44 protein-coding genes, 1 tRNA gene and 1 pseudogene (1 of these 46 only partly in view) are annotated in these 57,671 nt (G+C 52.0%); 37 read left to right on the top strand and 9 right to left on the bottom strand.

Going from position 1 to position 57,671, the window contains the following annotated elements; all coding sequences use genetic code 11:
- Positions 1-352, bottom strand: the 5' portion of a protein-coding gene (locus tag GYMC10_RS23150) for a CGNR zinc finger domain-containing protein (protein ID WP_015736765.1). 272 nt of this gene lie to the left of the window's left edge; the window shows 352 of its 624 coding nt (coding positions 1-352); its start codon is at positions 350-352; its stop codon lies off the left edge, out of view.
- Between the two features lie 232 nt (positions 353-584).
- Here GYMC10_RS23150 and uvrA point away from each other — a divergent pair, with 232 nt between their 5' ends.
- The 4 genes from uvrA (at position 585) to GYMC10_RS23130 (ending at position 6,704) form a co-directional block, all read left to right on the top strand.
- Positions 585-3,086, top strand: coding sequence for an excinuclease ABC subunit UvrA (gene uvrA / locus GYMC10_RS23145; RefSeq protein WP_015736764.1), 2,502 nt, complete (start codon positions 585-587; stop codon positions 3,084-3,086).
- A gap of 29 nt (positions 3,087-3,115) precedes the next feature.
- Positions 3,116-4,879: an ABC transporter ATP-binding protein gene (locus GYMC10_RS23140; RefSeq protein WP_015736763.1), complete on the top strand. Its 1,764-nt coding sequence runs from the start codon at positions 3,116-3,118 to the stop codon at positions 4,877-4,879.
- A 97-nt stretch (positions 4,880-4,976) separates the two neighbouring features.
- Positions 4,977-5,366, top strand: coding sequence for a tautomerase family protein (locus GYMC10_RS23135; RefSeq protein ID WP_015736762.1), 390 nt, complete (start codon positions 4,977-4,979; stop codon positions 5,364-5,366).
- Between the two features lie 435 nt (positions 5,367-5,801).
- A complete protein-coding gene (locus GYMC10_RS23130; RefSeq protein WP_015736761.1) occupies positions 5,802-6,704 on the top strand; it encodes a LysR family transcriptional regulator in 903 nt (300 codons plus the stop codon).
- Positions 6,705-6,962: 258 nt separating this feature from the next.
- Here GYMC10_RS23130 and GYMC10_RS23125 read toward each other — a convergent pair whose 3' ends face one another.
- On the bottom strand, positions 6,963-7,796 hold the full coding sequence (locus tag GYMC10_RS23125) for an AraC family transcriptional regulator (protein ID WP_015736760.1): 834 nt from the start codon (positions 7,794-7,796) through the stop codon (positions 6,963-6,965).
- A 199-nt stretch (positions 7,797-7,995) separates the two neighbouring features.
- Between GYMC10_RS23125 and GYMC10_RS23120 the strand changes: the two genes are divergently transcribed.
- From GYMC10_RS23120 to GYMC10_RS23005, 23 genes are all read left to right on the top strand, one after another.
- Entirely contained in the window at positions 7,996-10,506 is a 2,511-nt protein-coding gene (locus GYMC10_RS23120; RefSeq protein WP_015736759.1) for a M60 family metallopeptidase, read from the top strand.
- Between the two features lie 165 nt (positions 10,507-10,671).
- The gene (locus GYMC10_RS23115) at positions 10,672-11,862 is read left to right on the top strand and encodes a glycine C-acetyltransferase (RefSeq protein WP_015736758.1); all 1,191 of its coding nucleotides are present in this window, start codon (positions 10,672-10,674) and stop codon (positions 11,860-11,862) included.
- Positions 11,863-11,878: 16 nt separating this feature from the next.
- Entirely contained in the window at positions 11,879-12,847 is a 969-nt protein-coding gene (locus tag GYMC10_RS23110) for an NAD-dependent epimerase/dehydratase family protein (RefSeq protein ID WP_015736757.1), read from the top strand.
- A gap of 33 nt (positions 12,848-12,880) precedes the next feature.
- Entirely contained in the window at positions 12,881-13,450 is a 570-nt protein-coding gene (locus GYMC10_RS23105) for a helix-turn-helix domain-containing protein (protein WP_015736756.1), read from the top strand.
- Between the two features lie 232 nt (positions 13,451-13,682).
- A complete protein-coding gene (locus GYMC10_RS23095; RefSeq protein WP_015736755.1) occupies positions 13,683-16,919 on the top strand; it encodes a M60 family metallopeptidase in 3,237 nt (1,078 codons plus the stop codon).
- Positions 16,920-17,146: 227 nt separating this feature from the next.
- On the top strand, positions 17,147-18,754 hold the full coding sequence (locus GYMC10_RS23090) for an extracellular solute-binding protein (protein ID WP_015736754.1): 1,608 nt from the start codon (positions 17,147-17,149) through the stop codon (positions 18,752-18,754).
- 92 nt (positions 18,755-18,846) lie between these two features.
- A complete protein-coding gene (locus tag GYMC10_RS23085; protein ID WP_015736753.1) occupies positions 18,847-19,794 on the top strand; it encodes an ABC transporter permease in 948 nt (315 codons plus the stop codon).
- 14 nt (positions 19,795-19,808) lie between these two features.
- Positions 19,809-20,687: a carbohydrate ABC transporter permease gene (locus GYMC10_RS23080; RefSeq protein WP_015736752.1), complete on the top strand. Its 879-nt coding sequence runs from the start codon at positions 19,809-19,811 to the stop codon at positions 20,685-20,687.
- Between the two features lie 10 nt (positions 20,688-20,697).
- On the top strand, positions 20,698-22,398 hold the full coding sequence (locus GYMC10_RS23075) for an alpha-L-fucosidase (RefSeq protein ID WP_015736751.1): 1,701 nt from the start codon (positions 20,698-20,700) through the stop codon (positions 22,396-22,398).
- Positions 22,399-22,543: 145 nt separating this feature from the next.
- Entirely contained in the window at positions 22,544-24,913 is a 2,370-nt protein-coding gene (locus GYMC10_RS23070) for a helix-turn-helix domain-containing protein (protein WP_015736750.1), read from the top strand.
- Between the two features lie 32 nt (positions 24,914-24,945).
- Positions 24,946-26,118 carry a glycoside hydrolase family 88 protein gene (locus tag GYMC10_RS23065; RefSeq protein ID WP_015736749.1) on the top strand — a complete coding sequence of 391 codons (1,173 nt, stop codon included), beginning with the start codon at positions 24,946-24,948 and terminating at the stop codon, positions 26,116-26,118.
- Positions 26,119-26,286: 168 nt separating this feature from the next.
- Positions 26,287-26,928 carry a TetR/AcrR family transcriptional regulator gene (locus tag GYMC10_RS23060; RefSeq protein WP_015736748.1) on the top strand — a complete coding sequence of 214 codons (642 nt, stop codon included), beginning with the start codon at positions 26,287-26,289 and terminating at the stop codon, positions 26,926-26,928.
- Between the two features lie 6 nt (positions 26,929-26,934).
- Positions 26,935-27,444 (top strand): DUF4188 domain-containing protein, encoded by a 510-nt coding sequence (locus tag GYMC10_RS23055; RefSeq protein ID WP_015736747.1) that lies wholly within the window; start codon positions 26,935-26,937, stop codon positions 27,442-27,444.
- Positions 27,445-27,656: 212 nt separating this feature from the next.
- Positions 27,657-29,903 carry a helix-turn-helix domain-containing protein gene (locus GYMC10_RS23050; protein ID WP_015736746.1) on the top strand — a complete coding sequence of 749 codons (2,247 nt, stop codon included), beginning with the start codon at positions 27,657-27,659 and terminating at the stop codon, positions 29,901-29,903.
- A gap of 302 nt (positions 29,904-30,205) precedes the next feature.
- Complete coding sequence (locus GYMC10_RS23045; RefSeq protein ID WP_015736745.1) at positions 30,206-31,177, top strand: ABC transporter permease; 972 nt, start codon at positions 30,206-30,208, stop codon at positions 31,175-31,177.
- Positions 31,178-31,187: 10 nt separating this feature from the next.
- Complete coding sequence (locus tag GYMC10_RS23040; protein ID WP_015736744.1) at positions 31,188-32,084, top strand: carbohydrate ABC transporter permease; 897 nt, start codon at positions 31,188-31,190, stop codon at positions 32,082-32,084.
- A 138-nt stretch (positions 32,085-32,222) separates the two neighbouring features.
- A complete protein-coding gene (locus GYMC10_RS23035) occupies positions 32,223-33,851 on the top strand; it encodes an ABC transporter substrate-binding protein (protein WP_015736743.1) in 1,629 nt (542 codons plus the stop codon).
- A gap of 19 nt (positions 33,852-33,870) precedes the next feature.
- On the top strand, positions 33,871-35,298 hold the full coding sequence (locus tag GYMC10_RS23030) for an alpha-L-fucosidase (RefSeq protein ID WP_015736742.1): 1,428 nt from the start codon (positions 33,871-33,873) through the stop codon (positions 35,296-35,298).
- Positions 35,299-35,472: 174 nt separating this feature from the next.
- Positions 35,473-37,137 carry a DUF4091 domain-containing protein gene (locus GYMC10_RS23025; protein WP_015736741.1) on the top strand — a complete coding sequence of 555 codons (1,665 nt, stop codon included), beginning with the start codon at positions 35,473-35,475 and terminating at the stop codon, positions 37,135-37,137.
- 155 nt (positions 37,138-37,292) lie between these two features.
- A complete protein-coding gene (locus GYMC10_RS23020) occupies positions 37,293-37,457 on the top strand; it encodes a hypothetical protein (RefSeq protein WP_155989828.1) in 165 nt (54 codons plus the stop codon).
- A 48-nt stretch (positions 37,458-37,505) separates the two neighbouring features.
- Positions 37,506-38,960, top strand: coding sequence for a PLP-dependent aminotransferase family protein (locus GYMC10_RS23015; RefSeq protein ID WP_015736740.1), 1,455 nt, complete (start codon positions 37,506-37,508; stop codon positions 38,958-38,960).
- A gap of 420 nt (positions 38,961-39,380) precedes the next feature.
- Positions 39,381-40,298: a D-alanine--D-alanine ligase gene (locus tag GYMC10_RS23010; protein ID WP_015736739.1), complete on the top strand. Its 918-nt coding sequence runs from the start codon at positions 39,381-39,383 to the stop codon at positions 40,296-40,298.
- Between the two features lie 6 nt (positions 40,299-40,304).
- Complete coding sequence (locus tag GYMC10_RS23005) at positions 40,305-41,507, top strand: aminotransferase class I/II-fold pyridoxal phosphate-dependent enzyme (RefSeq protein WP_015736738.1); 1,203 nt, start codon at positions 40,305-40,307, stop codon at positions 41,505-41,507.
- Here the strand turns inward: GYMC10_RS23005 and GYMC10_RS23000 are convergent.
- Complete coding sequence (locus GYMC10_RS23000; RefSeq protein WP_015736737.1) at positions 41,493-42,398, bottom strand: helix-turn-helix transcriptional regulator; 906 nt, start codon at positions 42,396-42,398, stop codon at positions 41,493-41,495. The two genes, GYMC10_RS23005 and GYMC10_RS23000, sit on opposite strands and share 15 nt — an antisense overlap.
- Positions 42,399-42,611: 213 nt before the next feature.
- Between GYMC10_RS23000 and GYMC10_RS22995 the strand changes: the two genes are divergently transcribed.
- Positions 42,612-43,499: a sugar phosphate isomerase/epimerase family protein gene (locus GYMC10_RS22995; RefSeq protein ID WP_015736736.1), complete on the top strand. Its 888-nt coding sequence runs from the start codon at positions 42,612-42,614 to the stop codon at positions 43,497-43,499.
- Between the two features lie 26 nt (positions 43,500-43,525).
- Positions 43,526-44,557, top strand: coding sequence for a Gfo/Idh/MocA family protein (locus GYMC10_RS22990; RefSeq protein WP_015736735.1), 1,032 nt, complete (start codon positions 43,526-43,528; stop codon positions 44,555-44,557).
- 152 nt (positions 44,558-44,709) lie between these two features.
- On the opposite strand, the gene GYMC10_RS22985 is transcribed toward GYMC10_RS22990, so the two are convergent.
- Genes GYMC10_RS22985 through GYMC10_RS22975 form a run of 3 tightly spaced genes read right to left on the bottom strand, consistent with a single transcriptional unit; the run spans position 44,710 to position 47,568 of the window.
- Positions 44,710-45,606 carry a sugar phosphate isomerase/epimerase family protein gene (locus GYMC10_RS22985; protein WP_015736734.1) on the bottom strand — a complete coding sequence of 299 codons (897 nt, stop codon included), beginning with the start codon at positions 45,604-45,606 and terminating at the stop codon, positions 44,710-44,712.
- 49 nt (positions 45,607-45,655) lie between these two features.
- Positions 45,656-46,513 carry a sugar phosphate isomerase/epimerase family protein gene (locus tag GYMC10_RS22980; RefSeq protein WP_015736733.1) on the bottom strand — a complete coding sequence of 286 codons (858 nt, stop codon included), beginning with the start codon at positions 46,511-46,513 and terminating at the stop codon, positions 45,656-45,658.
- Positions 46,510-47,568, bottom strand: a complete 1,059-nt coding sequence (locus tag GYMC10_RS22975; protein WP_015736732.1) for a Gfo/Idh/MocA family protein — start codon at positions 47,566-47,568, stop codon at positions 46,510-46,512. The genes GYMC10_RS22980 and GYMC10_RS22975 overlap by 4 nt, the downstream gene beginning before the upstream one ends.
- Before the next feature lie 126 nt (positions 47,569-47,694).
- Between GYMC10_RS22975 and GYMC10_RS22970 the strand changes: the two genes are divergently transcribed.
- The 5 genes from GYMC10_RS22970 to GYMC10_RS22950 all read left to right on the top strand — a co-directional run bounded on the left by GYMC10_RS22970 (position 47,695) and on the right by GYMC10_RS22950 (position 53,193).
- A complete protein-coding gene (locus tag GYMC10_RS22970) occupies positions 47,695-48,552 on the top strand; it encodes a helix-turn-helix domain-containing protein (protein ID WP_015736731.1) in 858 nt (285 codons plus the stop codon).
- Between the two features lie 311 nt (positions 48,553-48,863).
- On the top strand, positions 48,864-50,627 hold the full coding sequence (locus GYMC10_RS22965) for a glycerol-3-phosphate dehydrogenase/oxidase (RefSeq protein ID WP_015736730.1): 1,764 nt from the start codon (positions 48,864-48,866) through the stop codon (positions 50,625-50,627).
- Between the two features lie 324 nt (positions 50,628-50,951).
- Positions 50,952-51,761, top strand: coding sequence for an HAD-IIA family hydrolase (locus GYMC10_RS22960; protein ID WP_015736729.1), 810 nt, complete (start codon positions 50,952-50,954; stop codon positions 51,759-51,761).
- Between the two features lie 70 nt (positions 51,762-51,831).
- Positions 51,832-52,437, top strand: coding sequence for a glycerol-3-phosphate responsive antiterminator (locus GYMC10_RS22955; protein WP_015736728.1), 606 nt, complete (start codon positions 51,832-51,834; stop codon positions 52,435-52,437).
- A gap of 42 nt (positions 52,438-52,479) precedes the next feature.
- The gene (locus GYMC10_RS22950) at positions 52,480-53,193 is read left to right on the top strand and encodes an MgtC/SapB family protein (protein ID WP_009593619.1); all 714 of its coding nucleotides are present in this window, start codon (positions 52,480-52,482) and stop codon (positions 53,191-53,193) included.
- 125 nt (positions 53,194-53,318) lie between these two features.
- Here GYMC10_RS22950 and GYMC10_RS22945 read toward each other — a convergent pair whose 3' ends face one another.
- On the bottom strand, positions 53,319-54,002 hold the full coding sequence (locus tag GYMC10_RS22945) for a lysoplasmalogenase (protein ID WP_041622039.1): 684 nt from the start codon (positions 54,000-54,002) through the stop codon (positions 53,319-53,321).
- 277 nt (positions 54,003-54,279) lie between these two features.
- Between GYMC10_RS22945 and GYMC10_RS22940 the strand changes: the two genes are divergently transcribed.
- The 3 genes from GYMC10_RS22940 to GYMC10_RS22930 all read left to right on the top strand — a co-directional run bounded on the left by GYMC10_RS22940 (position 54,280) and on the right by GYMC10_RS22930 (position 56,389).
- Positions 54,280-55,260 (top strand): copper amine oxidase N-terminal domain-containing protein, encoded by a 981-nt coding sequence (locus GYMC10_RS22940; protein ID WP_015736726.1) that lies wholly within the window; start codon positions 54,280-54,282, stop codon positions 55,258-55,260.
- A 134-nt stretch (positions 55,261-55,394) separates the two neighbouring features.
- A tRNA-Leu gene (locus GYMC10_RS22935) sits at positions 55,395-55,478 on the top strand.
- 185 nt (positions 55,479-55,663) lie between these two features.
- Positions 55,664-56,389: a WD40/YVTN/BNR-like repeat-containing protein gene (locus GYMC10_RS22930; protein ID WP_235201621.1), complete on the top strand. Its 726-nt coding sequence runs from the start codon at positions 55,664-55,666 to the stop codon at positions 56,387-56,389.
- 100 nt (positions 56,390-56,489) lie between these two features.
- On the opposite strand, the gene GYMC10_RS22925 is transcribed toward GYMC10_RS22930, so the two are convergent.
- On the bottom strand, positions 56,490-56,681 hold the full coding sequence (locus GYMC10_RS22925) for a hypothetical protein (protein ID WP_036660178.1): 192 nt from the start codon (positions 56,679-56,681) through the stop codon (positions 56,490-56,492).
- Between the two features lie 170 nt (positions 56,682-56,851).
- Positions 56,852-57,452: pseudogene (locus GYMC10_RS22920) on the bottom strand (helix-turn-helix domain-containing protein).
- Between the last annotated feature and the right edge of the window lie 219 nt (positions 57,453-57,671).

Genomic DNA, 57,671 nt, shown 5'->3' with positions numbered 1-57,671 from the left:
CAAGCACGGTACGCATGATTTGCTCCTTCAGCAGCCCGTTGATGAACTGCAGGCTTGCTTCGGTTGAACTCTCGTTCGCACTGCCCGGCTGAATCAGATGAAAGATGTGGTGGCGGAGCAATCTGGCGGACTCCACGATCCGGGCTTCCTCCTCGTTGCCGTTATATACCGCCTTGCGCAGGTTGCGTTCCGCCTCCGACAGCAGGTTCGCCTTCACCATCCAATCCATTAAAGAATCGAAAGTATCCAGCAAATCCAGCGGCTGAGCGTTGACAGCGATCTTGGTATTCACGAAATCCAGCACGGGATGGTTGCCAATAAAATAAAATTCGGGTGCGATTTTTTTCGGCATGGGTACCTCTCCTCTGAACACACGATACGTAGCGTAGATATTTATAGCCTATTATAAAGTCAATTGCGGTGCACAGACAACCAACAGGGCATCAAACATTGTACATAAACCTTAAAGCTCCGTGACGGCTTTCGCCGTTGAAAACAGTGGTGGAGCAACCTTCGCAGGTTTGAAATTTTGTACTTGCATCAATGTTGTAAGATGGGTTTGTAAAATGAAGGAGGTAGGGAAGATGGAAGGAACGATTAAGATTCGCGGTGCCAGGGAGAACAATCTGAAAAATGTTTCGCTTGAGATTCCAAAATACAAACTGGTCGTCATGACAGGTCCGTCCGGCTCGGGCAAGTCTACGCTGGCCATGGATACGCTGCAGCGGGAATGTCAGCGGCAGTACATGGAATCCATGGGCATGGTGTCGGACTCGGTCAGCAAGCCGAAGGTGGATTCGATTGAAGGGCTCTCCCCGTCGATCAGCGTGGGTCAGCACATAACGAACCGGAACCCGAGATCCACCATCGGAACGGTGACGGATATCTACACGCTGCTCCGGATTCTGTTTGCCAAGCTGGGGGAACGAAGCTGTCCTTCCTGCGGCGAGAAGGTGATACCGAGTGTGGACGGAGAAGCCTATCACGGCCCCTCAGACGAGGAAGAGATCAGCGATTCCCACGAGACGGTTCATTGTAGGCGATGCGGGCATGGTCTCGACAAATTGACGATGTCGCATTTTTCCTTTAACAAGCCGGAAGGCGCATGCGAAACGTGCAGCGGACTCGGTCAGACGGTCAGCCTGAACATGGAAGCCGTGTTCCAGCTTGATTTGAGCCTAAGAGACGGCGGGGTGGCAATATGGTACAGCGCTCTCACCGATTATAACATCAGCATTCTGAAAGCAGCAGCCAAGTATTACGGGTTTGTGTTCGATGAGTTTATGCCGCTTCGGGATTATGGCGACGTTCAGCGCGATCTCCTGTACTATGGCGTGGAGAGCGAGCCGTTCAGCCGGCATTTTCCTGACGTGAAGCCGCCGAAGTCCGTAGGACAAGGCAAGTACGAGGGCGTAGTCACCGGAATATGGAGAAGGTACCGGGAGAAGGGGAGCGAGTCCGGGGAAGCGGCCCTGTTTCATGAGCATGTCTGTCCGGATTGCCACGGAACGAAGCTGAAGGAGGACAGCCGCCGCGTCCGGATTGACGGCGTCTCCATTAACGAAGTTAACGCATGGTCGATCGGGGAAGCGCTGAATTGGATGGAGGCGCTGCTGAAGAAGCTGACGGCGGACCAATTAACGATCGTGGAACCGCTCATTTATGATTCTGTCGTGAGACTAAAGCGCATCATGGATGTCGGGCTGGGTTACATGTCCATGGAGAGGCAGGTCGTCACGATGTCGGGCGGGGAAGCTCAGAGGCTTCGGCTCGCATCGATTCTGGGCTCCGGCCTCACGGGCGTGCTGTACATTTTGGACGAACCGACGACGGGTTTGCATCCCAAAGATACCAGGGGGCTTATCCAGGTTCTGAAACAACTGAGGGATCTCGGCAACACGGTGCTTGTCATCGAGCATGACGAAGAAGTGATGCGGGCCGCCGATCATATCATTGATATCGGACCGGCTGCGGGAACGATGGGCGGCACGGTCGTCGGTCAAGGAACGCTGGAGGAATTGATAGGGAATCCCGAGTCCGTGACCGGATCGTATTTCCGGGATCCCACGATGCTGGCGGCTCCGACTCGGCGCAGGACCGGAAACGGCAGCCTGCTGACGATCGAGGATGCACATCTGAGAAATCTGAAACATATTACGACCTCTTTCCCGCTAGGCTGTCTTATATCCGTGACAGGCGTATCGGGATCTGGTAAATCCACGCTTTTATTCGATCTTCTGGCGGAATCCGGAAGCGATCAATCAACTCCAATCGGCTGCAAAGCCATCACGGGCTGGGAATCGGTGGGACAGCTGATCAAGGTTGACCAATCGCCGGTATCCCGAATGCAGCGCTCTAACATTGCTACCTATACGGATGTTTACACTCATATCAGAAACTGGTACGCCAGCTTGCCGGAAGCTAAACAGAATCATTTAACGGCCAAGCACTTCTCCTTTAATACGCAAGGCGGGCGCTGTGAGACATGCCAAGGCCTTGGCGTCGTGTCCGTGCATATGCACTTTCTGCCGGAGCTGGAAGTACGCTGCCCGGACTGCAAGGGCAAGCGCTTCAAGGAAGAGGTTCTCCGCGTGACTTTTAACGGTTACACCATCTCCGATATTTTGGACATGACGATTGGGGAAAGTCTTGCCCTTCTGGAAGTGAAGCCAAAGATCATGGAATTGACCCGGCTGCTCTGCGATGTCGGACTTGGATATTTGAAGTGGGGACAATCGGTGAGCACCCTGTCGGGCGGCGAGGGACAACGGATCAAATTGGCAAAGGAACTGAGTAAAAAAACGAAAAACCACACGCTCTATTTGCTGGACGAACCCTCGACAGGGCTTCACCCTGGAGACGTCAGGCAGCTTCTCGTCCTGTTAAACCGTTTGGTGGATGCGGGGAACACCGTGATGTTGGTTGAGCACAATCTGGACCTGATCTGGAATTCCGATTGGATCATCGATATCGGGCCTGGCGGGGGAGCAGCTGGCGGATCCCTGGTGGCGACAGGAACGCCCGAAGAAGTGGCTGCAGTGGAAGCCTCCTTTACCGGCCGCTTTATCAAAGAAATCTATATGTGACGGGTTGAACGAGAAGGGAGGAAGTTTGAATGGAGCAAACCGTAGATGAGAAAGGCAAGGTAACAAAAACCACGGTTCGATATTTTATCCAGCTGCTGCGTTCTTCGGGCATTCCGAAGCTGATGCTCTTTCTGGCAATCGTATTAAGTTTGGTCGGGGCGGTGACGGGACTTATCGTCCCGCTCATCACCGGCCAGCTCATCGATAATTTCGCCGCAGATGCGTTTAATATTGGCATGGTCGGCTTTCTGGCCGTCCTGTTCCTGCTGGAAGCCGTGGCCAGCGGACTTTCGTATTATATGCTTGCCTATGTCGGGAACCAGACGGTGAACAAAATTCGAAAACGGCTTTGGACGAAGGTGCTGGCCCTGCCGGTTCCGTTCTTCGACAAGCATCGCTCGGCTGAGACGATGAGCCGTGTGACCAACGATACGAATGAAGTAAAGACGCTGATCACGGATCATCTGATCGCTTTTTGCTCGAATCTGCTGACCGTTCTGGGGGCTGTTGCGATCCTGTTTTACCTGGATTGGCGGATGACCCTCATCATCCTGATTGCCGTTCCGGTCGGGTTCGGCATTTTGATGCCCATCGGCGGAAAAATGTACAAAATCTCCATCAGCATGTATGGACAGCTGGCCCAGCTGTCCGCCATGCTGACCCAGGTGATCGGCGAGATCAGGCTGGTGAAAGCCTCCAATGCAGAGCGGAGGGAGGAGAAAAGCGGGTATGAGGATATGGACAGCCTGTACCGTTTCGGCATGAAGGAAGCCAAGATTAACTCGGTTCTGATTCCGTTGATGTCGATGGTCATGGTCGTTCTGCTGGTGGTCATCATCGGATACGGCGGCGTTCGCGTTTCTTCCGGTGCGCTCAGCGCAGGCGAGCTGGTATCGTTTATCCTGCTGCTCTTCCAAATCATGTTTCCTTTCAGCCAGTTCGCCACGTTTTACTCCCAGCTCCAGAAGGTGATGGCGGCAACCGAGAGATTGCGGCTTATCCTTGAATTCGAACCGGAGAGCGATCATCGTGCGGTGCGGTCGGCACCGGAAGGTCATCGGGACGTTGAATTCAAAAAGGTTACGTTTGCTTACCATGAAGGTGAAACCATTCTGTCCGACGTAACCTTTTCCATTCCAGCCAAGAAGGTTACTGCCCTGGTCGGGCCCAGCGGCAGCGGCAAAACCACGGTATTCTCCTTGATTGAGCGGTTCTATGCGCCATCCGGCGGGGAAATTTGCTTCGGTTCGGAAGCGATCCGCGATTATACGCTGGAGTCCTGGCGGCGAAAGCTCGGATATGTGTCCCAGGACAGCCCGCTCATGACCGGAACGATTCGGGACAATATCATCTATGGGCGGGAGGAGCCGGTCTCCGACGAGGAGATTGCGGAAGCAGCGCGGCTCGCGTACGCGGAAGGGTTTATCGAGGCCTTGCCGAGAGGGTACAACACGGAGGTTGGCGAGCGGGGTATCCAGTTATCCGGAGGTCAGCGCCAACGGGTCGCGATTGCAAGGGCTTTGCTGCGGAAGCCGGACATCCTGCTGCTGGATGAAGCGACGGCAAGCCTGGACAGCGACTCCGAGCACGAAGTGCAGAAGGCGCTGAACAATCTGATGGTGGAACGAACGACCGTGGTCATCGCGCACCGGTTATCGACGGTCGTCAAGGCGGACCAGATTATTGTGCTTGAGAAGGGTCATATTACGGGAAGCGGCACGCATGAAGAATTGATCCGAAGCCATCCGTCCTATGTCGAGTGGGCGAAGAAGCAGTTCCAGACCGGGGAATAGGGACGGGGCAGGAAGGATTATTTACTGCCTGAAACGAATATAACGACAAGGTGACATAGCCTTTAGTTTAGATGAGATTAGAGGAGATGAGCAGAGCATGGCACAGATCAAAATTTACGGCGTCCGGGAGCGGCTGAACCCGGTGAAGGAGCAGCTGTCGGAAGTGATACATTCGTGCGTGGTAGACGCATTTGAACTTCCGGCGGATAAGAAATTTCATCGTTTTTTTCCCATGAGTCGGGAGGATTTCTACTTCCCTGACGGGAGAACTGATCGTTACACGGTGATCGAGATCAGCATATTTGAAGGCCGGACGGTGGAGGCTAAGAAACAGCTGATTCGATTGCTGTTTGAACGGATTCAGCAAACGCTGCATGTCTCTTCCCAGGACGTGGAGATTACGATTTTCGAAACGCCGCAGCACAACTGGGGAATCCGTGGGCTTCCCGGGGATGAACTGGCTTTAGGGTATAAGGTGAATATTTAGAGGCTTAGCTAGTATTAACAATTGCAAACAAGCGCTCGATTACCGCTGGCTCCGGAAGCCTGGTGATCGGCGCTTGTTTTTTGTTCATTCGTGTTTATTTACGGTGGCACTCCCGATTTCGTAAGGCGTAACCCCCTAATGTATGAGAAACATCGACAATCCGCCGCGTTTTTTGGATCTGATATAGATGTTCCACCAGATCACTTCTTATGATGGAAACGGGTTATAATGGTTCTAAAGTTGATACAGCAGTCTCCAAACCGATTGGTGCTTTCGATTGCTAGCCGGATTCCATCTGCTCACGGTGATCCATCCAAGTACAAAGCGAACCTTGGCAGGGTCGGTGTTTCTGTATTTCTGCCTCTGTAGCATGAATAGCAGCAGATATGATGTACGAGTGTTTTTTGAACATGAAGTATAAAAGGGGGAATCACATTGACCTTACAACAATTAAAGTACGCCATCGAAGTTGCCAATCGTGGTTCCATGAACGAGGCGGCCAAACGACTATTTATTTCCCAGCCCAGCCTGTCCAACGCGATCAAGGATCTGGAGGAAGAGCTTCGCATTACGATATTCGAGCGGACGAACAAAGGAATATCCTTGTCCAAAGAAGGCGCGGAGTTTCTCGGCTATGCGCGGCAGGTGGTGGAGCAGGCAGAGCTTCTGGAAGGGCGTTATCTGAACGCAAAGCCTTCCCCGCAGCATTTTTCGGTATCCACGCAGCACTACGCCTTTGCGGTCAATGCCTTCGTGAAGCTGGTCCAGGAATACGGGCAGGATGAGTACGAATTGGCGCTGAGAGAGACGAAGACCTACGAAATCATCCAGGACGTCAAAACCCTGCGCAGCGAGATCGGCATTCTCTACCTGAACGAATTCAATGCCAAGGTGATCAACAAGCTGCTGAAGGATGCAGGGCTTCAGTTTACCAGCTTGTTTACGGCGAGCCCGCATATTTTTATTAGCATCAAAAATCCGCTGGCCAAGCAGTCCATCGTGACCATTGACGAGCTTCAGAATTATCCGTATTTATCCTTCGAGCAGGGGGAATACAATTCGTTCCACTTCTCGGAGGAAATCCTCAGCACGCTGTCTCACAAAAAAAGCATCCGGGTCAATGACCGTGCAACCCTGTTCAATCTGCTGATCGGTCTGAACGGGTATACCATTTCGACCGGGGTGCTGAGCGCCGACCTGAACGGGAACGAGATTATTCCGGTTCCGCTCGCCTGCGATGAGACGATCAACGTTGGATGGATCAGCCATAAAAACGCGACCCTGTCCAAGCTTGCCGCAGCTTACGTCGAGGCGCTGCATGAAGCGATTGCCACTTGAATTTGCGGATATAGCTTCCGGCCATCGCTAGCCTGATTATTACGGCTCACGAATGGCGCGGCAACAATCATACCACATGGGTGGGCTTCATCCGGCGGATACGAGTCTGTGGCCGAGCATCTATACGGCATAGCAGCAAATGGGAGAAACTGAGTTTCCTTAAAGAGACCGCGGACGAAATAGGGAAATAAGTTGTCACTTCTTCATCTCCCTGGGAGTATCGGAATCACATTCCGGAACATCCCAGGGAGATTTTTATTAGCGGTTCGACATGATCTGGTTACGGAATTCCCCTGGCGACATGTTGGTGAACTGCTTGAATACCCGGCATAAATAATGGACCTCCATCCCCACCTGCCTCCCGATTTCCTCCAGCGTCAAATCCGTGGTCATCAATAGACCCTTTGTTTTCTCGATCCTGACTTTAATAATATATTGCACGGGTGTCATCTTCATTTTGGATTTGAAGAAGCGGATGAAATAGTTGGGATTATAATGGATAAGTCCTGCCAGCTGTTCCACGCTGACGTTATCGTTGATGTGCTCCTCGATATACTGGAATACCGTGTTCAGCTTCTGCATATCAGGCAGCATGGACAGCGAGATTTGGCGATCGGGAACGATATCAAGATAATGTCGGACAAGCTTCATCAGTATTTCGTTCCTTTGCAATGGGGCGGTCCAAGCGCTGCTCCGATAGGCATCGATCAATTCCTTGAATAACTGCTCCATATATGACTCGTCCGGCACATCCAGCACGTGGGGAAGATGAATTAGCTGAAACAAGTTCAGGGTGTCCACCTTGGCGGTAAAATGGCACCAGAACTTCCTGTAGGTATTGTCGTTGACGACAGAGATGGAATGAAGCGATCCGGCCGGCATGAGAACGATTTGTCCGGGGGAGGGACGATACTCTTGATCATCGATCTTAATCCAGCCTTCTCCTTCCCGTATAAAATATAGGGCGTTATAGGACGGCCTCATATTAAAGAAGCGCCAGTTCTGGGACACTTTATCAACCTTGGCAATGGATAAGCGAAGATTCGCGTTAGCCAGGTAATTCTGAATCAACTTCAGGTGGTTAATATCCATTGGCTGCCCCCTACCGGTTGTGTATTTTGGATACATTGATGTGTTTTTTATGCATTTCAAATCCGAGCGGCGTTCATTAAGCTAAAAGTGGAGTTCCTATTCTATGACAAATCCAGGGGGAGGTGTTGACTGTAAAGCTTATGGCAGCTGTGCCATTCCATCCAGATATTAAAGGAAATCAAGGAGGGATCGTAAAGGAATGAAGATAATGAAACGGATTAAAAAATATGCAGTAATCGGGCCTGCAGTATCCTTAATGTTTGCATCTATCGCATCAGCCGAATCTGCCGAATCTGCGGAGATCAGTAAGCATCCGGTAACGGCTTTTTCGCAGGCAGACGTCACCGGACCAACCGAGCTTCAATCATCCGGATTGACTGATGCTCCTTGGTCGGCTGGAACGCCGCTCGACGTGCTTAAGAACGATTTCAGCATATTTTATAAGGATTTGCAAGCGATTCCATATTTCGCTGGCGGCGGTGTTGCTGCAGTAGGGGATGCGGCATTCAATATCAACGTGCCCGATTATATTCCAACGATTTCGGCAGCCCGTTACGGTAAAGGGCGTATCGTTGTCGCCGGGAGCAAGGAGTATTTTAATCTGACTGAGTCGGCGGGGGATACTGCCGGAAAACTGGCCCGGAATATTTTATGGTGGCTGACCGAAGATGCCACCACGAATCAAGGTCAAGGAAACGATCATACGAACCGCTACGAAGATGCATTGAAGAAATCTGGGAAGAAGATTCGATTGATAACTACCTCCGCCGGGTTTGCGGTAAACCCGGATTTGCCCATCGAATTGGTGAAAATCGACAGTTGGGATTCCGTAAACCTGAATCCGCAAAAATACGCGGCAGCCTATGTAGACCATACGATGAAGGAAAAGGATCTGGAAGCGCTGGATCAATATCTACGGTCAGGCGGCGGCATTGTCGTGGCGGATAACCTGAGCGGCATCGAGGGAATAACGCGTGATACCACAGAGGAAATCGTGCTTCAGGTAGGCAATCTGAGGGGAGCCAGGCTGAGCCGTGATTTTGCGATTCAAAAGCTGCTTAACCGGGCTGGGCTGACGCTGATGAACAGAGGTTCGGAGTCAAGTGTGGGCGAATCGGCATTGACCTATGAGCAAGCCAACGATCATCATATCAAGACACGGCTTGCTCAAGGCAAGGAAGTGGAAGAGGGAACGATCACTTACGATCAAATCGATATCGGTCCGCCGGGCACCCCTGCGAACAAAAAACAGGAGCGGCTCTACCATATACTAAACGAGACGCTCGAAACGTTATCCAGCGAATCCCCCCTGAACGCTTGGGCAGATACAGAGGCCGGCAGCCTGCCGCCCGCCGAGTTCCCGATCCAAAAATTTCAGCAGCCCTATACGAATGCGCTGCATAACTTCCGCTTCAGTCATTTTACCTTGGATCCGGCCAACGAGAAATCTCCGTATGCCGACGCATTTCCGGGAGTAGTTTCGGAGGAAGCGGCCATCGTTAACGACCGGGAAGTCGAGGTCGACTTTGATTTCCCCAACACGATGTACACGCACGCCCTTCCGTCGAAAAACTGGATCAGTACCGGATTGTATGCACCCCCCGGTAAAGTCATTACGCTTGAAGTACCGGAAGGCGTGGAGCATTTAACGGTTCAAATCGGTTCGCATGATGACGATTTGAGAGGATCCGGCAAGTGGGAACGAGTTCCGCTTATCGTTAACCACCAGAAGCTGACCCCGGGCATCCATCAAGTTAACAGCCCATATGGTGGACTCATATATCTCATTCCCCTAAAGGCGAAGAATGACTTTCGGGCAACCGTCAAGATCAGCGGGGCGGTGGAAGCACCGTATTACGTGCTTGGCAAGACTACGCTTGAGGAATGGGAGAGAATTCGCACCGGGCCGGTTACCGTCCCTTTCGCGGAGCTTCAAGGCGAACGTATTATCCTGACGGTCCCCTCGGATTTGATTCGCCAAGTAGCCGATCCGGAGGAGTTGATGCGGACGTGGGATGAAATTTACGACAGTTATGATGAACTGGTAGGTCTTGATCCGGACAGGGCGATGCCGCATACCGCCCATCAATTGAATCGTCGTTACGTCGCCGACGGACAGATCTCTTCGGGGGCAATGCATGCGGGATATCCAATCATGCTGCCGTTCAGTTATGCAGCCAACCTGCTGGATGTCCATTATGTAAAAACAAGCGCTTGGGGATTCTGGCATGAACTTGGGCATGAATACCAGCAGCGGACATGGACCTGGAGCGATGTCGGGGAAGTGACCGTTAACCTGTTCTCGCTTTACACCCAAGAAAAGTACGGGAATGCCTCCGAACTATTGAAAGTCGGGAATGACGGCAAGGATTACTACGACCGGGGGATCGCATTTGTTGAGAACAATGACCCGGCAAAAAAATACGGCCAAATCGGCAATTATGAAAGACTGGTGATGTTCAAGCAGCTTCAGCTTGCTTACGGCTGGGAATTCTACACCCGGATATTCGAGACATACCGCGAATTATCTCGCGATGAAATTCAAGGCACGGTCGATACTTTTGCCGTCATAGCTTCTCAAACGGCTGGGGAGGACCTGACTGAATTTTTCGACAAATGGGCAATAGGCCTGACGGATGACGGAAGAGCAAGGATTGCCTCATTGAATTTGCCTGAGCCGCTAGCCGATATTTGGACGTTAAGAGAATAACCATGAATAAGCCATGCTTTCTCGGTTGAGGAAGCATGGTTTTTTTATTTATGCAATATAACATATTTTTGTACAGGATATTGCATGCGCGTGGCTTTTTGCATACAATGGAATGGTAAATGATATGTACGTTAAGATACTTCGGATCCACGGGAGGAATTTCATATGTCCAGTCAATCGTTAAGCGCTTTCTTACAGGATAATCTAACAGAACTCAAGCAGCAAGGACTCTATAATACGATCCAGCCTCTTGAAAGTCCGAATGGTCCGCTTATTACCATTCAGGGTCGTGAATTCGTGAATTTATCTTCCAACAACTATCTGGGTCTGGCGAATGATGAGCGATTGAAAGAAGCGGCCATCCGGGCTACGACCGATTTCGGGACCGGCAGCGGCGCCGTTCGCTCCATTAACGGAACGCTTGCACTTCATGTAGAGCTTGAGGAGAAGCTTGCTCAGTTCAAGGGAACCGAAGCGGTGCTGACCTATCAGTCCGGTTTCAATTGCAATATGGCGGCGATCTCGGCGGTGATGGGTGCCGGGGATGCGATTTTGTCGGATGAGCTGAACCATGCGTCCATTATTGACGGCTGTCGGTTGACCAAGGCGAAGGTTATTCGTTTTAACCATTCGGACATGGACGATTTGCGTTCGAAGGCCCAAGAAGCGAGAGAATCCGGTTTATATAACAAGATTATGGTCATTACCGACGGCGTGTTCTCGATGGACGGCGATATTGCGAAGCTCCCCGAAATCGTGGAGATCGCGGAGACCTATGATCTGATCACTTATGTGGACGATGCGCATGGCTCAGGTGTTCTTGGCGGCGGAGCAGGCACCGTGAAGCATTTCGGATTGTCGGAGCGAGTGGATATCCAGATCGGCACGCTGTCCAAAGCGGTTGGCGTTGTCGGCGGGTATGTTGCCGGATCACGGGATCTGGTCGATTGGCTCAAGGTCCGCAGCCGGCCGTTCCTGTTCTCCACGGCGCTGCCTCCAGGTACCGTGGCCGCTTGCATTACCGCTATCGACATCCTGCAGAACAGCAAAGACCTGCAAATGAAGCTGTGGGAGAACACCCGTTATCTGCAGGAAGGCCTTAATCGTCTTGGCTATTCCGTCGGCCGTACGGAAACGCCGATTACGCCTTGCATTATTGGAGATGAAGCAACCACCCAGAAATTCAGCACCAGATTGTATGAAGAAGGCGTGTATGCCAAATCGATCGTGTTCCCGACGGTGCCAAAAGGCACGGGAAGAGTTCGGAATATGCCAACCGCCATGCATACGAAGGAGATGCTGGATCGCGCACTTTCCGCATATGAAACCATCGGACGCGAGCTGGGTCTGATCTAATAAGGGGGCACAAGTGATGAAACGAATTATGGTAACTGGTGCGCTCGGTCAGATTGGCTCAGACCTGGTGGCGAAATTGCGGCAAGTTTACGGCGTAGAAGCTGTTCTCGCAACGGACATTCGCCAAATCCAGCATGAAACGGTGCAATCAGGACCGTTCCGAACACTGGATGTAACCGACCACCAAGCATTCCATGAAGCAGCTAAAGAACACCGGGCGGATACGATTATCCATCTTGCAGCCCTGTTGTCGGCCAAGGCCGAATCCAATCCCGCACTGGCTTGGAACCTGAATATGGGCGGTTTGTTAAGCGCCCTCGAGACGGCACGGGCATTATCCTGCCAGTTCTTTACGCCGAGCTCTATCGCAGCATTCGGGGCGGACACTCCGAAAAGAGCAACGCCGCAAGACACGCTGCAGCGCCCGTTAACGATGTATGGAGTCAGCAAGGTCTCCGGCGAGCTATTGTGTGACTACTATTACCATAAATTCGGAGTGGATACCCGCGGATTGCGTTTTCCAGGGCTGATCTCCCACTCCGCGCCTCCGGGCGGGGGAACGACGGATTATGCGGTTGAGATGTATGTAGACGCCATTCGCAGCGGCAGCTATACTTCCTACATTGATAAAGGGACCTACCTTGACATGATGTACATGCCGGATGCGATCTCAGCCATCATGACATTGATGGAAGCGGATCCGGCTAAGCTGAAGCACCGTAATGCCTTTAATGTCACGGCGATGAGCGTCGACCCTGAGGGGATTGCGGCCAGCATCCGCCGACACATACCGGATTTCAGCCTCGACTATAACGTGGATCCTGTCCGTCAAGCGATTGCGAACGAATGGCCGGATTCTATAGACGCAACTGCAGCACGCGAAGAATGGGGATTTGATGTACAATATGATTTGAACCATATGACCGATGATATGGTGTCAAAGCTTATGGAGAAGCCGCAAGCGGATCAGAGCAAGATCAGTTAACGGCTTAGTTTCAGAAGGAGGATATGGTTACACTTGGAACCCATTCATAAAAAAGTAGGGAGAAATCTGCAAGCCATCCGCAAATCACGGGGCCTCAGCCTCGATAACGTAGCCGAGTTGACCGGCGTAAGCAAAGCCATGCTGGGACAGATCGAGCGGGGGGATTCAAACCCGACGATTTCCGTATTATGGCGCATCGTCAGCGGCCTCGGCATTTCATTCACCACGCTCATCGAGGAGGCGGAAACCGAAGTGACCGTGGTCTCTCCGGATGATGTGGAGCCTTTTCACGAGGCCGAAGGCGCATACCGGGTATACCCTTTGTTCTCCTACAACCTGCGCACCAAATTCGAGTCCTATATGGTCATCATGGATCCCGGCTGTGACCATGGTTCAGAAGCGCATAATGATGGCGTGGAGGAATATATTTTTGTGCATCAGGGAGAGCTGGAACTGTGGCGCGAAGACGAAAGCTACACCGTCCCTGCCGGAAGCTCTGTGCATTTCTCGGCTAACCGGCCCCATCGGTACGTTAACCCTGGGAATGAAACAACGAAATTTTACACGATTATATTTTATGCGGATGCCGCAGCCAGAGGATGATTTTGAAAAACAGCTTCACGTATTGATTACCGTCAACCAAATATTTAAAAAAGTTAGTGCCGTCCGGAAAAAATACAGTCCGATCTTAAATATCGACTGTATGGTGTTCCGGGCGGCCGTTTTATATTTAGGACGTGGGAAAAAGGAAACTGGAGAGGAGGGGGAGGTGAAGCGGTAGCACTTCGTTTCTCGTTGCTATTACGAAATCATCGACAAAGGAGTTGAGCGATTGATGGGTTTCTACACCAAAAAGTGGTTGAAGCTGTTATTGGCGGTTGCTTGCACGCTTGCGGCCGTTCCGCCGGCAGGGAAGACACTGATGGCGGCGGATGGAATGACGGAGCAAGCTGATGTTCATGTATTAGGCCCGAATACCGCCGCGAGCATGGCGCCCCAGCATGATCTTGATGTGATTTATAAGGATTTGTCCGGTTATCCGACGGTATCGGCCACCTATAACGGAGGTGTCGCTGCCATCGGAGACCAAGCCTTCGTCCTGGCGGTCAACCCGGACACGACGCCGATTCTTGCAGCCGCTCGCTACGGAAAAGGCAAAGTCGTTGTTGCAGGCGATGATTCCTATTTCAAATTCACCTCCGATATTACCGATGAGCGGAAGACGGTGGCACGCAACATCCTCCTGTGGTTAACGGAGGATTCCGAGACGTTAACCTATCAGGAGGCGTTGGAAGGCAAGGGGCGATTGCCCATGTTGTCGGCAACGTGGAAGAATTATACCATCGACACCGATGTGCCGATCGATCTGGTTCGGTTGGAGCAATTCACGCCTGAGCATTTGGATCCGTCCCGCTACCCCGTAGCTTATGTTGACGGGACGCTGAAGGATAGCGAGGTCGATGCCGTCGAGCATTACGTCGCGCAAGGAGGTCATGTCGTCGTCCCCTTAAAAGGATGGGTGATGGAGCAATATCCGCATGTCTTCCTCGGGAATGAATATCAGGGCCGTTCGGGCAGGCTCAGTGAAGATTTCCCGGTGCAGCGCCTATTGAACCGGATGGGTCTTGGTCTGATGAACAATACGGCATCGACTCGAACGGAAACCTTGCCCAGATTGACACCGGAGCAATCCGCCAATTATCATTCGCTAAAGCTGCTGGAGCAGGCCGAGGCGATTGAGGCTGGAACGCTGTCACCGGATCAGGTGAACGTCGGACGACCTGGCGCCGGCGCGGACAAGAAGCTGCAGGTCATCGCTTCGGTGACCGGCGGAACCGTTAGCAGCATCACCCCGCAAAGCCCGCTGTATGCCGTGATCGAGCAGGATGCCAGCGATTTGGAGTCCCAGCTTACGTTTCCGCTCGACCGTTCCAAAGCGCCCTATACCAGCGCATTGTTAGCTTTTCAATTGGGACGGATCGGCAATGATCTGACAGCACCCAAATCCCCTTATGCCGATCAATTTCCTGGAGCCGTTCCGGGGGACGCCCCGAGAGTGACGGGACAATCCGTTCACGTGAATTTTGATTATTCAACCTATGACTATTTACGTCAAGGGACGGTTCCAAAGAATTGGATCAGCACGGGGTTATACGCGCCGGCCGGAGAATGGGTAACGATTCATGTTCCTGAAGGCACCCAGAATTTAGATGTGCAGGTAGGGGCTCACACGGATAATTTGACAAGTAAAACGGAATGGGAACGACCTCCGGTCATAACGCAGCGAAAGCCGCTCCTTTCGGGCGAGAATCGGATCCGCAGCCCTTATGGCGGCCTGATTTACCTGATTCCGACCAAACCGCAGCCGAGCGTCGCGAAGGATGTTGAAATCAGCGGCGGAGTTCGTGCTCCTTATTATATCCTTGGTGAGACCTCACCGTCTGAATGGGAAGACGCGATTCGGCATCATCCCGCTCCATGGGCAGAGCTTCAGGGACGCAGAGTGATCCTGACGCTTCCGTCCGAGTATATCAGGCAGCTAGAAGATCCGCAGCAATTAGTGGAGAAGTGGGACGCGATCGTGGACTACACCGAGGAAGTCGCGGGACTTTCCCCGGATCAACAGCTGCCTCACAAAAGTATAGACCTTCCGTTCCGTTACGTTGCGGATCGACAGATTAGTGCAGGTTATATGCACGCCGGCTATCCGATCATGTTTCACATCGATCCTTCGGCGGGCCACGCCGTGGACATATCCCGAGTTACACAGGGTGGATGGGGCTTCTGGCACGAGACGGGCCACGAGTATCAGCAAGGAGCTTGGAACTGGAACGTAACGGGCGAAATTACCGTTAATATTTATTCTTTATATGTCCAGGAAAAATTCGGCAACAGCAGCAACTTATTGATTCGGAACGCGGAAGGAAAGGACTTCTACGATCGGGCATTTGATTATATCGAAAGCGATCTTCCGGGCAAGTCGTTCGGCACTTCGGGCCAGCTGGATCTCTTCGGCTATCTCGTGATGTTCCGCCAGCTTTCCCTGGCATATGGATGGGACTTTTATGCTGAGCTTCATAAGGCGTACCGGGAGCTGCCGGCATCACAGCTGCCTGCGACAAACCAAGAAGAGATCGACACGTTTGTTATCATGGCCTCGAAAACCGCAGGCGAGAACCTGACGGAGTTCTTCGATAAATGGGCGCTTCCGTATTCCAAGGCTGAGGTTCAATCCCGTATCGCCGCCTTGAACTTACCCTTACCTTCGCAGGAACTTTGGCGCTTAAGGGAGACGCACGCGTTAAATGATCCTCCCGAGATCAAGGTCGATCAGGATTCCGAGTGGAGCCGCGAATCGGTGAAGGTCACCATCACTATGACACCGGTAGCTGAAGCGGCGGGCATGCGAAGCCAGTACAAGATTGGATCCGAGGGCAAATGGACGGATTACACGGCTCCCATACTTGTAGAAGCGGAAGGTCAGACAACGATACATGCCCGGGCGGCCGCGATGTCTGGTGTGACAAGCGACGAAGCTTCCAAGACGGTGAAGATCGACCGGACCGGCCCGGAAATCACGGCAAACGTGACCCAGTCCGTATACCAAACCGAGCGTTTCACCATTTCACCTCACATCACGGACGCATTAAGCGGCGTATCCGGCGTCATCGTGGAACTGGATGGCAAGGAAGCTGCCGAAACGCTGGTTAGAGAGCCGTTAACGCTGACAGCAGGACCGCACACTCTTCGGATAACGGCAGAAGATGCAGCCGGGAATATTTCGGTTCGCGAATACCCGTTTGAAGTTGTTGTCGATCAGGAACAGCTCGACGATATTGTAAGGGCAGGGGAAGAGAAAGGCTGGATCGATAATCACGGCATCACGCAAAGCTTATTGGCCAAAATCGCGAATCTCCAGCAGCATTTGCCTGGAAGCGAAGCAGCTGAGGATGCGATCACTTCCCTGGAGAATGCCATTAAGGCGCAGCAGGGCAAGCATCTCGATTTCGGCTTCGCGGAGCTGCTTCTTGAAGATATAGACTACATCCGAAGCCGCAGCTCGGCTTCCTAGCAGCTTGCGAAATGAAGGGCGGCCGAAATGGCCGCCCTTCATTTCTGTAATGGCCATCATCATGAAATAAGTCAGTCCAAGATTAAATATAGACAATGTACTGCCTTAAAAAAATATTGCACAATTAGAAAACACGGCAGTGTTCAATCGCCAAAATGTTCAGTAAGGTGGTGCTTAACAAACCAGAAGTTCACACAACAAGCAAAGGAAAAGGGAGGCAAATGATAATGAAGGTCAACAGGTTTAAAGTATTCTGGATTGTTTTGCTTGTCGTCACCATGGCCATCACGGCGGCAGGGTGCGGCGGTCCTGCCAAGGAACAACCGGAGGTAGCGTCGGACCCGGAAGCCCCTCCGGTTCTATCGGAACTGACGTATTGGGTGCAAATCGTTAGCCAGGTGTCCGCTACGATGAAGAGTTATAACGAAATCGAGGCCTATAAGGAGCTGGAGAGGATCACCGGGGTGAAAGTGGATTTTCAGCATCCTCCGCAGGGCCAGCAGGCGACGGAGCAGTTCAACCTCATGATGACTTCGGATAAACTCCCGGACGTGATTGAATATTCATGGGCCGGCTATCCGGGGGGGCCGGAGAAGGCGATCAAAGACGGCAAAATCATCAAACTCAATGATTTGATTGACCAATATGCCCCGAACTTTAAAAAGGTGCTCGAGGAGCATCCGGAGTGGAAGAAGGAAATTACGACCGATGACGGCAGCATCTACGTGTTCCCGTTTCTGCGCACCGACGACAAGCTTAAGGTATTTCTCGGACCGACGATCCGGCAGGATTGGCTCGATAAGCTGGGGCTATCGATGCCGACCACGGTTGATGAATGGTACAACGTATTGAAGGCTTTTAAGGAGCAAGATCCGAACGGCAATGGCAAGGCGGATGAGATTCCCCTGTATCTGACGAAAGGAGATGTCGATACAACAACCGCTTTTCTCGGGGCATGGGGTATTAATGCAGGGTTTTACCAAGAGGAAGGTCAGGTTAAATACGGCCCGACGGACCCGAGGTTTAAGGAGTTCCTGACGCTCATGAACCAGTGGTACAAGGAAGGCTTGCTTGATCAAGACTTTGCGACGACCGATGAGAAAATGCTGGAGGCCAAAATTACGGGCGGGCAAATCGGATCAGCGGTTCTATACACCGGCAGCGGGATCGGCAAGTATGGAACGCTCATGAAGGATAAAGATCCGAACTTCAGATTGGTGGCAGCCCCCTACCCCGTGATGAACAAGGGCGACAAGCAAATCTGGGGATATAAGGACCATGCGTTTAACGGAATCGGGGCAGCGGTTACCACCAGCAACAAAAACCCGGTTGAAACGGTGAAGTGGCTGGATTACGGCTATTCCGAGGAAGGCACCCTGTTGTTTAACTTCGGAAAAGAGGGCGTCAGCTATTCGATGGAGGACGGCAAGCCGATATTTAAGCCCGAAGTATTGAAGGACCCTTCCGGACTGCCGGTGATTCAGTCCATGTCCAAGCACAACCGCGCAACCTTCAGCGGACCGTTCATGCTTGATATTCGGTTCGATCAACAATACACCACCGAGCCGGATCAGCTGGAATCCAAGATCATCTGGGCAGAGCCGACCATGGAGAAGAAAATGCCGCGCACAACGCCAACCCAATCCGAGAGCAGCCGCTATGCTTCCATCATGACGGACATCAACACGTACAAGGACGAGATGTACTTGAAGTTCGTCATGGGCGCCGAACCTTTGGATCAGTTTGACAAGTATGTGAAAACCATCGAATCCATGGGTCTTGCCGAAGCTCTGGAAATACAGCAGAAAGCCTTGGAGCGTTACGGTAAGCGGTAAACGGTAAACGGTAAACGTCCTGAAGCGGCGGAAACATGCAGACTCCGCCGCTCTTGGCGCAATATAAATTGATTTGGAGGGAGGGATTTCGATTGTCAGCAACCCAAAAGTATCCCTTCGAGCATCGCAAAGGGAAATGGACAACGATTGCGAACGATTTGAAACGGAACAAATTCGTCTACATACTGGCGCTCCCCGTTATTCTATACTATGCCGTCTTCCACTATGGACCGATGTACGGTCTGTTGATGGCTTTCAAAGATTTCAGCATTGCCGACGGTATTTGGGGAAGCGAGTGGATCGGATTTGAGCATTTCCGCAATTTCTTTAACAGCTATTATTTCGAACGCCTTCTGCGCAATACCGTGCTGATCAATGTCTATGAGCTCATCTTCGCGTTTCCGGCACCGATTATCCTTGCCCTGCTGCTGAACGAAATCCGCAGTCGGCTGTTTAAGCGTACGGTTCAGACGATATCGTATTTGCCGCATTTCGTATCCATCGTCGTCGTGACCGGGATCATGTTCGATTTTCTCGCAAGAGATGGCTTGGTGAATCAGATTCTGGGATTTTTCGGCATCGAATCGATTCCGTTCATGAGCGAGGCCAGCTGGTTCCGAACGCTATATGTCGGCTCCGGCATTTGGCAAGGCGTGGGCTGGGGTTCGATCATTTATCTTGCTGCCATCGCCACTATCGATCCGACCCTGTACGAAGCGGCCAAGATGGACGGCGCAGGCCGCTGGAAACAGATGCTGCACATCACGCTGCCGGGCATGCTGCCGACGATCATCATCATTTTCATTCTCAATATGGGCTCCATGCTTAGCGTTGGCAGCGAAAAAGTATTGCTGATGTACAGCCCGCTTACTTATGAAACGGCAGACGTGATCTCGACCTTTGTCTACAGAAGAGGGGTTCTGGAGACGGATTACGGCTTCACGACCGCCGTTGGTTTATTCAATGCGGTGGTCAGCTTCATCCTGCTTGTACTCGCGAACTCGATCAGCAAGCGGGTCAGCGAACATAAACTGTGGTAGAGAGGGGGGCATCCATGGCTAACAATCGATCCGCAGGCGAGATAACCTTCGTCTGTTTGAATGCGTTGATCCTGACGGGCCTCTGCTTCGTCACCTTATATCCGTTCGTGTACGTTGCCTTCGCTTCGTTCAGCGATCCCGCTTCATTGGCCCAGCACCGGGGGCTGCTGTTCGCGCCGCTTGATATTAACTTCGAAGCCTATAAGGCGGTGTTTAACAATCCGATGATTACGACGGGATATCGGAACACGCTAATCTACGTTGTGGCGGGAACGGCCATCAATCTGGTGGCCACGGCGATCGGCGCATATGTGCTGTCCCGCAGAAATTTGTACTTCAAAAATGTCCTGATGATGCTGATCGTCATCACCATGTTTTTCGGCGGCGGGCTGATTCCGACTTATCTGCTGATCAATAACCTGGGGATGCTGAACACGATCTGGGCGATGCTGATCCCCGGGATGATCGGGACGTTCAATATGATCATTATGCGGACTGCCTTTCAGTCCGTTCCGATAAGTCTTGAGGAATCGGCGAAAATCGACGGGGCGAACGATCTGATCATTCTGTTCCGGATCATTATTCCGCTGTCCATGCCCGTTATCGCCGTCATGATTTTATGGTATGCCGTTGGACATTGGAATTCATATTTCGGAGCGCTCATCTATCTAAGGGACCGGGAGCTATTCCCGCTTCAGCTCGTGCTCCGTGAAATTCTCATAACCAATACGACCGACAGCATGATGACGGAGGCCTCGGGAGACCGGATGGCGATCGCGGACACCATTAAATATGCAACGATTATCGTTTCCACATTGCCGATACTGCTTCTGTATCCGTTTTTGCAGAAATATTTCGTCAAAGGCGTATTGATCGGCGCCATTAAGGAATAGGAGGAGAACGATGGCAGACTCATTAGATATCGTAACGGAAAGCAAGAGCCGGATGCAGTGGTGGAAGGATGCCAAATTCGGCATGTTCATCCACTGGGGGGTATATTCGCTGCTCGGCAAAGGGGAGTGGGTCATGTATGCCAACAAAATACCGGTAAAGGAATATGAGAAACTCGCCGAAGAATTCAATCCGACGCAGTATGATGCCAAGGCTTGGGTCAATTGCGCCAAAAGGGCAGGCATGAAATATATCGTCATCACGGCCAAACATCACGATGGTTTCGCCATGTACCATTCACGGATGGACCCGTTCAATATCGTGGATGCTTCTCCATTCGGCCGGGATCCGTTGAAGGAATTATCCGAGGCTTGCAGGGAGGAAGGAATCCGGCTCTGCTTTTATTATTCCCATGTCATTGATTGGCATCATCCGCATGCGCTTCACGATACGTTTAACAATCTATGGGACTATGAGCTGGAGAAGAAGGCGTTCTTTAGTTACTGGAACCATAAAGCGAAGGGACAAGTGCGTGAGCTGCTGACGGAATATGGTCCGGTCGGGCTGCTCTGGTTCGACACCTCCGGGGGATTGTCGAAGAAGGAGAGCGAAGCGATGGTAAACATGATCCGTGGGCTTCAGCCCGATTGCCTGATTAACAGCAGGGTAAGCCATTGGCCTGATTTCGGTGACTACCAATCCAAGGGTGACAACGAAATCCCGATGCATGGCGAGGAAACGCGGGAATGGGAGACGCCGATGACCCTAAATCAATCGTGGGGGTACAGCACCAAGGATCAAGTGTGGAAATCGACGGATGCTCTGATCCGAAAGTTGGTGCACATCGTAAGCAAGGGAGGGAACCTGCTGCTCAATGTCGGCCCTACGGAAACAGGCATAATTCCGGAAAAATCCGTTCTGCGCCTGGAGGAAGTCGGCGAATGGCTTGGGCGAAATGGAGAGGCGGTTTACGGCACAAGCGCAAGCCCGTTCCCTTATGAGCTGGAATGGGGAGCGGTTACGGTGAAAGGAGATACGCTCTTCCTGCATGTGTACAATCGCTATTGGCCTGCGGAAGAATTGGTATTGAACGGCGTAAGAAATACGGTTGAAAAAGCTTATCTGCTCACGGACCCCAGTACATGTCTTCCTGTGCACCAGAGCTATCGGCCGGAAACGGACCATCACGAGATGCGGATCCGATTGCCTGAACTTCCCCCAGAAGACCATGTATCGGTTATAGCATTGGAACTCGATGGCAGGAACGATGTAGATCAGGGTTTTATCCAACAGGCAAACGGCGCTGTTAAGTTGGATCTTGTCCTGTCGGAAATAACGACAGGCAACGGGATGAACGAGGCCCGGTGGACCTTCAAGGCAGCGTCGTCCGGCATATATGAAGTCATCCTCGTCAACTTCAAAAAATCCGATGCCGCTTGGGAACAGGAATATGATCATGAAGTCACCGTACGGGCAGCAGGACAGACGATTGCGTGTGTTCCCCGAGAGGATAAGGTCGTCAGCGACTCCATTTCTTGTCAGCATCCGTACACTGAGATACATTCATCGATCGGGCGGATCGTAATAGAGAATCCTGGCACGTATGCGTTGACCTTATCGAGCAAGCTTGCGAAGCCCAAACCTTTTGGACCAGAAATTTGGCAGGCGGCTGCCGTGAAGCTTCGTTCCGTGCGATTGGTTCAGGCGCTTTAAATACTACGATGTACCCCAAACTTAGACATCCCTTTAATGGGGACGCTTCTCACCTGGGTGACCAAAATTTTTAAAGGGTTTGCTGGTCCGTTCGGCGAAGGATTCAAGAAATAGGTTTCCATACATTTTCTTGGAGGAATGCGACATGATCTCGATACCCGGCCTTCTTCCCGGCAAGCGAAAGAGCAGCCGGGGACGCGTCTTGAAAACCATGATCGTTTCGTATATGCTCATCCTTTTGTTGCCTATGACCGTGGGGCTTTTTCTATATGGACGGGTGGAAAACGTGATGGAAAACAATGCGGAGCGTTCAAATTCGGCGATGCTGGAGCAGCTGCGGCTATCCATGGACAGCAAGCTTAAAGAAGTGGATATTTTGGCTAAGCAAATCATGTTTAACCCCAAACTGGCTTATTTGCTGAATCTTGATCGGCATGATCAAGGAGGGGCGTACCGCCAGGTAGAATTCCTCCGCGATTATTTAAATCGCTATCAATCGTTTGTAAGCGGATTCGTGAAGGACTACTATGTTCATCTGCAAGCCGGAGACGTCATCCTGAAGCCTGGATTGCGGACGGATGCCAGAACCTTTTACGACAAGTATTACCGGTTTGAGCATATGGACTTTGAAACATGGAAGCAGACAATGCTTGGCAGCTACCACAACAAGGCGTTCCTGCCCTCCGATGTGCTGCTGCAGAACCCGAACCAAGGAAATGGCAACCCGGCGGATGTGATCACCTATGCGCAATCCCTTCCGCTTCATGACGTGTCCAATATCCGGGGAACGCTGGTTATTATGATCGATGGACAGCAGCTTCAAGAGATGTTCCGCCAAATCGAGTCCGCCAACGACAGCGAGATATATATTCTCGATAAGGAACGGGGCGTGATTGCAAGCTCATCGGATTCGGAGTTGTCCGCGCAGGTGACGGAAAGATTAACCGGTCCATCGGGATTGTTCAAGACAGCATTAAATGGCACGGACAGCATGGTAACCTTTACGGAATCCAAGGAGGCCGGCTGGCATTATGTGTCCGTCATGCCGATGGACAGTGTCATGGAACGAGTAGCACAGCTGAAGAGAATGGCGCTGACGGTGTTTGTCGCATCGCTTGTCGCAGGAGCGGCCGTTGCTTGTTGGTTTGCATACCGACAGTACAGTCCCGTCAAACGGGTGGTGGATGCCATTCTTCAAGGAAAGCCGATTCAGGATAAGCCGGCCGCGAACGAATATGATTTCATATTGCAAACGATCGAAGGCTCGCTCGTTGAGCAGCGGCATCTGAGGGAGCGACTGTTCAGGCAGACGCCCGTCATCCGCGCCGATTTTCTGTCAAGGCTCATTCGGGGGTACATCGATCCGGATCATGCGGGGGATCAAGGGGGGCCGACATTAGCTACCATGGGCATCCACTTCGCGTCCGACAAGTTTGCGGTAATCATTGTTCAAGCCGTGGATATTACAAGGCTGTCGCCGGAGCCATCCGAGCAAGGTTGGACGCAAATTCGGTTTATTATCTCGAATATCGGCACGGATATCGCAAATTCGGGTCATCAGGGATTCGCCGTCGATATGGAACGCGACCGGGTAGCGATCCTGGTTAATTTCCATCCGGTTGAGGAGGCGGAAGCCCAGCTCTTCCTTCATGAGATTGCAGAGCGATTGCTCCGGGTACTGGAGGACCGTTTCCATATTTCCGTCACGATTGCCGTCAGCAGCGTACACACAGGAAACGGAACGATCGGCAGCGCTTATCTGGAAGCCATGGCCGCCCTGGATTACCGTATGTTCAGCGGCAGAAACTCCATCATTCACTTCGGGCACGTACGGGACATCAAGCATCATTATTACTATCCGATCGAATTCGAGACGCAGCTTGTCAACCATGTGAGAAGCGGCGATACGGAAAATGTCGCCAAGCTGCTGGACAATATTTATACGATGAATTTTAAATCGGCGGGGATGACCCCGGAACTGGGAAGATGCTTGTTCTTCAATATCATCAGCACCTTTCTGAAAATACTGAATTTGACGAACACGGATCATGAAAGCCTGCTGGGGCCGAGCTTTGATCCCGTAAAACACATATTCGGTTGTTCCACAAGCGATGAAATGCAAGCCGAGACCAAGCGGCTATATGACAAACTGACTTGTCTCTTTCATACGGAGCATAGCGATCACAGCATCCAGCTGCAGCAGGATATGATGGCATTCATCGACCGAAACTTAACCGATTATAATTTAGGACTCGGTATGATCGCCGACCATTTCGGCATGACGCCGCAGTATATCTCGAGTTTCTTCAAAAAGATGAATCGATGCAATATCACCGACTATATTACCCGCGCGAGGATTGAGAAGGCGAAGACATTGATGGAGCAATCGGAACTGACCAATGCGCAGCTGGCCCAACTGGTCGGCTATACCAATGATGTCGTGTTCATCCGGGCATTCAAGAAATTGGAGGGGGTCACCCCCGGTAAATATCGGGTGAGCGCAAGCGGGCAGTAACGCTTAAGCGAGGAGAGGAGTGGCCAATTACCATGGAAGCGATCCAGCAACCTTTTAAATACGGCGAGGCAACGATATGGACCCGGCAAAGGACCGAAGCCGCCATCGAATTCGTGCTGCATAAGATCGATGAGAATTTAGATACATTTTCGAGCCGTTTTCCATCTCCTGCAAGCCGCAATCATATTTATGAGCCAATCGGCAATACGGAATGGACCTCGTCCTTCTGGACCGGGATGCTGTGGCTTGCTTATGAGATCACGGGGGAAACGAAGTACCGGTCGATTGCGGAGCTTCAACTCCACAGCTACAAGGAGCGCGTAGAGCAACGCATCGCCACGGAGACGCATGATCTGGGATTTTTGTATTCCTTGTCCTGCGTTGCCGCTTATAAGCTGACCGGGAATGAAGAAGCGAGACGGATTGCCTTGGCCGCAGCAGACCTGCTGATGGAGCGGTATTTCGAGAAAGCCGGGATCATTCAGGCTTGGGGCAAGCTAGACAGGCCGTCACAGCGCGGCCGAATGATCATCGACTGCTGCATGAATTTGCCTTTGCTCTATTGGGCGACGGAGGAAACCCGCAAACCGGAGTATCGGCGCGCTGCCATAAGCCATGCACGGCAGTCCGCTCGTTATTTGATCCGCGAGGATTCCTCAACTTATCACACGTATTATATGGATGTCGAGAGCGGAGAACCAAGGTTTGGACAAACGTCCCAAGGATATGCGGATCATTCGTGCTGGTCCCGCGGTCAGGCCTGGGCCATTTACGGTATGCCGCTCAGTTATGCCTATTCGAAGGAAGAAACACTGCTGCATGATGCCGAGCGAGTCACGAATTACTATTTGAATCGGCTGCCTGAGGATGATGTGTGCTATTGGGATTTGATATTCACCGAAGGGCAGGAAGAGAGGGACAGCTCGGCAGCCGCCATTTCGGTATGCGGAATGCTGGAGCTGGCCAAGCGTTTACCGCTCTCGCATCCGCAGCGCCGTACATACGAGAACGCGGCACTGCGTATCCTGGCGTCTTTAAGCGATCGATATACGACGGCAACGCTCCCTGAATCCAACGGCATTCTGCAGCATGCGGTCTACGGAAAGCCGCTTGGCAACGGAATCGACGAATGCTGCATTTGGGGGGACTATTTCTATTTCGAGGCGTTGGTGAGGGTCTTTAAAGATTGGGATATGTACTGGTGAATGAAGAGGGGCCATATTCAAAAGACAGTGTGAACGTAAAACGTTACCCCTGCATCAGCCTTGCTGATGTCAGGGGTGTTTTGTCTGTCTGTTTGGCTAAGTTGACAAAATAAATTAACTCGTGTTAATTTATTTACATAAGTTAACTTTTGAGAGGTGCTAATCACAATGGATCCGGAAATCCCATTAAGGGAATTAAAAAAAGCCAAGAACAAAATCACGCTGTATGAAGCGGCATTATCCTTGATGAAGGACCGGATGTTCAGCCAAGTTATGCTGGAGGACATCTGCAAGCGCGCAGAAATATCCAAGGTCACTTTTTTTAAGTTTTATCAACGCAAAGAGGATCTGCTGATTTATTTTATGCGGATATGGCTGACCGAGCGGGTCATCGAGATCGATACGGAAGGGAAAAAAGGGTTTCAGGCGTTCCGGCATCTGCTAACCCAAGTGGCTAAGGAACATCAAGTGAGGCCTGGTATGATGCCTAGCCTGATCTCCTTTCTCGCAGAGCAGAACATGCAGCCCTGCATGCCGGAGCTGAGCCCTGCGGAAGTATCGCTGCTCTTTCCCGGTCACGAGGAAGCGGGAAGCCGATCACCCAACATGTACGATTTGTTCCAGCAGTTCATGAAAGATGAAGATCAAGCCGGAAGGCTGAACAAAGCCCTTACCTTGGAGCAAGCCGTGCAGATCTGCTTCACCACTTTTTATGGCGCGTTTCTGACGGCTCAGTTGTACAATTCCACGGAAATCGGCTGCTTTTACGAAACGCACCTAGGTCTGCTTGAAATAAAGGAAGAGGAGTGAACAAGCATGGGCAAAGTGATTCCAGGTCGATATACCGCACATATGGACGGATCTTTCGTTGTATTCGTGATCGGGTTTCGGATTAACAAGTGGTGGGCGGTCCATAAGTGGCTGCCTGTCATGAATGCCATGACCCCGATGCTTCAGGAGCTGTACCGGAACAAGGAGGAGCTCGGCTTCATGGACGGTACCTATCATTTTTCAGGGCGGGGACTTACCCTCATCCAATATTGGAGAAGCTTCGAACACCTGGAGCATTATGCACGCCACGGAGCCAATCACCTGAAGGCATGGCGGGATTTCAACCGCAAGGTCGGAACGGGAGGGGACGTAGGGATATTTCACGAAACCTATCTTGTTCAGGAAGGGCAGCATGAATGCCTGTACAACAACATGCCGAGATTCGGTTTGGCCAAAGCAGGAGCTCATGTTCCTGCGACGGGCCGCAGGGAAACGGCAAGCCGGCGGCTTGGACGTGAGGGAGAACCGGCGGTGCCCACTCCTCCGAATCCATAGTTCCGGTCTGTCGGCGGCTGACCGCTCTTTGCCGAGCAATGGATAATTACCATAGGTTAAGGGCGGTGTAAATGCTATGGAAGTCGTGATGCTTTAGACTTGTTTTTCTTCCGAGGTTCAAAAAAGTGTTGGTAAACCCCGTCCGTTCTTCTATGATGAAATTACTTTCAATCGATGACGAGATAAGGAATTAATCGCTCAGGGGGATGCCTATGGGAAGGAAAGCGTGGTTTTACCGTCAGCTTTTATCGTATATGCCGGTCTTCTTTATCGTGATTTCCTTTGTGTTTTTTGTCTTTTTCCAAATGCTCGGGGAACAGTCGCGGCAGGGCGCGATTCAGGCTAATGAGACGATGATTCAGCAGGCGATGCGTTCGGTCGACAATTCGCTGAAGGCCATCGATCAGATGCTGGTGCAGGAATTGCTGTTCAACCCTGATATGTCGGGATTTTTCAATCAAGAGGATCAGGACAACGTCTATTTGAACATGCAGGCCGTGAAGGCCATGAAGCAGTTCAAGGTTTCCAACCCGCTTGTGGATTCCATGGTCCTCGTTCGAACCCAGGATGAATTCGTCCTAAGCTCTTCGTCCACTTTCCGTTTGCAGGATTATGCGGATTATGACTTTCTCCAGCCTTATCTGAGCCAGGTCAATAGCGAAGCAAAATGGAGTGCCATGCGGAATTTCCGGGAATTCAGCTTTAACAGCACGCAGCAGGTGGTCACCCTGGTACGGGATGCCCCCTTCGTTACCCATGGCAAAGGCGTGATTGCCGTCAATATCAAGGTGGACGCCATACATAACTTGATTCAGGGCATGGTTAATCCCGAAGTTAGCTTCATTCATGTGATGGACACGGGGGGCCGTTCCTTGATCGCCGGCACCTCAGGCGCCGAGCACGGGGAACTTGTGTCCCAAGCGATATCCCCTTACACCGGATGGGTTTACGAAGGGGGGCTTACCCAAGGCAGGGTGGTGGGTATCGTCAGCCAATTGTACAATGTCTGGTTTATCGTCGGCCTTCTGATGTGCATGGCCGGCGTGGTCTGGATCGTATTTGTCACGCGCCGGAACTATAAGCCGATTGAAGCCATCGTGTCCCGGATTTCGAAATATTCGCAGACCAAAACGAGCGTTCTGCTCCATGGCGGCAAACAGGATGAGTTTGCTTTTATCGAATCGGCGCTGGAGAGCCTGCTGGAACAGGCGAGCAGCTTTCAACAGCAGCATCGGGAGGATTTGCTGCTGCGCAGAGCGTATCTGTTCCAGCAGCTGATGGAGGGGCAGTACCCGTCCCATTTGGAGCAGTGGAACGAGCAGCGCGAAGCCATGGGGCTGCCGGACCTGTCCCAACCACAGATCGTCAATGTCATCGAAATCGATAAATACCCGCTGTTTTGCGAACAGTATCCCCAGCAGGACCAGTATCTGATCAAGTTTGCCTTAAAAAGCGTCGTTCAAGAAATTGCGGCCGGGCAGGAAACGATGCTTTGGACGGAATGGATTTCAGCCTCGAAGCTGGGAGTTCTCGCGGCAGCGGAAGATCAGGATCCAAATCGGCATGTGGCCACGCTGCTGGAGCAAGCCCGCCAGTGGGTGGAGGAGCACCTGAAGCTGACCATAACCGTTGGCATCGGGGAGAAAGCGGAGCGGTATACGGATATCCCGGAATCCTATGAGCAGGCACGCGCCGCATTGAAATACAAAATGATCCTCGGCGACAACCGAATCATTCATTACGCCGAAGTATCCGGTGAGGACCGGGGGAATGCATTCGATTTTCTGAACCTGATCCGCTCGATGGCGCAGTCCTTCCGGCTCGTCAACAAGGATTGGCAGGAGAAATACAGCACCCTTATCCATAACATCGAGCAGAACATGCTGGACCGGGACGGCGTGGTGAACCTGGCGGATTACATGATGTACTCGCTGGGACGCGAAATGTCCTGCATGGCGAAGGAATTTCAGGAATTGTGGCTTACGGAGGGGCAGCCTGCCTTACGGAACGCGCTTCAGTCGTCCGATACGCTGGAGGAGCTGGAACAGGAACTCGGGGAGGCTTTATCCGCTCTGTACGACAGCATCCTCGCTCTCATGGAGGGCCGAAATCATGCGGACACGATTCAGAAGGTACGCTTGTTTATGGAGCAAAACTCGAGCAACCCGGACCTGTCCCTCAATTATTTAAGCGAACGCTTCGGCATGAACTGGAAAACGCTGAGCAAGCTGTTCCGGGAGGAGACCGGCCAGAAATTCGTGGATTATTTGATCGAGCTGCGGATGAACCATGCCCGGAGACTGCTGGAAGAAACCCTGCTGCCCGTACAGGATATCGCCACCGAAGTCGGGTATTCCAACGCCATCTCGTTTGGCCGGATGTTTAAAAAGCTGATGGGAATGTCGCCGGGGGATTATCGTGAGCAAGCTGCTACCAAGCAGCAGAATTACGGGAACTAACGATCCTTCTGACTGCTTCATGCATACTGATCAAGTAGAGAATCCTTCTGACTAGGTCATGCGTATATAACCAAGCAGAGAGCCCTGCGGACGATGCTGTCCTGCGGGCTTTTTTGCCGTCAACGGAGAGAGGTTTAGCGGCGGAAAAAGGTTTATCGCTCTCACGGCCTGCCGGCTCTGAAATTTTCCCCTGCTCGCGGAAATACGTTGATTCGGAGAATCTTGTTTATTGATCGGATGGAACCGTCCGCTCTAAACTTGGGACCAACACAAAGCGAAGGAGGGTGACCCCATTGGCTCGTATGAGCAGCGCAATTCCAGTACCTGCAGATGCACAGGCACCAACGAATCTACCATCGAACAAGCCCATGAACCGAACGAGGAAGAAGCTGATGAAGCACTGGCAGTTCTACCTGCTCGTGTTCTTCCCGTTAGTCTACATCATCCTCTTCAAATACGTTCCGATGTTCGGCGTACTGATTGCATTCAAGGAATACAACGTCGTACAGGGGATCTTCGGCAGTCCCTGGGTAGGGTTCGATTATTTCCGGCAATTGTTCGACGCGCCGTTCTTCTGGCAGTATGTCCGCAACACGCTCGAGATTTCCCTGTACGGCCTGCTGGTTGGATTCCCTGCCCCCATTCTGTTGGCGCTGGCACTCAATGAGATCAGGAACGGCCGATTCAAGAAAACCGTCCAGATGGTGACTTACGCGCCGTACTTTATTTCAACGGTTGTCATCGTCTCGATTCTGATCGTGAACCTCTCGCCCAACACCGGGCTGATGAGCAACCTGTTCCGGGCGCTGGGACTGGAAACCGTTGATTTTCTCGGCGTGCCGGAGCTGTTCAAATCGATCTATGTCTGGTCCGATGTATGGCAGTTCACCGGTTACGGCGCCATCATCTATATTGCGGCCTTGGCGGGAGTCAATCCCGATTTGTACGAGGCGGCCCGAGTGGACGGGGCGACCCGGTTTCAAAAAATCATCAATATCGATATTCCCAGCTTGTTTCCGGTCATCGTCATTTTGCTCATATTGAATCTGGGCAATCTGATGAGCCTGGGCTTCGAGAAAATATATCTCATGCAAAACCCGCTGAATCAGAACACGTCCGAAGTCATCTCCACCTATGTGTACAAGGTCGGCCTGCTCGGTGCGAACTTCAGCTTCTCCGCCGCCATCGGCCTGTTCAATTCCGTTATCAATTTCATTCTCTTGGTCATCGTCAATTACGTATCCAGAAAAGTCTCATCCACAAGTCTATGGTAGGAGGAATCGCATGAGCAGATCAACCGTACGGGAGTCCGCTGCAGACCGGATTTTCCTTGGTATCGTGTATTTGTTTCTGTCTGTCGTACTGATCGTCATCCTGTTTCCGCTGCTGCATATTGTAAGCGCATCCTTCAGCTCCCCGGGCGCAGTGTCCTCGGGCCAAGTGTGGTTGTGGCCGGTGGATGTAACCCTGATCGGCTACAAAGCGGTGTTCCAAAATTCCAATATTCTGATCGGGTTTGGCAACTCGCTGTTCTATGCCGTTGTCGGCACGCTTGTCAACGTCGCATTCACGGTGATGCTTGCATATCCATTAGCCCGAAAGACGTTTTACGTTCGCAACCTCATTATGATGCTGCTGGTGTTCACGATGTTTTTTGACGGCGGGCTCATTCCGAACTATCTGCTCGTGAAGTCGCTCGGCATGCTCGACACGCGCTGGGCCATGATCATACCGGGTGCGTTAGCCGTGTTTCAGGTCATCATCGCCAGAACCTTTTTTCAAACCACGATCCCGGAGGAGCTCGCCGAAGCGGCCGAAATGGACGGCAGCAGCGACATTACCTTTTTTCTGAAAATCGTCCTTCCGTTATCCAAGCCGATCCTGGCCGTGCTCGCGCTGATGTACGCCGTCGGCCATTGGAACTCCTATTTCAATGCCCTGATTTATTTAAAGGACAGCAGCCTGTTTCCGCTTCAAATCTTCCTGAGGGATATTCTGATCCTGAATTCCGTCAGCGCCGAGATGGTGACCAACGTGAATGAGCTGCTGGTCCGCGAAGGGCTGAAGGATCTGCTGAAGTATTCGCTGATCGTGGTGGCAAGCGCCCCGGTACTGGTCATTTACCCGTTCGTGCAGAAGTATTTTGTCAAAGGCGTGATGATCGGGTCCTTGAAAGGGTGATTCCTGCTTATTGTGAAGGAGGTGAGGCCGGCAGTATAGAATGGGTAATTCCGATGATCGGACACATAGGGGGTATATGCAAAATTAGGTTTCGTTTATGAAGTACGGGCAGACATTCCATATTAGGGAGGAATTGATTTGAAAAGGTTCACTGGATTAGGTTTAAGTCTGATTCTCGCGGCAGTGCTGGTTTTATCCGCTTGCGGCAAATCGAGCGAAACAGGAACTGGAAATCCGGCAAGCCCTCCGGAGTCGGGGGCACCCGTTGAACTATCGGTATTCGCTCCTCAGTCCGCCGGCATCGAGAGCCTCGATGTCAATCCATTCTCCAAGCATATCGAAGAGAAGCTGGGGATTACATTCAAATGGAATACGACGCCCGACGCGGTATTCAACGACAAGAAACTGCTGATGCTGGCCAGCGGGGATTATCCGGCGCTTATTATGAATGCCGGCATATCCAAGGCGGATCAGATCAAGTACGGAATGCAGGGGGCCTTTATCCCTTTGAATGATTTAATCGACCAGCATGCGCCGAACATCAAGAAGGCATTGGAGGAAGTTTCCTATTTGAAATCCGCCATGACGGCCCCGGACGGCAATATATACGCGCTTCCGAAGGTGAACGAGTGCCTGCACTGCACGTATGGCCAGCGGATGTGGATCAATACGACCTGGCTCGAGAAGTTAGGGCTTGAAATGCCAACGACCACCGACGAGTTCTATGAAGTGCTGAAAGCCTTTAAGGAGCAGGACCCGAACGGCAACGGAAAGGCTGACGAAATTCCGATGACCACTTCGCTCGATGTATGGGGAGGAGGAGTTGACGCCTTTTTGATGAACGCTTTTATATACAACAATGGCACGACTTATCTAAGCGTGAAGAATGGCAAGGTGATTTTGTCGGCGGCTGAGCCCGAATGGAGGGAAGGGCTGAAATATCTGCGTAAGCTTTATAGCGAAGGACTGATCGATAAAGGAGCCTTTACGCAGAACGGCGATGCCGTCAAGCAGCTTGGCAACAAAGCGGAGAATGTGGTCGGCACCGTCGGTTATGCGCTGATCAGCAGCGTGCTGGAGCCGACCGACGCCAAGCCCCGCCATAAGGAATACGATGTCGTTCCCCCGCTGAAAGGACCGAATGGCGTACAGCTAGCAGGTTATAGCGTCGGAGCAGGTGACGGATCGTTTGTCATTACGAACAAAGCGACGGAGGAGCAGCGGATCGCAGCGATCAAGCTGGCGGATTACTTGTTCTCTGAAGAAGGCACCGTCATGACTTCCTGGGGGTTCGAGGGAGACGGATGGCGAAAGGCGGAGTCCGGTGCGCTTGATTACAACGGCGAGCCGGCCGCATACGAAGCGTTGAAGCGGGATGTGCCCGAGGGATCCCTTGACGTAACCTGGTGGCAGCTCGGCACGATGCTGATGGTGAATTCCCTCCGCGAATCCTTTGTTGCTCCTGAAGATCCGCTCGGCAACGGAGCCTACGAGTATCGTTTATGGCTGGCTGCCAAGAAATATGAGCCTTTTGCCAAACCGGAGTTAGTGTACCCGACCGATGTGTTCATCGATCCGAAAGACGCAACCTTTATCGCGCAGATTCAGAAGACGATTCAGGATTACGTGAAATCGAACCTGGCGCAGTTCGTAACCGGCAGCAAAGACATCGAGAAGGATTGGGATGCCTATGTCAGCGGATTTAAGGGGCTTCAGCTGGATAAGTATCTGGAGATTCATCAGAAAGCATTAGACAATCAAGGATGAGGTATGGGAGGTTTATCGCTTGCACAATTTCATTGAATACGCTGCCAACATCGAGCCCTCGGAACGTCAATTAGCCGTACAGGAGATGGAGTTCTACGCCTTCTTTCATTTTACCATCAATACGTTCACGGATATGGAATGGGGCACGGGAAAGGAAGACCCGGCGCTGTTCAATCCGGCGCAGCTGGATGCGGATCAATGGGTCAGCGCTTGTGTCAGCGCCGGGATGCGCGGCCTGATCCTGACCTGCAAGCATCATGACGGCTTCTGTTTATGGCCGAGTCAGTATACGGAGCATTCCGTGAAGAGCAGCCCTTGGCGAAACGGCCATGGGGATGTGGTGAAGGAGGTTGCCGATGCCTGCAGGAGAGGGGGGATCAAATTCGGCATCTACTTGTCCCCCTGGGACCGGCATGAACCGTCGTATGGGGATTCGCCGCGGTACAATCAATTTTTCCTGAATCAGCTAAGAGAGCTCCTGACCGGCTACGGCGAGATATTCAGCGTCTGGTTTGACGGGGCCTGCGGCGAAGGGCCGAACGGCAAGCGCCAGGAATACGATTGGGAGTCGTATTACGCCCTGATTCGGGAACTGCAGCCGAATGCCGCCATCTCGGTATGCGGGCCGGATATTCGCTGGTGCGGGAATGAAGCGGGACATTGCAGGGAGTCGGAGTGGAGCGTCGTTCCGGCGTCGCTGCGCCAAAATGAAGCGATCCAGGAAAAGTCGCAGCAAACGGATGACCGTGAGTTCGCGCGCCGCTATGAATCCAGCGGAGAGGATCTCGGCAGCCGGAGCGTCATTCAAGGCGAGAAGGAGCTGGTATGGTATCCGGCCGAAGTGAATACCTCGATCCGTCCCGGCTGGTTCTACCATGCGTCCGAAGACGATAAGGTTCGATCGCTGGAAGAATTGCTGCATATTTATTACGGCTCGGTTGGCGGCAATGCCACCTTTCTGCTCAATATTCCGCCGGATACCCGCGGACTCGTTCATGAGAACGATCTGCGGCGTCTGCAGGAACTCGGGGACGCCATCCGAACAACGTTTGATACCGATTTGGCAGCCGGCGCGGATATTACGGCTTCCGAAACGAAAGCCGGATCGGATGCTCGAAATATGGTCGACGGTAACAAGGATACGTATTGGAGCCCCGAGGAGGGTACGGAATACGCCGTGATTGAGCTGGACCTGGGGCGGGCGATCGATTTCGATCATATCGTATTGGCCGAATACCGGTACGGGCAGCGGATCGAGCGCTTCGAGCTTGAATATATGGAAAACGGGAACTGGCACACGATCCAATCCGGGACGGTAATCGGGCGCAAACGCATCTGCCGCTTTCCCGCCGTACGCGCTCAATATATCCGCCTTACCATTTTGGAATCGAGATGGTGTCCGCGCCTGTCCGGCATGGAAGTTTACCGGAGCTCGAGGGATTGTTGAGAGGACTGCAGATTTGCAGCCTCCCCTAAAGGATTGGCAGTAATAAGGCGGCCATCGCAAAAGAGCGGTGGCTCCTTTTTTTCGAAAACGCAAAATTTACCTTCCGTTCCATCCAGATTAGTGTAAGATGTACGTGAAAGTACCTCATTCCATTGTAGAGAGGATGCAATCTGCATGAGTCATTCCATAACGTTTGAAACCCGGCTGTTAAGCTCTCTGTCCAAAGTGTTCGCCGATGAAGAACTGTCCCCAGCCTCGTACGACGCAGGGGCAGCGTTTAGCAATGAGACATTCTCGTTTCAAGTGGCCTACCGTACCAATCGCTTGTTGAAAAACATCCGGGTTATTCTGCAATCCGAGTTAAGCGAACGGGTTACCGTCCGCTCCGTAGGCCTGGTTCCGTCGGAGCTGCCTACGTATCATGACCATGACGAGTTTATCTTAAGAGCTACGCCCGGGCTATATCCGGACCCGCTGCTGCCCCTGGCATCAGATCCTGTTATAACCGGATGCCCGGGCCAGTGGAGAAGCCTCTGGATCACGGTACAGCCTGAGGAAGAGATCCAGGGAGGTACATATGAAATCCGGATCCGTTTTGAAGCGGAATCGGGAGATACGCTTGGAGAAGAGGTATTTACGCTGGAAGTGATTCCGGCAGCCTTACCTGCGCAGAAGCTCATTCATACGGAATGGTTCCATGCCGATTGCCTGGCAAACTACTATGAGGTGGGGATTTTTAGCGAACGGCACTGGATGTTGATCGAACAATTTATGCAGACCGCGGCACAGCATGGGATCAATATGATCCTGACTCCGGTGTTTACGCCTCCGCTGGATACGGAAGTGGGCGGAGAGCGGCCGACGGTACAGCTGGTCGATGTCGATGTGAGCGAAGATGGAAAATATGCGTTTGGGTTTGACAAACTCGACCGCTGGGCTGACCTGTGTGATTCCAATGGCATTCAGTATCTGGAATTCTCGCACCTCTTCACGCAGTGGGGAGCCCGGCATGCGCCGAAGATTATGGCTAACGTGAACGGACAGCCGGAGAAGCTGTTCGGTTGGGAGACGGATGCGACTGGAGAAGCGTATCATTCCTTCATCAGACAATTCATTCATGCTTTGACCGGTTGGATCGAAAGCCGGGGACTTGAGCAGCGCTGTTATTTCCATGTATCCGATGAGCCGTCCGAGTCCCATCTGGAGGCTTACGGGCATGCAAGCCGGTTGATGAACGAGCTGCTGCCGGATTACCCGATCATTGACGCGCTCTCCGATATTTCGTTCTATGAGCAGGGGCTGGTGAAGCGTCCGATTCCGGGCAGCAACCACATCGAGCCTTTCCTGGATCAGCAGGTAACCCCGTTGTGGACCTATTATTGCTGTTCCCAGTACAAGGAAGTGTCCAACCGATTCTTCAATCTGCCTTCGGCGAGAAACCGGATCATCGGGATTCAGCTGTATAAGTTTAACATTGAGGGATTTCTCCATTGGGGATATAACTTTTGGAATTCGCAATACTCGAAACGCGCCATTGATCCGTTCAAGGTGACGGATGCGGATTGCGGTTTTCCTTCCGGAGATGCTTTTGTGGTATATCCCGGTGAAGAAGGGCCGATCGAATCCATTCGGCTGAAGGTATTCCAGGAAGCGCTTCAGGATTTGAGAGCGCTTCAACTGCTGGAAACCCAGATCGGCAGGGAGGCAGTTCTGCAGGCGCTGGAAGAAGGGCTTGAAGAGCCGATCACCTTCAAGACGTACCCGAGGGATCCGGAATGGCTGCTGTCGAAGCGGCAGTGGATCAATGATAAGATCAGGGAAAGCTTGGCTGTGAAGTAAGCGGGCCGGGCGTACGGCTTATTTAGACGAATCCGGGCCATTTTAGGCCGAACGAATCCTGCGTAAAACTGCCCCACCTTCCCTTGAGAAGGTGGGGCAGTTTTTGATTTTCCGATCTGTTTTTTCGCCTGATGGGTACCAAGCATGTTTCATTCTTGCTTGTGCATGATCCCGTATGGTTCCATGATAAAGAGAACGTGCATGTCATCAAGGTATACCGGCGCAAAGGGCAGTCCAATCCTAGGGATGAGATGGCCGGGATTCTGCCAACGATATCGGCAAACCACGCCCGAGGCGAAAGAGGCCTGCTGTGGTTCTAGTGGTGCCGCCGAAATTATGCCATCATAAGAGCAAGGGGGAAATGAACGATGTATTTGGATTTCAAGTTGGCGAATGACCGCCCGGCGTATATTCAAGTCAAGGATTACATGAAGCGCTTGATGACAACCGGGGCGCTGCAAGCCGATCAGAAGCTTCCCTCCACGCGTGAGCTAAGCGCGCTGTTTCGAGTGGGCCGCAATACGGTGCTGAGCGCATACTCCGATTTGGAGGATGAAGGCTATATCTACGCGGTTAAAGGGCAAGGACACTTTGTTTCCCCTTCGATCAGCGGGGCATCCGCACAGCCGGAAGGCAAACGGCTGGACTGGGGTCCTCGCCTGAACGAGTATGCCAGGCTTGCGGAAGCGAACGATCTGATGAAGCACGGGATCCGTGCTGAGAAGGGTTCCATATCTTTTACAAGCATCGCTCCCGACGAGAAGCTGTTCGACCTGCCCAATGTCAAGCGTGCATTCCTGGACCGGATGTCGCTTGAAGGCGATATCCTACTAAATTACGGTTACGCGAAAGGCTATAAACCGCTTATTGATTACCTTCTCCGTTACATGGAGAACAAAGGGGTGAATATTCAGGGCAAAGATATGCTGATCACCAGCGGTTTTACGGAAGGCTTAAGTCTGGTGCTATCCGCCTTGAACCAAGGGCATGGCCGCATTCTATGCGAGAATCCCACCCATCATACCGCCATTAAAAATTTTAAAATGCACGGGTACGCCATTACCGGCGTCGAGATGGAGCAAGACGGCATCAGCCTGACAGGGCTCGCACGCGAGCTGTCGGAGCGGTCGTACGACATGGCGTACCTTGTGCCTTCCTATCATAATCCTACCGGAATCGTAATGTCCCACCAGAAGCGGCTGGAAGCGCTGCGGCTGCTGAACGAGCATGAGATTCCCGTGATCGAAGACGGCTTCAATGAGGAGCTGCGTTATTCGGGCTCCCACATCGCGCCTCTCGTTGCATGTGCAGGGGGAGAGAACAACAGCGTGATTTACCTGGGCAGCTTCTCCAAGATTCTGTTCCCCGGCCTGCGAGTCGGATGGGTGCTGGCCGACAAGACCCTCATTCATTATCTGGAAAGCGTGAAGCGGGCCCGCAGCATTCATACGTCGACTCTGGATCAGTCCCTGCTCTTTCAATATCTGTACAATGGCAACTTCGAGAAGTATTTAAAGAGAGCGAAAGCCGAGTACAAGCGAAAATATGAGCTTGCGATCCGCTGCTGCGAGGAGTGGATTCCGATGGAGCGGCTGTCCGGTGACGGCGGGCTTCACCTGTTCGTTGAATTCGGTCCGGACTTCCGGACACGGGAGCTCCTGGAGGCTTGTTCCGCCCAGGGCGTGGTATTCACGCCGGGCGATATTTTCTATACCGATGGCGGCGGCCAGCACACCATGCGTCTTGGATTCTCACGCGTCTCCGACGAGAACATCGAGAAGGGGATTCGGATCATCGGCCAGGCGGCAAGGAAGCTGGTGTGATCGGGGTGCAACAGTGATCGGAGGAATAATCCGCATGCGGAGTGATGATTAACATACAAAAGAATGCTTCTCCGAGAAATCATGGGCTGCAACGGAGAAGGCGGAATTATTGTGGAGAAGCGGAGCGTTCTCCTTTGCCGTCGGATTTCAACGATGAAAATTCAAATCAGTGGAAATCTGAGGGCAACGAAAGATCGGAAGAATAATCCGCATGCGGAGTGATGATTGACATACAAAGAATATTTCTCCGAGAAATCATGGACTGCAACGGAGAAGGCGGAATTATTGTGGAGAAGCGGAGCGTTCTCCTTTGCCGTCGGATTTCAACAACGAAATTCAAATCAGTGGAAATTTGAGGGTAAGCATGCGGAGTGTTGCACTGGCAATCAGCTTGAAGAATTTATTTAGGAGGTCTACATCATGAAGGTTGGCGTCATCATGGGAGGCGTATCATCCGAGAGGGAAGTTTCGCTCATGACCGGCAAAGAGATGATCGCTCATTTGGATAAAAGCCGCTACGAGGTCTATCCGATCGAGATTCACGATAAACGCGAGCTGATCAGCAAAACCGAAGGCATCGATATTGCGCTGCTCGCCCTGCACGGCGCGTTCGGGGAAGACGGCACGGTGCAGGGCACCCTCGATACGCTGGGGATTCCGTATACCGGCAGCGGCGTTCTGGCCAGCAGTCTCTGCATGGATAAAGATTTGAGCAAGAAGCTGCTGCGTTACGAAGGATTGCATACGGCTGACTGGATCATGGTCAGCTGCATGGAAGAGCTGGCGGCCGCCGACGTGGAGGGGCTCGGTTTTCCCGTTGTGGTGAAGCCGAATGCGGGCGGTTCCAGCATCGGTACCCGGATCGTGCGCGACTCGGCTGGCCTAGCATCCGCCGTCGAAGAGGCGCTGCGGTGGGACCGCTTCGTCATGATCGAGCAATGGATCGAGGGAGAGGAAATCACCTGCCCGGTCCTTAACGGCGATATGCTTCCGATTGTGTCGATCAAGCCGAACTCCGAATTCTTCGATTATGCATCCAAATACGAAGAAGGCGAAGCGGATGAGCAGGTGATCGAGCTTCCCACAGAACTTCAGGAGCAGGTGCGCACAGCCGCGCTTCAATGCTATAAGGCGATGAAGTGCAGTGTATATGCCCGGATAGATATCATCCTGAAGGGAAAGATTCCTTATATTTTGGAGGTCAACACGCTTCCGGGTTTAACGAAGACCAGTCTGCTGCCAAGAAGCGCGGAAGCGGCGGGATATTCGTTCAGCGGACTTTTGGATGCCTTGATTGAAACCTCATTATCGGAACGAAAACGCGAAGGCAAGGAGTAGAAGGATATGAAGACAACGAGCAGCTTTCTAACATCGACGGTGCAAGTCATGCCGCCATCCGGCATCCGGCAATTTTTTAATGCTGCGGAAGCGGATGACGAGGTCATTTCGCTCGGCGTGGGCGAACCGGATTTCGTGACGCCCCAGTGTGCGATCGACGCATGCAAACGGGCGCTGGAGCATGGGCGCACGATGTACACGCCGAATGAAGGGCTGATGGAGCTGAGGGAAGGAATTGCAGACTATCTGCATGCCGGCTTCCAGCTGCAATACGAGCCGTCGAGGGAGGTCCTGGTTACGGTCGGCGGCAGCGAAGCGATTGATCTTGCGCTGCGGGCGCTCATCTCGCCGGGCGATGAAATTATCATTCCCGTACCGGGATATGTCGCCTATGCTCCTCTAGTGCAATTGAACGGCGGCACCGTCGTCGAGCTGGAGCTATCCGCGGAGCATGACTTCAAATTGACGGCGGATGCACTGCAGCAGGCGATTACGCCCCGGACGAAAGCGATCGTTGTTAACTTTCCGAGCAATCCGACAGGAGCCGTCATGACCCATGAGGATTGGCTTCCGATCGCGCGCCTTGCGGTCGAGCACAATTTGGTGGTGATTTCAGACGAGATGTATGCCGAGCTTACTTATAGCGGCACGCATACGAGCGTCGCTTCCCTGCCGGGGATGCGGGAGCGGACCGTCATCATCGGCGGATTCTCCAAAGCCTTTGCCATGACGGGCTGGCGGGTCGGCTACCTCTGCGGCGATGCCGGGCTGGTGAGCGCTATGGTCAAGATTCATCAGTATACCGCGCTCTGCGCGCCCATCATGGGACAGATTGCGGCCATCGAATGTTTAAGGAACGGGCTCGGGGATCGGGACGTGATGAGGCAGGCTTACGATGAGCGCCGACAAATGTTTGTGCAGGGACTGAGCGATATCGGCCTGAGCTGCCGCGATCCTCAGGGAGCCTTCTATGCATTCCCCAGCATAACCGGAACCGGCCTCGGCTCGCAGCAGTTTGCGGAGCGATTGCTTCGAGAGGCCAAAGTAGCCGTTGTGCCGGGCCATGTATTCGGTACCGGGGGCGAAGGCTTCATTCGCTGCTCGTATGCCGCTTCGTCCGCTCGACTCTGCGAAGCGCTCGAACGAATGGAACGCTGGCTTCAAACGCATGTACGTGCCGAAGGTCTTCATGCCTTACAGAATTCTTGACAGCTTCCGGTAATCGGTAGCGGTAATCCCCTCCAGCCTCCGGAAGATGCGGCTGAAATAATGAATGTCCGGGTATCCGACGCCTTCGCCAACCATCTCGATCGAGATGTCGGATTCCCTGAGCAGCCGGCGCGCTTCCCGGTGACGAACGGATTGCACGAATTCGCTCGGCGGCATCCCGGCAAGGCGCTTAAACAATTTGGCGGTATGATCCGCGCTTAACATCAAATGCTCCGCGATGACTTTGTTGCTCCAGTCTTTGGCTGGAGCTTTTTCGATTTGAGCCATCAGCTCGATCAGTTTGGCCTCGTGCGGCGACGTTTCCGTCAATGCCCGGGAGGGGTGCGTCCGAAACAGTTGAACCAGCACATCCAGCATCAGTCCCTTGCAGGCAAGCTCGTAGCCGGCGGGACGCAGGGTGAATTCCTCTACGATGCGTTCCATCATCTGTACGCATGGCAGGGGAGGCGTGTAGATAATCCGGGAAGAAAGGGGAGGGAAAGCGGATGATACGGCTTCATGCGCGAACTTATCCGTATCCACCACGGCTTCGTTCACGATCATATCGGCTTCCGTCTGGATGTCCAACTCATCGAAAAAATCAAAATGGATACCCAGAAAACGCGCGTCGGGATGGGAAACCACCTCATTTTGGTGGTAAACGCCGGACGGCAGAAAGATCAGCTGGCCTGCTTCGACGACATGCCGGTTCCCGTACATCGTGGTAACGGCTTCCCCATGGCATACATAGAGCAGCTCGAAATCATATAACCTGCGCTGCGGGAGAGCTCCCGTCGCCATGCGTTGAAACTGTGCATAATGAATGCTGGGCGACCATTCGCGGAAAGGCGCTTCGCGTTTTACCGGATAATCGGGGTCCATATCGGCCATCGTAGATTCACTCCCAAATGTTATTAAGAGAATAGAACGGAATTGTCCAAATAATCGCTTTTCTTTCTAAATCATTTCTTGGAATGTTTATTTATTATATAAGTATTATTACATCCAATTGGTTTATTTACAACTTGACGGAAAAAGTCAAATGATGCGTTTCAGAAAACATTTGTAACATCATCAACCTATGAATTTTAGGAGGGGTTTGCGATGAAAAAAGGGATTAATATCTGGTCGTTCCCGGGAGAGGCTTCCATCTCCGACTGTATCCGATTGGCAAAAGAAGCGGGCTTTGACGGAATCGAATTGTCGCTGAACCAAACGGGGGAGCTCGGGCTCCAGGCAGGCGATAAGGAAGTGCAGAGCATAACGGCACAGCTGAAGGACGCAGACCTCGATATTGCAGGATTGGCGACAGGCTTGTATTGGGACTATCCGATGACCAGCGACGACCCGGCCATCCGTGAAAAGGCCATGGACGTTTGCAAAAAGCAGCTGGAGCTCGCGGCTGCATTCGGTGTGGATGCCATTCTTGTGATACCAGGGGCGGTCGGCGTCGATTTTGTTCCCGGTTCCGCAGTCATCGACTACGAATATGCTTACGAGCGGGCTCAAGAATCCATTCGCAAGCTGGTTCCGTACGCGGAAAGCGCCGGCGTTTCGATCGCGCTCGAGAATGTATGGAACAAATTCCTGTTGTCCCCGCTGGAATTGCGGACCTTCATTGACGAGATCGGTTCCGACTATGTAGGCTCTTATTTCGATGTAGGCAACGTCGTGCACAACGGTTATCCGGAGCATTGGATTCGGATTTTGGGCGAGCGGATCAAGAAAGTTCATTTCAAGGATTACCGCAGGCAGGCAGGCGGATTGCACGGCTTTGTCGACCTGCTGGCAGGAGACGTCAATTATCCCGCAGTGGTGGAAGCTCTGCGCCTGATCGGCTACGACAACTATGTCACGGCAGAGATGATCCCGGCCTACACCCATTATTCGGAGCAGATCATATTTAACACGTCCAATGCGATGGATGCGATTCTCGGACGGACGCCGTCTTTGCGCAAGCCGGACGCGCGGCAGCATCAAGGACAATCATAATCATAAGGGATACGGAGGGAATGAGAATGCTTAAGATCGGAATATTGGGTTTTGGTTTCATGGGCCGCATGCATTTCGACAATTATCTTCGTTTGGCTCAAGAAGGCGCAGACATCGAGCTGGTGGCGATTTGCGATCTCCTCATCGATGAGCTTAAAGACAGCAAAGCCAACGGGAATATGGCGACCGAGCGGGATGTCTACGACCTGGAGCCCTATCGTCTTTACGATCATGTGGACAAAATGCTCGAGCATGAAGAGCTGGATATCGTGGATGTGTGCCTGCCAACGTATTTGCATGCGGATATGTCCTGCATGCTGCTGGAGCGCGGCATTCACGTCCTGTGCGAGAAACCTGTTGCGGGCAGCTCGGAAGAAGCCTGGCGCATGGTGAAAACAGCGGAACGCACGGGCAAAACGCTGATGATCGGACAATGCCTGCGTTTCTGGCCGGCTTATGAATATTTGAAAGAATGCGTGGAGGACGTCCGCTACGGCAGCATCGTTGCAGGCGAATTCTTCCGGGGATCGGAGCCTCCTAAGGGCTGGTTCCTGGAAGGGGAGAAAAGCGGAGGCTGCATCACGGACATGCATGTGCATGACGCGGACATGATCCACTGGCTGATGGGCAAACCGGAGCGGGTGTCCACATTCGCCAAAACGATCATTGATGGAAGCTCGTACGATATCGTATCCACCCATTACACTTACCCTGACGGGAAAGTGATTAACGCCCATGCGGATTGGACGCTGCACGGCGAACATGGCTTCCATATGGGATACCGGGTAAATTTCGAGGAGGCTACCCTGGTGTTCGAGAATAATGAATTGAAGGTGTATCCTGAAGACGCACCGGGCTTTACAGCCGAACTGTCCGGAGATTCCGGCTACTACCGCGAGCTTCAGTATTTCATCGAGCATGTTGCGCAAGGAAAACCGGTAACGGTATGTACGCCAGACAGCGCGGCAGGATCGCTGGAAATTATCGAAGCCGAGATCCGTTCAGCGAGAGCGAACGGGGCTTTGGAGACCGTGACGGGGAAACAAGCGGTATCTTAAGGTATACAAGTTTCAAGTTCCTACACACATTATGGTGAGACAATGAACAGGCCGATCAGGAAATTTCCTGATCGGCCTGTTGTTTGTGTTTATCAAGTCCGTTCCAAGCGAACGTTGCGGTTTGCTTGGAACGTCTCAAAGCTTGCGTCGGTTTATGCTCTGAACGTCTTCAAGAAGTCCACGGCAAGCTTGATGTCCGCTTCCGGATTGGTCTTCACTTCGCGTTCGATTGTCAAATACCCGGTATAGCCGATATCTTTAAGGGCTTGCAGGTAAGCATTCCAGTTAACGCCGCCTTCGCCAAGCGGAACCTCACGGAACTTCTCGCCGGATTCCGCCATATCGGCAATTTTGTCATGGTCAAGCGCGGGTGCTTCATATCCGAAATCGCCGTATACGTCACGAGGATCGATGTAGTCTGCCAGCTTGATTCCGTCCTTCGCGTGCGTATGGACGATATAATCCTTGAGGTTGTATACGCCCTGTACTGGATCGTCGCCCGTAACCATGACCATATTGGCCGGGTCAAAGTTAACGGATACGCCGTTGGAACCCAGGCCGTCCAGGAATGATTTCAAGTGAGCCGAAGGTTCCGGCCCCGTCTCGATGGCAAAAAACGCGTTCATCGAGTTCGCGAAGGTGCTGAGCTCTACGCAGGCCTTATGCATCGTTTCGTATACGCGGCCGGTGTGATCCTGCGGCACGATACCGATATGGGTCGTAATGATATTGGTTCCAAGCTCCAAACCGAGCTCCATGATCCGCTTGGATTTTTCGATTTTGGCCGCATTTTCGGCAGGATCCTGAAAGCCGTGTCCGCCAAGGTCACCGACGAGGGCGGAAATTTCAAGTCCCAGGGAATCGATATAATCCTTCAATTCTTTTCGAGCGGAAGCGGAGAGGTTGGCTGGATCCATTTCGCCGTGAACGGCATAAATCTGTACGCCGTCCGCCCCGACCTCCCGTGCTTTGACAAGACCTTCTCTTACGCCAACCCGAAAGCTGTCAACGATAACGCCAATTTTGTTAGGCATGATAGGCTTCGACATCCTAATATCCCCCTTATATCATCCTTGTGTGATCCATAAGCCTTCTGCCTTAAGCTTCGTTCCAGGCTTTACGGACATATTCCAAACCAAATTTAGCACCCGTGCGGCAATCTTCCATCCCTTCGAATTCGATCGAGATATAGCCGTCGTAACCGGATTCCTTCACGATGCGAACGACTTCCGGCATATCGATATCGCCTTGGCCGACAATCGCGCCGCGCAGCCAGTTGCCGCTGGAGGTGTTAAACCAGCCGGATCCGGGCGCGCGGTTAGCCGGACGATAGTAGAAGTCCTTGAAGTGAACCATGGACGCGAGGCCGATGTTGTTCGCGACAGCCACGGTGGATACCTCGTCTGCACAGAGGAAGTTTCCGATGTCCAGGGTAGTTTTGAAATTAGGGTGGTTCACGGTCTGAACCAGAGCTTTGACGCGGTCGCTATGCTGAATGAAGTAACCATGGTTCTCCACGCTGGTGGTAATGCCGCGTTCTGCCGCGTAATCGGCAATGATGCGGCATGCATTGGCCAGCCGCGGAAGTTCCTCCAGGAAATGCGTGATGGACAAGTCCTTGGAAGAGCCTACGTCATGGCGCATCAGCTTGACGCCAAGCGCAGCCGCAATGTCCACTTCGCCTTTAACTCGTTCAATCTCCGCTTCATAAGCAGCGTCATCCAATTCCGCAAAATTGGCGCCGATGGCGTAGTTGGAGATTTCAAGTCCTTTGGAGGCGGCACGGGATTTGATCGTATCGATCAGCTCCGGCGTTTCCTTGAGGTTAAAGCCGAGCGGAACGATCTCGATATGCTCTCCGCCGATCTCCGCAACGTAGTCGATGACGTCGGTAATGGTCATTTCGCCTTTGTTCATGGCCTGGTACAGGCTGTACGAGCTTATTCCGAGTTTCATAGGAGAACTTCAGCCCCTTTCTCGGCGGATTCATAGATGCCGCACAGAATCTTCATGATCTCAACGCCGTCTTCAACCGGGCTGAGCGGTGTTGTGCCGTTCTCGATACAGGAAATGAAGTGATTGACCTCGCTTTGGAAAGCAGCATCGAAGTCGAATCCCTTGTTGTCGGTTTGCGGCTGGATGTTGATGATGGTATCGTGCTTCTCGGTTACGATGGAAACCTCAGGGTCGATCTCGAATCCGCCCTTGTCTCCATACAATTTAACGGATTGCAGATTTTCCTTCGAGTGCAGCGTGAAGCTTACGTCCACCAACAAAGAGGCGCCGTTTTCAAAACGGATCATTGCATTCGCCATATCCTCGACGGTGTTCTTCTCAGCATCATAATCAGCTGCTTTATAGAAGGACAGGTTGCGCACGTTAGAGCGATTGCCCAACTTCCGGTATGTATTGGCGCTGACGGCAACCGGCTTCGGACGGCCCATCATGTACCAGCACAGATCGATGACGTGCACGCCGATATCGATGAGCGGTCCGCCGCCGGAACGTTCGATGTCGGAGAACCAGCCGCCCGGATTGCCGAGGCGGCGAATGGAGGAAGCCTTCGCGAAGTAGATCTCCCCGAATTCACCCTTGTCTGCAAACTCGCGGAGCATCTGGGCGTTAGGGTCATAACGTCTTACGAAACCGACCTGGAGCATCTTGCCTGAGGATTTCACGGCCTCCTGTACTTGAAGCGCTTCCTCAACGGTGCGGCAAAGCGGTTTCTCAACCAGAACGTGTTTGCCGGCATTCAGTGCCGCAATGCTGATTTCGGCATGCGTATTGTTCCAGGTACAGATGCTTACCGCATCGATTTCCGGATCGGCCAGAAGTTCTTTATAGTCCGTGTAGACTTTGGTAGCGCCGTATTTTTCAGCTGCGCGCTGTGCTCTTTCTTCGTTTAAATCGCACACGGCGAGCAAATTCGCGTTCGCATGTTTTTGATAGGATTGCAAATGCATAGCAGAGATTGATCCAGTGCCAATGACGCCAACATTAATAGATTTCATGAGTTCACTCCTCTGAATTTACTGCATTACACTTTCGTATTATAATGCTTTTAGAGGAAGACGCCATGATAAACCGTGCTGTTTGTTTGTACAATTGTGCTGTCTTACTGGAAGGAGATCAGAGCATTGGACAAAACACTGCGAGAACCGATGACGATGCCGGATCCTCAGTTTCCGATCAAGGTTCATCGTTGCGAGTTTGATGGCCGGGGACAGGTATTATTTAATCATCACTGGCATGAGCATCTTGAAATATTATATTTTGTTTCGGGGGAAGCGACGCTGGAATGCGGCTCGACCACCTTTACCGCCAAGGAAGGCGATATGATCGTCATTAACCGGAATGAACTGCATTATGGCCTCAGCCAGTCGGACCATTTGTTTTATTATGCGTTAATCGCGGATTTCTCGCTGCTGCAGAGCCATTCCCTGGATGCGCCCGAGATGAAATTCATCACGCCGATCACCCAGAACCGGCTGATCTTCGAGAACCGAATCAGCGGGGCTGATGCGCTGGCGCCCATGCTATCCATTATCAAGGAGCTGGAACGGCAGGAATTCGGTTATGAGCTGGCTATCAAATCGGAGCTGTACCGATTGCTTACGCTCCTGCTTCGAGGTTATGTCGCAACGGTTCTGACGCAGGATGAATACGTCGAGCGGATGAAGAACGTCGAGCGGTTTGCACCGATATTCAAGTATATCGAGGAGCATTACCGGGAGGATCTGTCGGTGGAGCAGTTATCCGGCATGGCCGGCCTCAGCCGTTTTCATTTCAGCCGGTTGTTCAAGGAAATCAGCGGCCGAACCGTAACGGAGTACGTGAATGAAACCAGGCTCAACCGGGCGGATTACCTGCTCCGCGAAAGCCCGCTTACGGTATCGGAAATCGCGGCTGCTACCGGATTCAACGATATTTATTATTTCAGCCGGACCTTCAAGAAATATAAGCGGATGGCTCCATCGGCTTTACGGAAAAAGTGATCCCGGGGTTTTGCGGTTCTATCAGGTTCCATATAGACATAAATATAAAAGCGACATATAATGAGTAATCATATTGATTGCATAAAGCGGCGGAGACGACGGAGAACCCTTTTGCTTACATGCATACCGTATTTGGTATGCATTCCGAGCAGAAGCGGTTCTTTTTTTAGATTATTGAATGTAAAAGTTTTCAGCGAAGCTGAACCCATTCGATAATCGCAAGAAAAACGTCCACTAAATGCGGTCTGTCTTCTGTGAAGGTACGTCGATAGATGTTTTTCTTATTATATGTTGAGAGAGGAGAATGTCAGGTGGACACAAGCTTATCCGCCAAGATGCGGACCCGTTATTTACAGGACATGTCGGCAAATAAGCTGGATGTGCTGGTGATTGGCGGCGGTATCACGGGGGCGGGCATTGCTTGGGACGCCAGCTGCAGAGGGATGAGCGTGGGCTTGGTGGAGATGAATGATTTTGCTTCGGGAACGAGCGGCAGATCAACGAAGCTGATCCACGGGGGACTCCGGTATTTGAAGCAAGGGGAAATCGGCCTGGTACGGAAGGTGGGCTCCGAACGGGCACTGCTTCACCGCAGCGCTCCGCACCTGGTGGAGCCGATCCCCATGCTGCTCCCTATTTATAAAAAAGGCACTTATGGTTATTTTGCCAGCTGTGTCGGATTGTATCTGTATGATTGGCTGGCGGGTGTCAAACGCAGCGAACGGCGGAAGATGTTTCGGAGGGAAAGCACCCTGGCCCTTGAACCGCTCTTTCGGAAGGAGGGATTGAAAGGTTCCGGTTATTATTACGAATACCGCACCGATGATGCGCGTTTGACGGTCGAAGTGGTAAAGTCTGCAAGGGCTAAGGGAGCGCACATCGCGAATTACGCCAAGGTTCGTGAATTCATTTATCGAGGAGGAAAAGTAGCGGGTGCACAGGTAGAAGACCAATTGAGCGGGGAGACCTATGCGATATACGCCAAAAAAATCATAAACGCCGCGGGTCCATGGGTGGATCAGGTCAGGCTGAAGGATCATTCGCTCAAGGGCAAGCAGCTGCTCTTAACAAAGGGCGTTCACCTGGTGGTGGATCATGCCAAGCTCCCCGTACGACAGGCCGCTTATTTTGATGTGCCGGGGGGCCGTATGATTTTTGCCATTCCGCGGGAGGGCAAGACGTATATCGGAACGACTGATACAGTCTATAAAGGGTCGATTGAGACGCCCGGCATTACCGAGGAAGACCGGCGCTATCTCATCGATGCGGTCAATCATGCGTTTCCGGAAGCAGGGCTGAAGCCAAGCGATATCGAATCCGGATGGGCGGGACTGCGGCCGCTCGTTCGCGAGGAAGGAAAAGGTCCTTCGGAAATATCGCGAAAAGATGAGTTGTTTATATCCGATTCCGGTTTGATCACGATTGCGGGCGGAAAGCTGACCGGATTCCGGAGAATGGCCGAAAAGGTCGTCAACCTTGCAGCCAGACAGCTTCAGGACGCCGATGGCACCATCTATCCTCCCTGTACGACGGATCGGGTTCCGATAAGCGGAGGAGACCTGAACGGACTCACCTATGCGGAAGCTCAGGAGAAGCTTATTAAACAGGGCGAATCCCTCGGCATCAGGCACGATGACGTGAGGAGCCTTATGACCAGGTATGGTACCGATACCCTTGAACTGTTTAAACGGATCAAGGCTGCTTCCGACAAAACAGAAGCTGTCGGATTTAGATTGCTGCGTGCCGAAATCGAGTATTCCATCGAATGCGAAATGACGATGAGTGCCGTGGATTTTCTGTTAAGAAGAACAGGCTGGATGTTATTCGACCGGCCCAAAACCGAGCGAGTCATTGCTTCCGTCATGAGCTTGATGGGAGAATACTTAGAGTGGGATCATGAGGAAGTCGACAGGCAATGGGAACTGCTGCAGGACCAATTGCAAGCGGCATGGGGAGTGGCGGAAGGCAGCAGAATAGAGCTGGCTGCAGCTCCGACGGATCGGGAACACGTCAATGAAACGGTCTCCGAAGAGAAAGCCGGGCATCCATCGGCCGTGTCGGCGATGAACCGATAAGGTTTATCATCATGATGATCTTGTCAAATGTAAAATGTGGATGTAGTATAACCATATAAAGTTATAGAGCGGGCAGAGATGATGAGAAGCCCTTTGCATAACGAGAATCTTTCATTTGTCATGAATGAAGGTTTCTTCCATGCAAAGCGCTTCTCATTTTTTTGTATCCGCAAGGAACCGCCGGTCCAGGGACTAAAGGACATGGCGCTGTCATATGTATACCTTACGGACAGGGGCTGGAGATATAACAGAGATATTTGACCAGACCTGTCCCATGACGTTTGCAGCGAAATTACAGATTGAACATGCAGAGGAGAACGAAGTATGGATCATTTTGCAGGGTATATTTTTGATTTGGACGGAACGATTTATCTTGGGGCCGAGGCCATCGACGGTGCCGTGGAGACCATTCATTACTTGCAGGGACTGGATAAGAGGCTGTTGTTTTTGACCAACAAAACGATAGACTCTAGGGAGAATTATTTAAAGAAATTAGCGAAGCTTGGCATTCAGGTTGAATTGAATCATATTCTGAATCCCGCGCTTGTTACGATTCATTATCTTCAGAAGCATCATCCGGACGCAAAAGTGTACGTCATTGGCGAGGATATATTGAAGGATGAGCTCCTGGACAATGGGATACGATTCGCCTCATCCCCGGAGGAAACCGACGTCGTGGTCGTATCGTGGGATCGGGATTTTCACTACCGTCATCTGGATTTTGCATATCAGGCGATCAAGGGGGGCGCTGAGGTTATTGCTACCCACCCGGATCGAACATGTCCGATGCCTGGCGGTGATGTTCCGGATTGCGGCGGCATGATTGGTGCCATCGAAGGCACTGCCGGCATTACCATTACGACGGTCATGGGCAAACCCTCCGTCTTGACGGCATTGACGGCTCTTGATATTTTGGGAGTGAAGGCCGAAGATTGCCTGATGTCGGGGGATCGGCTGGAGACGGATATCAAGATGGGCAATCAGGCGGGAATGAGCACGGCTTTGGTGCTGACCGGGGTGTCGACCAAGGAGGATCTGATGGACAGCAGCGTGAAGCCCACCTATGTGCTGAATTCGGTTCACGATATTTATCTCAGCGGTACTGCCTTGCAGCAGGCAAACGAAGCACAATGACGAGTATCTACAAAAATATGCCGGGGCAACGGGAGAATTGGAGAGGTTGCGGCGGCAACGAGGTGAAGACATGAAAACCAGTGTTGAAGGTGCACAACGAATTTCGTATTGCTTGAAGCGTAAACCCATTATTACTTCATTAATGAATGCGGATGAACTTCCTGCCGTGTTATCGACCGAATCGAACATCGTATTTATTCTCAAGACCGATATTTTTATCATTGAATCGATCGTCGAGGAGATTCGCGAGGCAGGCAAGCTTTCGTTTGTGCATTTTGATCTGATTGAAGGGATCGGCAAAGATAAGACGGGAGTTAAGTACTTGGCTGAGAAGGTTGGCATCGACGGGATTGTCACGACAAAAAACACGGCGATTGTGGAAGCAAAGAAGCTGGGCTTGTTAACGGTTCAGCGTCTGTTCGTATTTGACTCCGTCTCCCTGGACAACGGGATCAAGATGATTAAGGCCTCCAATCCCGATGCCATTGAAGTGCTCCCGGGCATGGTGTGCCAGCGGATTATGGAACGTATTCGCGCAGAGGTGGACGTGCCTGTCATTGCAGGGGGGCTCATGATCGATTTGGAGGATTTTGATACGGCTCTAAAGAGCGGTGTAATCGGCATATCCACCTCCAGCAAAGAGTTATGGCGCTGGCAGGATGAACATATGGCATAACGAAGAGCCGCCTTACAAGATGAAGATGGGTGGAGATTAGGAATGGATGTGTTTCAACTGGATACGGAGACCATGCTGATGCGGCTGCTGTTCGCTGCATTGCTCGGTGGTTTGATCGGTTGGGAGCGGGAACGCCGGAATAAGCAGGCCGGGTTAAAAACCCATCTCTTGGTAGCCGTCGGATCGACGCTGATTATGCTGACTTCCATCTACGGGTTTGATTCTGCACTGATCAATCATCCCAATGCGAGGTTTGATCCTGCCCGGCTGGCAGCACAAGTTGTAAGCGGTATCGGTTTTCTTGGTGCCGGAGCCATATTGCGTCGTTCCAATCATATCATTTCAGGTCTGACCACGGCCGCCACTTTATGGGTGGCAGCGGCTATCGGTTTAAGCGTGGGCTCCGGTTTTTACTGGCCTGCGATCATCACGACAGCGATCGTTCTGGTCAGCACGCTGGTGCTGAATAAATTGGAATCGAGGTTTCTCTTTATCAAAAAGTCCGGCAGCTTAAAGATTATCATCGAGGCGGGTGACCGTCCGGTACATGTGAGCACAATTACGGAATTGCTGCAAAAGGCCAATATGACGGTGGAAGGCATGATCGTGAACAATGACACGACGGAAGACGATTCGACCAAGGTCACAATGGAATTCCGGGTATACTCGTTTAACAGCAAGGGAATTAACGGATTGTTCGAGCAGTTGTGGCAGGTAGAGGGGATTAAGCAGGTTCGCATGAACTGGCGTGATTAAGGACTCGGCGTTGCTTCGTTGCTTGATAGGGGAGTTATGGACCGACATATCATGGAACATGAAGCGGTGAAATGTCCTGTAAAAGCTGAGCCCGGGGGAACCCGGACTCGGCTTTTTTTGGTTTTCTAATGGATGGCGGAAGCATTGAGTGACGAGTCGCCCCTGTTCCGCGCTTTCGTCCAGTTAAAAGCCGAGATGCTTCTGGCTATCAGAAACTGGGCTGCATAATACGTGGTCATGATCCATACGTTCGAATAAAGGATATCGGAAACAAACATGTTCCAGGACAGGATCGAGTCCGAGATGACAAAGAGCAGACTTCCAAGCATGGCTAACCGGTTTCCGGTCATGACGGAGGTCCAGAGCATGGTCGAGATGACCGCAATATAAGCGATGACGGGAAATATCAAAGCCTGCTCCCCATTTGAGTTGAGAGAGGTCACCAATTGAATGCCCATCCAGACCGAATAGGCCGCAATCGGAACAATGCTGAGGAGGCGGGGAAGCGAATATCGCCATTTTCCCAGAAAGCCGGCCGTATAGAACAGGTGACCGATCAGAAAAAAGGTAAGGCCGACGACAAACCAGATCAGCGTACCGTCACCGATCATGCAGAAGAACAGTCCCGATAACAGAAGATAGTGAACTTTCGTGGCACGGGGCGGGAATTGCCGATATGCAAACAGGATGATGAGCCACATGGGGATGAGCTTGAACAGCAGTTTGATTAGCAAGGGCTCGGAAGGAATGAAGAAAATGTAAAGCAGACTCATGATCAGGATAAACAACGGCAGCGCATATCGTTTCAAATCAATTCCCCCCGTAAGAAATGTAATCTCATGCTTAGACAATTCTTCCTCAGCGCCCCAATTCCTCTTTCCTGATTCTCGACGTAAAGGGGATGTTGAGTGAATATAATGGGGGGTTAGCCATAGCGGACCTGGAGCGTGAGGGGAGGGCATATCCAGTGGCCTGTACGGAGTAACCGGCAGCAATTGCTTTAGGGATGGGTCTATGGGTAATAGATGTTTTATAATGAAATGGAGAAAGGATTAGTGAACTGAGCTGAAGGAGGGAGAGTTCGTGATGAAGAAACGTCAAGCAGTGAAAAAGCTGCTGGCCGGTTTCATGGCGGCAGCGATTGGGATCGCCGTTTTCCAGTTCGGAGGAGAAGAAGTTTGGGCTTCGGGCACATCTTCAGACCAACCTATTGAAGTTAGGGTGAATGGCGGCAAATTGCTGCTGGATTCGCCAGCTTTTATTCATCAAGGGAGGGTGATGGTGCCATTCCGCGGCATTTCGGCAGCAATGGGTGCCGAAGTGCGTTGGAATCAAGCCGATCGGACGGCGGTCGTGAGAAATGGCAAACATACAACGAGTTATACCGTTGGGCATACCCGTGCCATGAAAGACGGCAAGGTCGTGACCTTGGATGCTCCGCCTCTTCTCAGGGAGGGACGGGTTTACATCCCGCTCCGTTTCTCGGCTGAAGGGCTTGGAGGCAAGGTTGCCTGGGATAACAAGGCAAAAGAAGTTATGATTTATCCGCTGCTCACGCCGAAAGAGGCAGAAGCCGCCCTATCCAAAATCAGTGCTGAAGCGATCGCATTATTGAAAAACAAGGATTTTGAGAAGCTGGCCGAACTCGCTCATCCAGACGGAATCACCTTCTCTCCGTATGCTTACGTCGACCGGCAGAAGGACGTAACGCTCAGCAAGCAGCAGCTGCGGCAGGGATTGAACAACGACGCCGTTTACCGATGGGGTGAGTTTGACGGCAGCGGAGAACCGATTTCGATGACTTTTGATGACTATTACAAGAAATTCATTTATTCGCTGGACTTTGCGAAGGCGCCGTGGATCGGATACAACCAATCGAAGAGCGAAGGAAATACGGTGAACAATGCCAGCAGCCAGTACAGAGAGGCCGGCATCGTGGAGTATTATTATGATGGAGTTGATCCTGATTATGCGGGCATGGACTGGGAAAGCCTGCGGCTAGTGTTTGAGCGGTATGAGGATCGTTGGGTATTGTCCGGCATCATACATGATCAATGGACGATCTGAGACTGGCCTGATTAGTCGAAACCATGATGAAATGATGGTTTCGACATTTTTTTTGAAAAAATGCTTGCTTTTTAGCTTGGGGCGTAATATACTCTTAATTACGGTGATCAACACGATCACGACTTACATAATATGCGGTCGTGGCGGAATTGGCAGACGCGCACGGTTCAGGTCCGTGTGGGCTTACCCCCGTGGAGGTTCGAGTCCTCTCGACCGCATCTATGAAGCAAAGCTGTTTTTCAAGTGGAATTCGACTTGAAAAACAGCTTTTTTCGTTCCTCTTCATGTGGAAATCGCGTTATACTGAATAGGAGGTACCGTTCCGTATGAGGGTGATGGAATGGGACGAATAGCGTAAATAGCCGTTACGGTTGGTATTTTAGAACATAAGGGGTGTGATCGCATGATAAAACCTCGAAACAGGATGGGCTTTATGCTGATGATGTTGATCGCAGTCAGCGTAGCTGTCGGATGCCAGTCATCGGATAAAGGGAATGGGGCCGGGCCTTTGCCGACTGAAGCATCGGCGAATTCCCCCAAGGGAGATATTCCTCAGGCAGCGCCGCCTTCCGGCACGGATGAAACCTCAGGCCATACGGATGGCAGCGCAGGAAACGGTTCCGCAGCAGACACGCAAGAAGATCCAGCGGCCGAACCCGATGTGGATTTATCGGATGTGACGGCAGTCCGGCTCGTTAATCATAACTCAGGCTGGATCGGCGGAGAAGGCTGGATTGCTTTTAGTGATGACGGAGGCACGGAATGGGAGGTTCAAGCTCAGCCGAAGGGCACAGTACGCCAAATCTTTGCGCTGAACGGAAAGCAGGCCTGGACCGTGATGGAGAATAACGATCTGTACCGTACGACGGATGGCGGAGAAACATGGAACCGGATAGGAAGCACGCCGAATGCCGGCTTTCTCCATTTTATCTCGCCCGAAACGGGATTCAGCGGTCAAGCCAAAACCGAGGACGGAGGCAAGACCTGGAGCATTCAGGATATGCCGGATACGACCACCCGAGGCCATGACCAAAGAGCCGCCACTGACGGAGTCGTTCAACATTTCAAAAACGATGGCGTTAAGCCTGGGAAATTGTACGTTATAAACGAGACGAAGACCCATAACTAATCATAACAAAGCAGACCGGAAAATTACCGGCCTGCTTTTTTTGAGCTTATGCCTAAATGTTCATCAAGAATCAGGCAGAACGACGAGCCTCGCATGGTTTTTAAGGGAGCTCTTTGAATATTCTTCGGGAGCCTGCCCAAATACCGGCTGCAATTCCGAAAAAACCGAAGAGGGATACCAGGGCCATCAGATTGTAGGAGTGCCATCCGAGCAGGAATCCGATGCCGCTTCCCATGGTCGTTCCAGCCAGCAATCCCAGTGAAGCGCCAATTTCCTTCTGACGCAGCTTCATTCGTCAGTCACCTCATTCCTGGATGCTTTCGTATGCCCGATGTTACTTGTATTCCCTGAAAACCTCAAACTATGCCATGACACAAAATAAGCCCGGCTTGGCCGAATGGAGTCCGGCAAGCAGAGCATTTGTGTCAGATCATAAGTATGGTTATTGGTTTAACGGTAGTTTTATCGGGACTCTTGCTTCAGTGCGCAATCTGCGAATAACACAGACTTAGGGATTCGAAAGAACTGTTCCGCTTTCTCCTGGAATGCTGCTGAAGGTACGGTGCCTTGGTGCAGCCATTTGCGGAACGTGCCGGGATGCACGCCGATCCAGCGGCTGACATCGCTCACCGACAAATCATGAACCATGCACAGGCCTGTCAGAATCCGATTGCTGACCGGAGAGCGTGTCAAGGTGCGTTTCATGAATCGGGAAAGGCGCTGGCTGACAGATCAAGGGCGACTTGTCCAGCAATTCTTCTCTGAAGAGAATGTGGCGGGGATAACCCAAGTAGTCGCAGGCTTTCTCCAGGTTGTTTTTTCCGGGAACGCGTCCCTCATATACCCAGGCGCTGACGCTACGGGAGGATACTCCCAGTTCCTCGGCCAATTGCGACAATTTGATATCGTTGGCCATAAGTACGGCTAGCAGGACGCGGTTACGAATTTGGCAGCGGGTCGGCCGACGAAAGCGCTTGACTCGCACGCCTTTCCCCAAATATTTACGATTGATCAGGGACCACGCCTCAATGGAGTGTTTTTCTTGCTGCAGTTGTGTAGGCATAATTCCTCCGATTTTTTTTAACACAATACTACAATATTCGACACTAGCTTTTCAATAGCCAATCACTAAACATTTGTTTCCATTTCGTTGTTACATGATTTATGGAGCCGGCGCGGTGGTTCGATAGACCTAAAATGTGTATTTGGTCTTGTTGGAATATTGTTCGTATTTTTATAAAAATTAACGAGAATTCCCCTGAATAAATCGAAATTTATCTCA

Origin of the sequence: Paenibacillus sp. Y412MC10, from assembly GCF_000024685.1 — a bacterium.
Classification (GTDB): domain Bacteria; phylum Bacillota; class Bacilli; order Paenibacillales; family Paenibacillaceae; genus Paenibacillus_AQ; species Paenibacillus_AQ lautus_A.
The sequence above is the reverse complement of the archived record's forward strand: the minus strand, read 5'-3'. Positions and strand labels throughout refer to the sequence as shown.

What these genes read in the sequence shown, in the direction of transcription:
- uvrA (WP_015736764.1), top strand. Translation starts at nt 585, where the DNA reads ATGGAAGGAACGATTAAGATTCGCGGTGCCAGGGAGAACAATCTGAAA.
- GYMC10_RS23140 (WP_015736763.1), top strand. Translation starts at nt 3,116, where the DNA reads ATGGAGCAAACCGTAGATGAGAAAGGCAAGGTAACAAAAACCACGGTT.
- GYMC10_RS23135 (WP_015736762.1), top strand. Translation starts at nt 4,977, where the DNA reads ATGGCACAGATCAAAATTTACGGCGTCCGGGAGCGGCTGAACCCGGTG.
- GYMC10_RS23125 (WP_015736760.1), bottom strand. Translation starts at nt 7,796, where the DNA reads ATGGATATTAACCACCTGAAGTTGATTCAGAATTACCTGGCTAACGCG.
- GYMC10_RS23120 (WP_015736759.1), top strand. Translation starts at nt 7,996, where the DNA reads ATGAAGATAATGAAACGGATTAAAAAATATGCAGTAATCGGGCCTGCA.
- GYMC10_RS23115 (WP_015736758.1), top strand. Translation starts at nt 10,672, where the DNA reads ATGTCCAGTCAATCGTTAAGCGCTTTCTTACAGGATAATCTAACAGAA.
- GYMC10_RS23110 (WP_015736757.1), top strand. Translation starts at nt 11,879, where the DNA reads ATGAAACGAATTATGGTAACTGGTGCGCTCGGTCAGATTGGCTCAGAC.
- GYMC10_RS23095 (WP_015736755.1), top strand. Translation starts at nt 13,683, where the DNA reads ATGGGTTTCTACACCAAAAAGTGGTTGAAGCTGTTATTGGCGGTTGCT.
- GYMC10_RS23090 (WP_015736754.1), top strand. Translation starts at nt 17,147, where the DNA reads ATGAAGGTCAACAGGTTTAAAGTATTCTGGATTGTTTTGCTTGTCGTC.
- GYMC10_RS23080 (WP_015736752.1), top strand. Translation starts at nt 19,809, where the DNA reads ATGGCTAACAATCGATCCGCAGGCGAGATAACCTTCGTCTGTTTGAAT.
- GYMC10_RS23075 (WP_015736751.1), top strand. Translation starts at nt 20,698, where the DNA reads ATGGCAGACTCATTAGATATCGTAACGGAAAGCAAGAGCCGGATGCAG.
- GYMC10_RS23070 (WP_015736750.1), top strand. Translation starts at nt 22,544, where the DNA reads ATGATCTCGATACCCGGCCTTCTTCCCGGCAAGCGAAAGAGCAGCCGG.
- GYMC10_RS23065 (WP_015736749.1), top strand. Translation starts at nt 24,946, where the DNA reads ATGGAAGCGATCCAGCAACCTTTTAAATACGGCGAGGCAACGATATGG.
- GYMC10_RS23060 (WP_015736748.1), top strand. Translation starts at nt 26,287, where the DNA reads ATGGATCCGGAAATCCCATTAAGGGAATTAAAAAAAGCCAAGAACAAA.
- GYMC10_RS23055 (WP_015736747.1), top strand. Translation starts at nt 26,935, where the DNA reads ATGGGCAAAGTGATTCCAGGTCGATATACCGCACATATGGACGGATCT.
- GYMC10_RS23050 (WP_015736746.1), top strand. Translation starts at nt 27,657, where the DNA reads ATGGGAAGGAAAGCGTGGTTTTACCGTCAGCTTTTATCGTATATGCCG.
- GYMC10_RS23045 (WP_015736745.1), top strand. Translation starts at nt 30,206, where the DNA reads ATGAGCAGCGCAATTCCAGTACCTGCAGATGCACAGGCACCAACGAAT.
- GYMC10_RS23040 (WP_015736744.1), top strand. Translation starts at nt 31,188, where the DNA reads ATGAGCAGATCAACCGTACGGGAGTCCGCTGCAGACCGGATTTTCCTT.
- GYMC10_RS23025 (WP_015736741.1), top strand. Translation starts at nt 35,473, where the DNA reads ATGAGTCATTCCATAACGTTTGAAACCCGGCTGTTAAGCTCTCTGTCC.
- GYMC10_RS23015 (WP_015736740.1), top strand. Translation starts at nt 37,506, where the DNA reads ATGTATTTGGATTTCAAGTTGGCGAATGACCGCCCGGCGTATATTCAA.
- GYMC10_RS23010 (WP_015736739.1), top strand. Translation starts at nt 39,381, where the DNA reads ATGAAGGTTGGCGTCATCATGGGAGGCGTATCATCCGAGAGGGAAGTT.
- GYMC10_RS23005 (WP_015736738.1), top strand. Translation starts at nt 40,305, where the DNA reads ATGAAGACAACGAGCAGCTTTCTAACATCGACGGTGCAAGTCATGCCG.
- GYMC10_RS23000 (WP_015736737.1), bottom strand. Translation starts at nt 42,398, where the DNA reads ATGGCCGATATGGACCCCGATTATCCGGTAAAACGCGAAGCGCCTTTC.
- GYMC10_RS22995 (WP_015736736.1), top strand. Translation starts at nt 42,612, where the DNA reads ATGAAAAAAGGGATTAATATCTGGTCGTTCCCGGGAGAGGCTTCCATC.
- GYMC10_RS22990 (WP_015736735.1), top strand. Translation starts at nt 43,526, where the DNA reads ATGCTTAAGATCGGAATATTGGGTTTTGGTTTCATGGGCCGCATGCAT.
- GYMC10_RS22985 (WP_015736734.1), bottom strand. Translation starts at nt 45,606, where the DNA reads ATGTCGAAGCCTATCATGCCTAACAAAATTGGCGTTATCGTTGACAGC.
- GYMC10_RS22980 (WP_015736733.1), bottom strand. Translation starts at nt 46,513, where the DNA reads ATGAAACTCGGAATAAGCTCGTACAGCCTGTACCAGGCCATGAACAAA.
- GYMC10_RS22975 (WP_015736732.1), bottom strand. Translation starts at nt 47,568, where the DNA reads ATGAAATCTATTAATGTTGGCGTCATTGGCACTGGATCAATCTCTGCT.
- GYMC10_RS22960 (WP_015736729.1), top strand. Translation starts at nt 50,952, where the DNA reads ATGGATCATTTTGCAGGGTATATTTTTGATTTGGACGGAACGATTTAT.
- GYMC10_RS22955 (WP_015736728.1), top strand. Translation starts at nt 51,832, where the DNA reads ATGAAAACCAGTGTTGAAGGTGCACAACGAATTTCGTATTGCTTGAAG.
- GYMC10_RS22950 (WP_009593619.1), top strand. Translation starts at nt 52,480, where the DNA reads ATGGATGTGTTTCAACTGGATACGGAGACCATGCTGATGCGGCTGCTG.
- GYMC10_RS22940 (WP_015736726.1), top strand. Translation starts at nt 54,280, where the DNA reads ATGAAGAAACGTCAAGCAGTGAAAAAGCTGCTGGCCGGTTTCATGGCG.
- GYMC10_RS22930 (WP_235201621.1), top strand. Translation starts at nt 55,664, where the DNA reads ATGATAAAACCTCGAAACAGGATGGGCTTTATGCTGATGATGTTGATC.
- GYMC10_RS22925 (WP_036660178.1), bottom strand. Translation starts at nt 56,681, where the DNA reads ATGAAGCTGCGTCAGAAGGAAATTGGCGCTTCACTGGGATTGCTGGCT.